Source organism: Streptomyces sp. NPDC050423 (assembly GCF_040655445.1).
In the GTDB taxonomy this organism is placed as follows: domain Bacteria; phylum Actinomycetota; class Actinomycetes; order Streptomycetales; family Streptomycetaceae; genus Streptomyces.
Window position 1 is genome coordinate 57,672 of sequence record NZ_JBFAJY010000024.1, and the last position, 54,812, is coordinate 112,483.

Sequence of the window (54,812 nt, forward strand, 5' to 3'; positions counted from 1 at the left end):
TCGCCGCGATGGAGAAGGAGCTGCTCGCCATGTACGGCGACCCGGCGCTGGACGAGAAGCCCGCGCTGCTCGCCAAGCGCGGCGGGGCCTTCTACTCGGAGGCCGCCGTGGACCTGGCCGCCTCGCTGCTGGGCGGCGGCGGTTCCACGCACCAGGTGGTCAACACGTACAACAACGGGACGCTGCCGTTCCTGCCGGACGACGCGGTGATCGAGGTGCAGGCGAAGGTCGACGGGACGGGTGCGACACCGCTCGCCGTGCCGGAGCTCGACCCGCTCTACGCCGGGCTGATCGGCAATGTGACGGCGTACGAGGACCTCGCGCTGGAGGCCGCGCTGCGCGGTGGCCGCGACCGGGTGTTCAAGGCCCTGCTCGCGCACCCGCTGATCGGCCAGTTCGAGTACGCGGAGGCGCTCACCGACAAGCTGATCGCGCACAACCGGGAGCACCTGGCGTGGGCGTGAACGGTTCGGTCCTCGCGATCGATGCGGGGAACAGCAAGACCGATGTGGCACTGATCGGCGCGGACGGCACCGTGCTGTCCACGGCCCGCGGCGGCGGCTTCCAGCCGCCCGTGGTCGGCATCGGCACGGCCGTGGACGCGCTCGGCTCCGCGGTCGAACGGGCGCTGGCGGCGGCCGGCGTGGGCGTGGAGGGCGTCGCCCATGTGTCGGCCTGTCTCGCCAACGCCGATCTGCCCGTCGAGGAGGAACAGCTGACCGAGGCCCTGGGCGCCCGCGCCTGGGGCCGCACGGTGGAGGTGCGCAACGACACCTTCGCGATCCTGCGGGCCGGGGTCGACGAACCGCGCGGCGTGGCCGTCGTGTGCGGCGCGGGGATCAACTGCGTCGGCATGGTGCCGGACGGGCGCACCGCGCGCTTCCCGGCCATAGGCCGGATATCCGGCGACTGGGGCGGTGGTGCGGGCCTGGCCGAGGAGGCGATGTGGTTCGCCTCGCGGGCGGAGGACGGCCGCGGTGAGCCGACCGCACTGGCCCGTACCCTGCCCGGTCACTTCGGGCTCGACTCGATGTACGCGCTGATAGAGGCGCTGCATCTGGGCCGGATCGAGCCCGAGCGGCGGCACGAGCTGACACCGGTGCTCTTCGCGACCGGCGCGGCCGGCGACGCGGTGGCCCACGGCCTCGTGGACCGGCTGGCGGAGGAGGTCGTGGCCATGGCCTCGGTCGCGCTGTCCCGGCTCGGTCTGCTCGGCGAGCAGGCTCCGGTGGTGCTGGGCGGCAGCGTGCTGGCGGCGCGGCACCCGCAGCTGGACGACCGGATCGCCGAGCTCCTCGCGGTACGGGCCCCGAAGGCGGTGGTGCGGGTGGTGAAGGAGTCCCCGGTGCTGGGCGCCGGGCTGCTGGGCCTGGACCACACGGGCGCCGCGCCCGAGGTGCACGACAGACTGCGGGCGCAGTACGCCTGACATTCCGTGACATCAGTGGGTATCAGGGGCGTCCCGTGGCCATCGTGCTGCGGGACGCCCCTTCCGCAAGGGAACCGATCAGCCGCCCCGGACGTGTTTCTGGTTGGGGAGATCGGTTCAACTCGGGGGGATTGCGACATCGATCGTCTTGATCGATGGTGTCGGCCTTGATCGAATGCTGTTGACTGCAGTTGATTGCGTTCACGGACCGGTGCAGGATCCAGGCGTTCGCTGTATGGACGCCGGTCCCTGCGGCCATACTTCTGGCCGGGTACCAGTCCCCCGATCGGCCGGGGGGCGGGCCGCCGTCAGTGACCGAGGGGGAGGTCAAGTGACATACCCGCCGAATGTGCGCCCGGCGCCGCCGCAACGCGCGCCGGAGCGACCGCCCGCGCCCGTACCCGTACCGCCGCAGCGCAGTGGCCGCGCGGTGGCGACCGACCGGCTGCGTGCCGCGGCAACCACCGAACCGGGCCGGCTCCAGATCATCGGGGCCGTACTGGCCCTGCTCGTCGTCGCGTTCGGGGCCGTGACAGCGTTCGAGATCTCCGACCGGGCGGCCTCCGCCGACGACGTGGTGCGGCGCAGTCAGCCGCTCAGCGCGGACGCGGCGAACATCTACCGCTCGCTGGCCGATGCCGACGCCGCGGCGGCGAGCGGCTTCCTGGCCGGGCCGCAGGAGCCGCGCGCCGTCCACGACCAGTACGTGTCGGACATCGAGGAGGCCTCCCGGCTGCTGGTGAAAGCCGCGGCCAACACGGACTCGTCGACGAAGTCCGGCCACGAGATCACCAAGCTCAACGAGGAACTCCCGCGCTACACAGGGCTGATCGAGCGCGCCCGCGCGAACAACCGGCAGGGGCTGCCGCTGGGCGGCGCCTATCTCCGGTACGCGAACCAGAAGATGGCGGGCGACATGCTCCCGGCCGCCGAGCGGCTGTACACGGCGGAGACCGGCCGGCTCGGCCAGGACTACGACTCCGCACGGACCTGGCCGTTCTTCTCGCTCGGCATCGGTGTGATCGCGCTGGCCGTGCTGTTCTGGGCCCAGCGGCGCAACTTCCACCGGACGAACCGGGTGCTCAACCACGGACTGCTGGCGGCGACCGCGGCCTCGGTCGTGGTCCTGCTGTGGCTGGCGGTGGGGCATTCGGTGGCCCGCTCCGATCTGGCCGACGCCAATACCCGCGGGCAGCAGTCCCTGGATGTGCTCAACCGGGCGCGCATCAACTCGCTGAAGGCACGCGCCAACGAGAACCTCACGGTCGTAGCCCGGGGTGCGGTGCTCACTGCTGACGGCAAGAGCGACAAGTACGAGACCGACTACGGCACGGGCATGAAGGCGCTCGTCGAAGAGCTGGGCAAGGCCTCGAAGCTCGCCGAGGACACCCACGACACCGCGGGAAGCGAACCGGTGGCGAAGGCCGTCCGGAGTGTCACCGAGTGGCAGAGCCGCCACCGGACCGCCCGCAAGACCGACGACAGCGGCGACTACGACGCCGCGCTGAAGCAGATCATCGGGTCGGGGGACTCGACCAAGGGCTCGACCGGTGAGTCGTTCAACCGGGTGGACAAGGCGCTGCGGCAGGCGCTCGCCCATGAGCAGGACGAATTCACCCGGGCCGCCAAGGACGGGCGCGGTGCGCTGGGCGGGCTGCCGATCGGCGCGGCGGCACTCGCCGTGCTGGGCGCGGTCGCCGCGATCGTCGGGGTCAACCGCAGGCTCTCGGAGTTCCGGTGACAGGGGGAGCGATGACAGGGAAGGACGAGCCCAGGACGGGGCCCACGGGCCCGCTGCGCAGGCTGCGCGGCTGGGGCGGTGTGACCGCCATGGCCGCGGCCTGCGCGGTGACGGCGGCGCTGACCCTGCTGCCGCTCTCCCACAGCGGGGACGACGCCTTCAGCCAGGACGTCACGGGGCCGGGCGCCGCACGCGGTGTGCAGACGCGGGCCGCCGACTGCACCGATCCGGACGCCAGCCTGGAGCCCTCCCTCGCGGGCGGCGAAACCATCGACCGCATCAAGGCGCGCGGAAAGCTGATCGCGGGCGTCGACCAGAACAGCTTCCAGTGGGGGTACCGCAATCCGGAGTCCCGGGATCTCGAAGGCTTCGACATCGATCTGGTGCGGGCCATCGCCAAGGACATCCTGGGCGACCCGGACGATGTGATCTTCCGGGCGATCCCCACCAACCAGCGGATCGCCGCCCTGGAGAACGACAAGGTCGACGTCGTCGTCCGGACGATGACGATCAACTGCGCCCGGCTCGACCAGGTCTCGTTCTCCACGGCCTACTTCCAGGCCGGGCAGCAGGTCCTCGCGCCGAAGGAATCCACGATCACCGGATACAACCCCTCGCTGGCCGGCAAGCGGGTCTGCACGGCGGAGGGGTCCACGGCGTACGAGGCGCTGGAGAAGCAGTCGTTCGGCTCGGTGTTCAGGGACAAGCACGACGGCACCGACGCGGACGAGGACCTGCTCACCGTCCCCAACCAGTTGGACTGCCTGGTGCGGCTCCAGATGGGCGAGGTCGACGCGATCGTCACGGACAACGCCCTCGCGGCCGGCCAGGCCGCCCAGGACCCGGCCGTGGAGCTGAAGGGCGACAAGCCGTTCACCAAGGAGTACTACGGCGTGGCCACGAAGAAGGGTGCCGACGACCTGGTGGCGCGGGTCAACCAGGTGCTGGTCGACTACCGCGCCGGGGGCAAGGACAGCCCCTGGATGCGGTCGTACCGCAGCTGGCTGCAGGACGGTCTGCCCGGAATCAAGGGGCCGCCGATGCCCAAGTACCGCAGCAACTAGGCCTGTCCTTCGGATCAGGCAGATCCTGCCGGGCCCCGTCCGGCAGGGAGATCGGAGAGGTGATCGATGGGCGTCGCGGGCCCCTTCCCCAGCTACGCGGCCCGGCCCCCCGGCCCGGTCATGGACCGGGACGAGGCGGACCGTGCGCTGGCCCGGCTCGGTGCGGAGCACGAGGCGATCGAGACCTCGCTCCTCGCCCTCCAGGACCACGCCGGGCGCCGTCTCCTGGAGGGCGCCGAGCTCACCGGTGTCACCAAGGAGCGCTGGAGCGCCACCGAGCAGTCGATCACGCTGCTGTGGGGCTACTTCGACGCGTACGCGGGGGTGCTGGCCGAGGCCCGTGAGGTGCGGGCCCGGCGGCGCCACCCCAACCGGGAGGACCTGGCGGCCCTGACCGAACTGCTGCGCGGCGAGGGCGTCACGGTGGCGCACGCCGCCGCCCGGCCCGATCCGTCGGTCACCGGCCCGGCCAGGCTCTCCGAGCGGTTCACGCTCGCGGAGCTGGTCAACCGGATGAACGAGCTGTACGCGCGCTCGCTGGACATGGTCGTCGCCTCCGACTCCGTGTGGTCGGCGATGCCCGCCCGGATAGATCTGCTCGCCGCCGAGCTGCGCCGCACCAGCTCGCTCGCACACTCGGTCGGGGTACGGCCGGGCGAGCACCCGTCGGGGGACGACCTGGAGTCGATCACCCGGGAACTGGCCACGCTGCGGGTGCAGGTGATCTCCGATCCGCTGGCGTTCTGGCTGCCGGGGCCCGGCAGCTCGGCGCCCGGCGGCGGCCGTCCGGACACCGCGCGCTACGACCGGGCGGCCCGCGCGCTGGACGAGGTGCGGCGGGAGATCGAGGCGGTGCTCGCGGTCCGGCAGGACGCCGAGCAGCGGCTGGTCCAGTTGCGCGACGTGCTCTCCCGGGCTGACCGCACCCTGGCCGAGGCCCGGTCGGCGCGCGGCGAGGTGCTGGCGAAGATCGCCGCCTCCGAGGTGCCGGCGGTCAACGGTCCGCCGACCGCGCTCCAGGAGCGTCTCGCCGCGGCCTCGGAGTACCGCAGGCACGCGCAGTGGCACCGGCTCTCACCGCTCCTGGAGACCCTGGAGCGGCAGGCCGAGGAGGAGTTGCTGCGGGCCAGGGAGCAGCTGACGGCGGTCACCGCCCCGCTCGCCGTGCGGGCGGAGCTGCGCGGCCGGCTGGACGCGTACAAGGCGAAGGTGGCCCGGCACGGCCTGGCGGAGGACCCGGTCCTCATCGAGCGCTACGACGCGGCGCGCCGGATGCTGTGGAGCGCGCCCTGCGATCTGAGGGTCGCCGCACAGACGGTGCAGCGCTATCAGGACGCGGCACTGGAACTGCTGGGGCAGCGGCGCGCGTCCGGACCTGAAGACCGGCGGGGGCGGCCGTGAGGCGCCCGGTGCCATCGGGGCACCCGCCGGGCGGGACAGACAGTGACGGAGAGACGGGGCCGCTGCGGCGGCGGGGCGAACAGGGGGAATGACCATGAGTACGCAGTGCCAGCGCCCCGCGTGCGAGGGCAGTTACGAGGACATGGGCGGCGGTGAGCTGTACTGCGACACCTGCGGTCTGGCTCCGGTCGTCTCGCCGAGGGGGTCTTCCCCGTCCGAGCCGGGCGGCGAACAGGGGGACGGCATGGTGAGCTCGCCGCCCACCGGCATCGCGGGCGGCGGCAGGGGCAGCAACAGCTCATCGGCGCGGAGCAGTTCGCGAGGGTCGTCGAGCGCGTCATCGAGGGCGTCCTCGCGGTCCTCCTCGCGCTCGTCGACCTCGCGGCGGTCGGTGTCGGGGCGGCTCTCGCGGGCGCTGTCCGGCAAGGGGACGTCGCGTTCGGTCTCGGTGCGCTCCTCGGGGGCGTCCACCGGTGTCTCGGGCCGGAACCGGCTGGGTGCCGGGCTGGTGCTCGTGCCGGACGTGCCGCGTCCCGATCCGCGCACCGCGGTGATGGAGAACCCGGAGGTGCCCGAGCGGAAGCGGTTCTGTTCGCGTTCGGACTGCGGGGCGCCGGTGGGCCGGGCCAGGGGCGAGCGGCCGGGGCGCACGGAGGGGTTCTGCACCAAGTGCGGCCACCCGTACTCCTTCATGCCCAAGCTCCAGGGCGGTGACGTCGTGCACGGCCAGTACGAGGTCGCGGGCTGTCTGGCGCACGGCGGGCTCGGCTGGGTGTATCTCGCGGTGGACCGCGCGGTCTCCGACCGCTGGGTGGTCCTCAAGGGCCTGCTCGACACCGGTGACCAGGACGCCATGGCGGCCGCCATCTCCGAGCGCCGCTTCCTCGCCGAGATCGAGCACTCCAACATCGTCCGCATCTACAACTTCGTCGAGCACCTCGACCAGCGGACCGGTTCGCTCGACGGCTACATAGTCATGGAGTACGTCGGCGGCAAGGCGCTCAAGGAGATCGCCAACGAGCGTCGCACCCCGGCCGGGAAGCGGGACCCGCTGCCGGTCGAGCAGGCGTGCGCGTTCGGCATCGAGGCGCTGGAGGCGCTGGGTCATCTGCACAGCCGCAACCTGCTCTACTGCGACTTCAAGGTGGACAACGCGATCCAGACCGAGGACCAGCTGAAGCTGATCGACATGGGCGCGGTCCGCAGGATGGACGACGACGAGTCGGCCATCTACGGCACGGTGGGGTACCAGGCGCCGGAGGTCGCGGAGGTCGGCCCGTCGGTCGCCTCCGACCTGTACACGGTCGCGCGGACGCTCGCGGTGCTCACCTTCGATTTCCAGGGCTACACGAACGTCTTCGTGGACTCGCTGCCCGACCCGGACAACATCGAGGTGTTCCGGACGTACGAGTCGTTCTACCGGCTGCTGGTGCGGGCCACCGACCCCGATCCGGCCCGGCGGTTCGCCTCCGCCTCGGAGATGGCGGAGCAGGTGATGGGCGTGTTGCGGGAGGTGGTGTCGCTCCAGACGGGGCGCCCGCGTCCGGCACTGTCGACGCTGTTCGGTGCGGAGATGCGGGTCACCGACACGGAGCTGTTCACCCTCCTGACCGGCGAGGTGTCCCGGCTCGGGGCGCGGAACCCGGCGCCCCGCGGGTCCGGGCTCTTCGGCCGGCGCAAGGGTGTCGGAGCGGTCGCGGTGGCACCGCTCGCACCGCCGCCCGCCGCGGTGGCCCCGCCGGGCGGTGTCCCGGGCGCGCTGCCCGCCGGACCGCCTCCCGGATTCGCCGCGGGCGCCGGTCCGCTGCCCTCGTCCGCCACGCATGTCAGCGGCGGCGCGAACGGTGGCTCCGGGAACGGCGCCGCACCCGCGTACCCGCGGCAACAGCCGCAGGCGGCCGTTCCGGCCCCCCGGTCCCCGCTCCCGGACACCGGTGCCCCATCGGGGGCGCATGACCCGTACGGCACCGGCGGGCCCCGGCTGGCCGGGCTCGACGTACGGGGGACGTCGCTCGCGCTGCCGGTTCCCCGGGTCGACGCGAACGACCCCAACGCGGGTTTCCTGGCCGGGGTGATGGCGTCGGCACCCGCCGAACTGATCGCCGCGCTGCAGGCCGTACCGGCCGCCTCGCTGGAGACCAGGCTGCGCGAGCTGCGCGCCTTCCTGGAGATGAGCGACCTCGGTGCCGCGCAGGAGACCCTGACCACCCTTGAGCTGAAGCATCCGGACGACTGGCGGGTGGTCTGGTACCGCGGCATCACCTCCCTGGTGACGGGTGACAACGAGAACGCGGCGCTGTCCTTCGACGCGGTCTACGACGCCTTTCCCGGGGAGCCCGCGCCCAAGCTGGCGCTGGGCGTCTGCGCGGAGGTGCTGGGCCAGCTGGACAACGCCGCCGAGTACTACCGGCTGGTGTGGGCGACCGACCCGAGTTTCGTGAGTGCCGCGTTCGGCCTGGCCCGGGTGCAGATCGCCGCCGGGGACCGGAGCGGGGCCGTCCGGTCGCTGGAGTCCGTGCCGGAGGCGTCGATCCACTACACGGCGGCCCGGGTCGCCGCGGTACGGGCACGGCTGCGCGGCCGGGCCCCGGACGACCCCCTGATCGTCGATCTGATGGCGGCCTCGGCCCAGGTCTCGGGGCTGGCCGGTCTCGGTCTGGACGCGGTGCGCCGGGAGCGGTTGTCGACCGAGGTGCTGGGGACGGCGCTCGACTGGGTACTCTCCGGGAGTCCCACGGCTCACCCATCGGCCCCGCAGTCGCCCGCGCACGGCGGGGCACAGGGGCCGAGGACGCTGCTCGGCAGTGAGTTGGACGAGCGCGGCCTGCGTTTCGGGCTGGAGCGCTCGTACCGGATGCTCGCCCGGCTTGCGGAGCCCGGCGACGAGAGGATCGAACTGGTGGAGCGGGCCAACCGTTTCCGCCCCCGAACGTGGGTGTGAAGATGTCGCAGAACGACCAGGAGACGGCCTTGCCGAGGTGTCCCGGCTGCGAGGAGCCGCTGGAGCCGGGGGATCTGTTCTGCGGTGCGTGCGGGTACGACCTGTCGGCCGTGCCCGAGCCGCCGCGGGACCGCCCGACGATCGCCATCACCACCGCGGCGGGTGCCCCGGCGGTGGCCGGCCCCGAAGAGCCGGGCGCGTCCGGCGACTTCGAGCTGGCGGCGCCGGTGACGGCCGCCGACGGCACGGCGCCCGATCCCCGGGCCGCCGCGGCCCCCGTCGCGGCCCCGCCCGCCGGGACCAAGGTGTGCGTGGCCTGCCGGGCCGGCCGGGTCGACAACGACGGCTACTGCGAGAACTGCGGCCATGCCCAGCCCCGCGAGCGGGACCACATGGAGCAGGAGCTCGGCTCGGTCGCCGCGGTCACCGACCGCGGACTGCGCCACCACCGCAACGAGGACTCGTTCGCGATCTCGACGACCGCGCTGCCCGACGGCACCCCGGCCGTCCTGGCGATCGTCTGCGACGGGGTGTCGTCGGCGAGCCGTCCCGACGAGGCGTCGGCCGCCGCCACGACCGCCGCCAACGAGTCGCTGCTGGAGTCGCTGCCGCGCGGCACGCATCCGCAGCAGGCGATGCACGAGGCGATCGTGGCGGCCTCCGAGTCGGTCAACCGGCTTGCCCAGGAGCCCGGTCGGGCCGCGGAGCAGGATCCGCACCGCCATCAGAACGCCCCGGCGTGCACGCTGGTCGGCGCGATCATGGCCAATGGGCTGCTGTTCGTCGGCTGGGTCGGTGACAGCCGTGTGTACTGGGTGCCCGAGGACCGGAGCAGTCCACCGGCCCGGCTCACCGAGGACGACTCCTGGGCCGCGCAGATGGTCGCGGCGGGCCTGATGAACGAGGCGGAGGCGTACGCGGACGAGCGGGCCCACGCCATCACGGGCTGGCTGGGCGCCGACTCCTACGAACTGGAGCCGCACACCGCCTCGTTCAAACCGGACCGGCCGGGCGTCGTCGTGGTCTGCACGGACGGCTTGTGGAACTACGCGGAGTCCGCGGCCGAGATGTCCGCCGCGGTGCCCGCCGACGCGTACGAACGGCCGCTGCACGGCGCCCAGGTGCTGGTGGGCCACGCGCTCGACGGTGGGGGCCACGACAACGTAACAGTGGCTCTGCTGCCGTTCGCCGTACCGGTGCAAGGGGCAGGATCCGCCTACAGCGGCGGTTGAGTCCCGTTCCGCCCGCCCCACGCACCTCCGATGCCTTTGTCCGCAAATCTGTCTTCATCTGACACGTGGAGCCTCAAGGAGCCGATCAGATGGCCAACTTCTCCAAGTCGAACGTGCCGCAGTTCTCCGTCGAGGTGTACCAGAACGAGTTTCTTCCCGAGGGCGGCCGCGAGGTCAACGGCATCATCACCGTCACCTCGACCGGCGGCGGCACCACGGGTGGCGTTCCGCTGAGGAGCGGCGCCCATCCGCCCTCGCACGCAACGGGACAGGCGGCGAGCGCCGCCGTGGTGATCATGGTGGACTGCTCGGGTTCGATGGACTATCCGCCCACGAAGATGCGCAACGCCCGCGATGCGACGGCGGCGGCCATCGACACCCTGCGCGACGGCACCGCCTTCGCCGTGATCGGCGGTACGCACGTCGCCAAGGAGGTCTACCCGGGCAACGGGCGGCTCGCCACGGCGGATCCGCAGACCAGGGCCCAGGCGAAGGAGGCCCTGCGCCGGCTCGCCGCGGGCGGCGGTACGGCGATCGGGACCTGGCTGCGGCTGGCCGACCGGCTGCTGGGCGCCGCCGAGGTGAGCATCCGGCACGGCATCCTGCTGACCGACGGGCGCAACGAGCACGAGGCACCGGAGGACCTGCGGGCCGCGCTCGACGCCTGCTCCGGCCGGTTCACCTGCGACGCCCGCGGTGTCGGCACCGACTGGGAAGTGAAAGAGGTCACAGCGATCGCCTCCGCACTGCTCGGCACCGCCGACATCGTCGCCGATCCGGCGGGGCTGGCCGCGGACTTCACGCAGATGATGGAGAACGCGATGGGCAAGGAGGTCGCGGACGTCGCGCTGCGGCTCTGGACCCCGGTCGGCGTGGAGATCAAGTACGTGAAGCAGGTCGCGCCGACGGTCGCCGAGCTGACCGACCGCCGCACCGAGGCGGGCCCGCGCGCCGGGGACTACCCCACCGGCTCCTGGGGCGACGAGTCCCGCGACTACCACGTGTGCGTGCAGGTTCCGGAGGCCGGCATCGGTCAGGAGATGCTGGCGGCCCGGGTCTCGCTGATCCTCCCCGACCCGTCGGGCGGGGCGCCCCAGACCCTTTCGCAGGGCCTGGTACGGGCGGTGTGGACGGACGACATGGTGGCGTCGACCTCGATCAATCCGCAGGTCGCGCACTACACAGGTCAGGCGGAACTGGCACAAGTCATCCAGCAGGGACTCGATGCCCGCAAGTCGGGAGACTTCGACGGCGCGACGGCCAAACTCGGCCGTGCGGTGCAGTTGGCATCGGCGTCCGGCAACGAGGACACTGCGAAACTGCTTTCGAAGGTGGTAGACGTCGTCGACGCGGCGACCGGTACTGTGCGACTGAAGGCGAAGGTCGCGGATGCGGACGAGATGACACTCGAAACGCGTTCCACGAAGACCGTCCGCGTGAAGAAGTAACCACATATCCGCACTGATGAGCCGCCCGGCCGGACAGGTCCGCCGGGCGGCGAAGCAAGAAAAAATGACGGCCCCCGCGGCCGGACGAGGAGAGGGGGAAGCGCCGACATGCCGACCTGCCCGAACGGACACCAGTCGGGTTCCGAGGACTGGTGCGAGGTCTGCGGCCACCGCATGGCCGGGGCGGGCGGGCCTGCGGGCGCCGTTCCCCCGCCACCTCCCCCGCCGCCCGCGCCCGGCTACGGATACCCGCAGGGCCCCGGCCCGGACGCGACCGCCCACGCCGAGATCTGCCCGCAGTGCCGCACCCCGCGGGAGGCGATGGCGCCGTTCTGCGAGGAGTGCCGCTGGAACTTCCTCACGAACACGGCGACCTCGTACACACCGCTGGCCCCGCAGCACGGCGGACCGGGCGGCGGTCCCGGAGGCCCTGGCGGTCCCGGAGGCCCTGGCGGTCCCGGAGGCCCTGGCGGTCCCGGAGGCCCCGGCCCCGTTCCCGGGCTCAATCTGCCGCCGGGCTTCCAGGCGCAGCAGCCGCCCGGTGCTCCGCAGCCCCGCGATCCGTTCGAGTACCAGGGGTCGCGTCCCTCGCAGGTGAACCGGCCGGCCGAGCCGCTCCCCCCGGGGCCCGGACAGCCCGGCCCTCCCGGTCCGGGTCAGCCGCCGTTCCAGCAGGGGCAGCAGGGCCCGCCGCCTCCGCCGTCGTTCCAGCAGGGCCAGGGTCCGCAGGGCTTCCCGCAGGGGCAGCAGCACGCCCAGCAGCAGGGTTCCTCGCAGGGCTCGCCCCCGCCGCCGTCGTTCCAGCAGCACAGTGCCGCGCCCGCGTTCCAGCAGACGGCTCCCCCGGGCTTCGAGCAGCCCGGTCCGCCGGCCCCGCCGCAGCCGCAGGCCGCGCAGCCCGGCAACGACGACTGGCTGCTGTCGCCGCCGTCGCAGGCCCAGGGCCCGCAGTCCCCGATGCAGCAGCAGCCGTACCCCGGCCAGAACCAGGGGCCCGGCATGGGTCAGGACCAGGGGTCCACGAGTTGGACGGCGGTCGTCGCTCCGGACCGTGACTACTTCCTGGCGATGATGCAGCGCAGCGGCCCGGAGGCCACCGGGCTCAACCTGCCCGCGTACTCCCCGGAGCAGCACCTTCCGCTGACCGGCAACCAGATCACCATCGGCCGCCGCCGGCACAGCACGGGCGAGTCCCCCGACATCGACCTGTCGGTGCCCCCGGAGGACCCGGGTGTCTCGCACCAGCACGCGGTGCTGGTGCAACAGCCGGACAGCAGCTGGGCCGTGGTCGATCAGAACTCCACCAACGGCACCACGCTCAACGGCGCCGAGGACCCGATCCAGCCCTATGTCCCCGTTCCGCTCCAGGACGGCGACCAGGTGCACGTCGGGGCGTGGACGACGATCACGATCCGCCGGGGCTGACGGGCTTCGCACCGTGCGCGGCCGGTGAGGGACCCCCCTCACCGGCCGCGCACTGCTGTTCCGGGCTGCCACCCCTCGGTCGCCGGCTGCTGGAATCAGATAGTTCGCAGTACGAATAAGAACCCTCGCACGGGTCCGGGCGGTGGCCGTCTGCCTTATTCTGGCCGAATGCGAGAGGCCGAGGATGAGCAGATGGGATTCGTCACCGCACTGGTGCGATCCTCATTTCTGGTGAACGCCGTATATGCCGACTCCGGACGCGAGCACGGAATCACCGCACAGCAGGGCCAGCTGCTCTGCGTGCTGATGGTGCAGCCGTACGGCATGAGTGAGCTCGGATCGGTGCTGGGGCTGGCGAAGTCCAGCCTCACCGGCCTGGTGGACCGGAGCGTCCGGCGCGGTCTGGTGCGGCGCGAGGCCGACCCCGAGGACGGGCGCGCGGTCCGCGTCGCGCTGACCGCGACGGGCGACGAGCTGGCCGAGGCGTTCTGCGCGGAGGCCTGCCGACGCGTGGCGAGGCTGTCGGTCGGCCTCGACGAGACCGACCGCGAGCTGCTCGCGCGGCTGCTCGGCCGCCTGGTGCTGGAGAACAAGGTGCCGGTGGTCTTCAAGGAGCCGGACGAAGCGCCCCCTGCCCCGCTATGAGGCCTGCCCGGCGGATCATGACCGGGTAGTCCCCCGCCAATGACCACGAACGTACGATTCACGATTCCCCGCTCCCAGCGGCATGGAACAGACAAAACATTCGCGACACGAACCACATCAGTTCGCATCACGAACTGTGATATCCACGCCCGGTGAACACCCGCCGCCCGCGGGTTCCGGCGCGAAGTGGCACGATCGGCACACCCGGGCCCCGGTCGCCCGCTGGAGCGTCTGCGACGATGGACGGGTGACTGAGAACCCGCGCGACACGGTGCAGGAGCTGACCTTCTACGAACTGGTCGGCGGCGAGGAGACCTTCCGGCGCCTGGTCCACCGCTTCTACGAGGGCGTGGCCGGGGACCCACTGCTGCGGCCGATGTACCCGGAAGAGGATCTGGGCCCGGCCGAGGAGCGGTTCACGCTGTTCCTGATCCAGTACTGGGGTGGCCCGCGCACCTACAGCGACCAGCGCGGACACCCCCGGCTGCGGATGCGGCACGCGCCGTTCCGCGTGGACCGGGCCGCGCACGACGCCTGGCTGAGCCACATGCGGGTGGCGCTCGACGAACTGGCGCTGGCCCCCGAGCACGAGCGGCAGCTGTGGGACTACCTCACCTACGCGGCCGCCTCGATGGTGAACACCGAGGGCTGAGTTTCCGGCCCGCACGCGTGCGGAATCCGGTACTCCGCCACCGGATAACGGTCACGATCCCATCAAGGTGTGGCCATGGGCGGTATCCCGCGACCGGTGCACTCTGAAAGCATCCATACATCGCCGGGGGGCGTGTTCATGAGATGAGGGTGGGGGCAGGGTGACGGGGTTCGTCTTTCTGCGAGTGAGGGCGCACCGGCTCCTCCTCGCCGCGGCCGTACTGGCCGTGCTGCTCACCACGTCCGTCCTGGCCGCGCTCACCGCCTTCTCCGGCTCCATCGGCGACGCCGCGCTGCGCCACACCCTCACCCACCGGTCCGCCGCCGACGCGTCCCTCCTCATATCGGCGCAGGTCGCGCCCGAGCAGCGGGACGCGGCCGACGCCTCGGCGCGCAAGGCCGCCCACGCCACGTTCGACGGACTCCCGGTGACCGTACGGAAGCTGGAGGCGTCGGGCCCGTACGCGCTGCCACGCAGTCTGCAGACCCCGGCCGCCCGCCGCGGCGACCCCGACCTCACCCACTTCGCCTCGCTCGACCTCAGCCGCGTCCGGCTCACTGCGGGCCGGATGCCCGCCGCCGGTGCGGGGAAGACCGGCGACCCGGTCCAGGTCGCGCTGCCGGGCACCGCCGCCGAGGCCCTCGGGCTGAAGCCCGGCGCCCGGCTGACGCTCACCGACCGGCTCGGCGGCAAGCGCCTGAAGATCCAGGTCACCGGCCTCTACGAGGCAGCGGACCAAGCCGATCCGTACTGGCAGCTGGACGCGGCCGGCGGGCGCGGCGTCCGCCGGGTCGTCTTCACGACGTACGGGCCGCTGCTCACCGACCCCGCGGTGCTCGGCTCCGGCCGGACCAGTTCCGGCGAGCTCTCCTATCTGGCGTCGGCCGACTTCCGCGGCCTCACCACGGACCGGATGGCCGCGCTCCGCCAGTCGGCGACCGACGGCCCGAAACAGCTGCTCGCCGCCCCCGAGTTCAAGAACGGGGCGAACGCGCAGACCCAGCTGCCCACCGTTCTCGACCAGATCGACCGGGGGCTGCTCGTCTCCCGCTCGACGATGATGATCGTGGCCGTACAGCTGGTGCTGCTGGCCGGGTACACCCTGCTCCTGGTGGCCCGGCTGCTGAGCAGTGAGCGCGGTGGGGAGACCGAACTGCTGCGTGCGCGCGGCGGATCGCGTGGCCGGATCACCTCGTTCGCCGCGATCGAGGCGCTGCTGCTCGCGCTGCCCGCCGCCGTCCTCGCCCCGCTGCTCGCCGGACCGCTGACCCGGCTCCTGGCGGACCGCAGCGAGCTGTCCCGGATCGGGCTGCGGCTCGGCGGGACCGCCACCGGCACGGTGTGGCTGGTGGCCGCCGTCACCGCGCTGGCCTGCGCGCTCGCCGTGGTGGCGCCCGCGCTCGCCGCGAGCGCCGGCGGGCGCCGCTCCACCCGCGCCGCCGCACTGCCCGCGCCGGTGCGCGCGGGGGCGGACATCGGGCTGCTGGCGATCGCCGGGGTGGCGTACTGGCAGCTCGACCGGCAGACCGGGGGCGCGGGCAGCGGTGCGCTCAGCGACGACCGTGCGGGCGGCCTCGGCATCGATCCGCTGCTGGTCGTCGCGCCCGCCCTGGCCCTGCTCGCGGGCACCGTACTGACGCTTCGGCTGCTGCCGCCCGCGGCCAGGCTCGCGGAGCGCCGGGCGGCCGGCGGCCGGGGGCTGGCCACGGCGCTGGCCGGCTGGCAGTTCAGCCGCCGGCCGCTGCGCGGCGCGGGTCCGGTGCTGCTGCTGGTGCTGTCGGTCGCGATGGGCATGCTGGCCATCGGCCAGAGCGCGTCGTGGGACCGTTCGCAGAAGGACCAGGCGGACTTCAGGTCCGGCGCCCCGGTCCGGATGCTGGGCGGCGTCAACGCGGATCCGGCCAAGTCGGGCACGTACGCGCGACTGCCGGGGGTACGGGAGGCGGCGCCCGCGTACCGTACGACGCTGGAGCTCTCCGGTGGCCGCACGGCCGAGGTGCTGGCCCTGGACACCGCGCACGCCGACGAGCGGATGCTGATGCGCGGCGACCTCGCCGACGGGGAGCAGGGCCGGCTGTTCGACTCCCTCGCACCGCCGCACTCCGCACGGCCGGGACTGCTGCTGCCGCGCGACAGCACGGAACTCCGCCTCGATCTGCGCATATCGTCCGGGCCGAAGGACGGGCCGAAGACCGGGACGAAGGACGGCACACGCTCGCGGTCCGGCATGAGCCCGCTGGTCACCGTGTTGCTGGAGGACCGCTACGGCATTCCGTACCGGGTGGTCGCCGGTTCCGTGCCGGTGGACGGGAAGGCGCATCCGCTCTCGCTGAAGGTCGCCGCGGCCGGTGAGCTGTCGGTGACCGGGTTCGAGCTGGACAGCAGCCAGCCGGTCGGGCGGGACGAGTCGCACCGGCTCACCGTGAGCGGGCTGCGGACCGTGACCGCCGGCGGCACCGAACGGCCGGTGCCGGTGCCCGGCGGATTCCGCTGGCAAGCGGCCCTGACCACCGACGAGTTCGGGCAGGTCCAGCCGGGCGCCCCGCTGCACCCGGCCGGCTCGGCCGGGCAGCCGCTGACCCTCGACTACCAAACCGGATTCGTCACGGCCGAGGACGCGGCGTACGCGGTGCCGGCCCTCAATGTGCGGGTCACCGCGGCACGGGCCCCGGCGGCCGGCCTGAACGGCGTGGCCACGGACGCCTATCTGAAGGCGTCCGGTGCGCGGACCGGCCAGAGCGTGGACGTGACGCTGGCCGGTGAGACGGTCCGGGTGAAGATCGTGCGGTCCGTCCACGGGCTCCCGACGACCGGGCCCGGCTCCACCGCCTCCCTGTCCTCCGGGCAGACGCGCGCGGCCCGGGACGGCGGCGCCCTGCTCCTCGACCTCAGGGCCGTCGGCGGGATCTTCGCGGAACGTCCGAACGCCGTGCTCACCGCGACCGAGTGGTGGCTGAGCACAGCTCCCGGCCGGACCGCCGAGGTCGCGGCCGCGCTCCGGGCCCGGCCCGACACCGATCCGGCGCAGGTGCAGGTCCGGGACGAGGTCGCCGACGAGCTGGTGGGCGATCCGCTGGGTGCGGGGCCGCAGTCCGCGCTGCTCGCGGTGGCGGTCGTGGCGGCGGCGCTGGCCGGGGTCGGCTTCGCCGTGACGGCGGTCGGCTCACGGCGTGAACGGTCCGCTGAATTCGCCGTGCTGCGGGCGCTGGGGGCGCCGCGCCGACGGCTGGCCCGCATGATCGCCGCCGAGCAGGGGGTGCTGATCGCCATCGGGCTGCTGGTGGGGGCGGTCCTCGGGGCCGTACTGACCCGGGCGGTGGTGCCGCTCGTCGTGCTGACCGGGCAGGCCGCCCGGCCCGTACCGGCCGTGCTGGTGGAACTGCCCGCCGGGCAGGTCGCGGTGCTCCTCGCCTGCTTCGCCGCGCTGCCGCTGCTGATCGTCGCGGTCCTCGCCCTGCGCCGTACCGACCCCGCGCTCTCGCTGCGCCACCAGGGGGACAACTGACATGAGCCCGCGTCCGATGTTCTCCCGCAGGACAGCCGCCTGCGCACCCTGGGTACGGACCCGGCTGCGCACCGCCCCTGGCGCGGCCTGTGCGCTCGCGCTGCTGGTGCTGCTGACGGCGTTCCTGGCCGCCGCCTTCCCGCGCGCCGTCGACCGTTACGAGGACGAGGGGCTGCGCCACGATCTCGGTGCCGCAGCCCCCCGGCGCAGCATGCTGGAGGTCAGCAGCCCGCCGCCGGGTCTGCAGGTGCCCGAGGCGGAGCGCGAGGAAGCGGTGCGGGAGCCGTCGGTGGCCTCCGTGCACCGGACGTTGCTGGCCGGGCTGCCCGGTCCGCTTCGGCCGGACACCGGCCAGTCCGCGTACGGACTCCGGACGACGAGCCCGATCCCGGCCGGGGAGCGCTGGTTCCCCCGCCCCTACGGCATCGACCCGGAGCTGACGTACACGACGCAGTCGGCGCTGCCGGACCACTCCACCCTGCGTGCGGGCAGGTGGCCGGCCGTCCGCGGCGAGGTCACCGCCACCACCGAGGAGGTGGAGGCCGCGGTCACCGAGGAGACCGCGAAGGCGCTGCGGATCACCGTCGGTGCGACGGTCTCCGTCCCGGCCGTCAGGGGCGGGCACTTCACGGTACGGATCACCGGCATCGTCGCCCCGCTGCGTCCCGGGGCCGCCTACTGGTCGGCCGAGCCGCTGTTGCGTAAGCCCTCCCTGGTCGCCAAACCGACGAAGACCGAGCCGCTCTACTACTGGACCGCGGCCCTGCTGCTGCCTCCGGACGCGGCACCGGCGCTGCTCGCCACCACCGGTCAGCCCGAGGCGTACTGGCGGATCATGCCGGACGTCTCGCGGCTGACCACGCGGGACGTGCCGCGGCTCCGCTCGTCCGTGGCCTCCCTGGAGGGCGGCCCGGGGCTGCTGAAGGTGCGCGGGGCCGTCGGGGAGACCGCGACGGTGACGACCGACCTGGACGAGATCGTGAGCGCGTACGACGGGATGCGGCAGGCGATCCGCCCGGTCGTCACGGTCGCCGCCGTCGGCATCGGGGCCGTCGCCGTCATCGTCCTGCTGATGACGGGCGGGCTGATCGCCGGCCGGCGCCACACCGAACTCGCGCTGCTCCGGGCCCGCGGCGGGTCCCTGCGCTCCATCGGGGGCCGGCTGCTCGCCGAGACCGCGGTGACGGCCGTGCCCGCCGCGGCGCTGGGCCTGCTGCTCGCGGTGACGGCGATCGGCGGGACCAGGCTGTGGCCCTCGGCCGTCGGCGCCGCGGCGGTCGGCGCGCTGGTCTGCGCCGCGCTTCCGGTCCGTACCGTGCTCCTGCACCGCAGGCCGCGGCTGCACGGCGGCCGCGAGGACCTGGTGAGCGTCCGGCCGTCCCGGCGGCGCACCGTCGCCGAACTCACCGTGCTGGTGCTGGCCGTCGGCGCGGTCGTCGCCCTGCGCAGGCGCGGTACGGGCGGCGCCGGGGGCACCGACCTCCTGGTCAGCGCGGCCCCCGTGCTGGTCGGGCTGATCGCGGCCCTGGTCCTCGTCCGGCTCTACCCGCTGCCGCTGCGGCTCGCGCTGCGCTCCGTGGCGCGGCTGCGCGGCGCGGTCGGATTCCTGGCGCTGGCCCGCGCCGGACGCTCGTCGGCCGCCGGCACCCTGCCCCTGCTCGCGCTGCTGGTCGCGCTGACGACGGCGGCGTTCGGCGGCTCGGTGCTCGCGGGGGTCGCGGACGCCCGGGACACCGCGGCGGTGCTCGCGACCGGCGCGGACGCCCGGATCAGCGGCCGGGCCGACTCCGCGCCGCTCTCGGACGGCCTGGTCCGGACGGTGTCCGGGGCGGACGGCGTACGGGAGGTGGCGCGCGTCCAGATCGAGTACGGCGTCTCGCTGCCGCCGCCCGAGCACGGTTTCGAGGACGCGCGGGGCGCCACCCTGATCGGCGTCGACCCGGTCACCTACGCCCGGCTGGCGCGTTCCACCGGCATCGGCACCTTCCCCGCCGACCGCCTGAAGTACACCGGCCCGGCGACGCCGAAGGGCACGCCGCCGTCGCAGGACCGGGTGCTGCCCGTCCTCGCCTCGCCGTCCGTCGCCCAGCGGCTCGGGGACCGGACGCGCGATCTCCAGTCGATGGCCGGGGACTTCAAGATCCGGGTGGCGGGCACGGTGGCGCACACGCCCGCCGTCACCGACACCTCCTTCATGGTCGTCGACGCCGCCGCCCTCACCCACCGGCAGACCACCGCCCTGCTGCTCACCGGCGACCGGCTGGACGCGAAGGCACTGCGCGCGGCGGCCCACCACGCGGGCAAGGACCTCACCGTCCAACTCCGCTCCGAAGTGCGCGCGGCGTACGTGGACACCCCGATGCAGGTGGGTGCCGAGCGGATCTACACGGCGGCGATAGGGGCCGGTGCGGGCTACGCCCTGCTGGCCGTTCTTCTCTCCCTGCTCCGGAGCGCTCCGGAGCGCACCACTCTGCTGGCGCGGCTGCGCACCATGGGCATCGGCACCCGGCAGGGCGGACGCCTCCTCGGCTTCGAGGCGATGCCCCAGGCGCTGCTCGCCGCCGCGGGCGGGCTGCTCGTCGGCCGGGCGACCATCGCGCTGCTGGCACCGGGCGTCGATCTGGTGCACCTCGCGCTCTCGACCGGCCCCGGCTCCGGTCTGCTGTACAGCGCACCGCTGCGGGCGGACCCGTGGTCGATGGTCCTCCCGGCGCTGGGCGTGATCGTCCTGACCGCCGCGGTGGCCGGCGTACAGGCCTGGTGGACCGGCCGCCGCGGATCGATCACCGAACTCAGGGCAGGAGACTCCCGATGACGACGCAGTCGACCGATTCCACGCTGGCGGAGCTCGAACAGCGGGCCGCCGCACGCCGCGACCGGCCCTCCTACGGGCACGACGCGCTGATCTCCTGCGACCGGCTGGTGCGCATCTTCACCACGGACGGAGTGGAGGTGCAGGCCCTCCAGGGCCTCGATCTGCTGGTCAACGAGGGTGAGTTGCTGGCGTTGGTCGGCGCGTCCGGCAGCGGCAAGTCGACGCTGATGAACATCCTGGCGGGCCTCGACGTGCCCACGGCGGGGGCGGCGAAGGTGGCGGGCTGCGATCTGCTGTCCATGGGGCAGAAGGAGCGGCTCCGTTACCGCCGGGACGTGGTCGGGTTCGTCTGGCAGCAGACCGCGCGCAATCTCCTGCCCTACCTCACCGCGATCCAGAACATCACGCTGCCGATGCAACTGCGCGGCGGCGGGCGCAACCGCGAACGCGCCGCACGCGCCGAGTCGTTGCTCGCGATGCTGGACGTGGCGGAGTGCCGCGACCGGCGCCCGCAGCAGATGTCGGGCGGCCAGCAGCAGCGGGTGGCGATCGCGGTCTCGCTGGCCAACTCCCCCTCGGTCCTGCTCGCGGACGAGCCGACCGGGGAGCTGGACTCGGCCACCGGCGAGCAGGTCTTCGCCGCCTTCCGCCGCGCCAACGAGGAGCTCGGCACGACGATCGTGATCGTCACGCACGACCAGGCGGTCGCGAACGAGGTCCGCCGCACGGTCGCCATCCGCGACGGCCGTACGTCGTTCGAGGTGCTGCGCCGCACCGAGGTCGACGCGGCGACGGGCCAGGAGTCCCAGGTGGCACGCGAGTACGCGATGCTCGACCGCGCGGGCAGGCTGCAACTGCCGGCGGACTACACGGAGGCGCTGGGCATGGAGCACCGCGTGATGCTGGAACTGGAACAGGACCACATCGGTGTGTGGCCCGACGCCCCGGAGCCGGAGTGAGCGGGCCTGCCCGGGGGCGTCCCACGTCCCGCTATAGGATCCGCGCATGGCGACACACGAGCACGAGATCACCGAGCCTGTCGATCTCTGCCTGCCCGACGGCAGCCTCGACCCGGCGGCGGTCGGCTGGTCCCGGGTGCCGCTGCACCGCGCCAATCTGCGCGGCTGGGGCCGGACGAAGCGCTGGGAGTACTGGTGCGTGACGACGCCCACCCATCTGGTGGCGCTGACCGTCAGTGATCTCGACTTCCTCGCCCTGAACACGGTCTATCTGCTCGAATACGCCCCGGGCGGCCTGGAGTCGGAGCGCACCGCGATCATCCCCGGCGGCTTCGGCGTCGGGCTCCCCGACACCGTGGCCGGCGCCCCCGGATCCGGGGACGTGGTGGTCGGACCCGCGCGGCCGTCCGGCGGCAAGGTGCGCATCGAGATCCGCGACGAGAACGCCGGCACCCGGCTGAGGGCCCGTTGTCTGACCGCGGACCGGTTGCCGCTGGAGGTGGACCTGCTGGTCGCCCGGCCGCCGGGGCACGAATCGCTGTCCGTCGTGGTGCCGTGGAGCGATCAGCGCTTCCAGTACACCTCCAAGCACACCGCGCTCCCGGCGTCCGGCCAGGTCAGGATCGGCACGGAGTTCCTGGAGTTCGACGGGGACGACACCTGGGCCGTTCTGGACCACGGCCGCGGCCGCTGGCCGCGCACGGTCGACTGGAACTGGGGCGCCGCCTCCGGACGCACCGGCGGGCACACGGTGGGCCTCCAGTTCGGCGGACGCTGGACGGCGGGCACCGGCTCCACCGAGAACGGGCTCTGTGTGGACGGCCGGCTCACCAAGATCGGCGAGGAGCTGGACTGGCGGTGGTCGACGGCCGACCTCCTCGCCCCCTGGACCATCCGTACGCCCTCGTCCGGCCAGGTCGACCTGACGTTCACCCCGTTCCACAACCGGTCGGCACACACGGAGGCCGGTTTGATCGCCAACCGCACCGACCAGTGCTTCGGCCACTACGACGGCAGTATCCGCACCGACGACGGCAAGGAGATCGTGGTGGAGCGGCTGCTGGGCTGGGCCGAGGACGTCCACATGCGCTGGTGACTCAACGGGTTCACGCGTGTGCGGGCCCGGCCAGGCACGTCGGCACGTCAGGCGGTTCAGGCGGGTCGGCACGTCAGGACGTCAGGAACGGAATTCCTACCCGCCCACCGAGACATCGAGCATCCCCAGCCCGCCCCCGGCACCGGCCCGCCGCAAGGCGATCGCGCCGAACGGGGTGCGCAGCCGCAGCCACGCTCCCGACGCGAGCAGCGCGACGGGAAAGTCCGGTGCGGACCGGAGGAAGCCCAGGGCCTGCGCCGCGTGCACGGCCCGCAACGGCAGTTCCGTGCCCCCGACGGTCCGTGACCAGATGTCGCGCCCGATGAGGTCCCGCTCCGCCCGCGTACGCCGGTCCTCGGGCAGGCTCTCGTCGCGCGCCCGGAACTCCGCCACGGCGGCGGTCAGCGCCGTGCGCAGGGAGACGGGATCCGGCAGGCCCTGGCACTCCTGCCAGCCGCCGCGCGGGGGCAGCACGCCCGTCCACGGCGGTCCGGTCACCGGCGAGGGCAACGTCCCCGCACCGGTTTCCGGTCCCTCGACGTCCAGCGATTCCAGGAGTTCACCGGCCGACACCGTGGCATCGAAGTCATGTGCGTCCGCGAGCCGCACCGCCCGGACCGCCAGGACCTCGAAGGACGGCGGCCGGCCGAACACGGCGAGCGCCCCGCCGCCCGCCTGGAGGCGTACGGCGGCGGCCCGGTCGTAGTGGAGCAGCCGGCCGAGGAAGCCCGCGAGATCCGCGGCCTCCCTCGCGTCGGCGAACAGCAGCGGCTGCACGGGCACGGTCATGCCGCCGCGGGCTCCTCGGCCAGGTACTTCTGGAGGAAGAGCTTCTCCTCGGCGGAGATCCGCCGCGGGCGTTCCTCCGCCAGGTCGTACGGCACGACGATGGTCGACGCGCGTACGTACACCTGCTCGGGATCCTTGATCTCGTAGGCGATCGTCAGCGACGCGGCGCCGATCTTCGTGACCCAGGACTCGACGGTCACCGGCGAGTGCCGGTGGACCAGCGGCCGGACGTAGTCGATCTCGTGCCGGGCCACGACGGAACCGCCCGCGAACGACGGCGAACCGTCCCCCGGCGCCAGCCGGAACATGAAGTCGATGCGCGCCTCCTCCAGATAGCGGAGGAAGACCACGTTGTTGACGTGGCCGAAGGCATCCATGTCCGACCAGCGCAGCGGGCAGCTGTAGATGTGACGTGCCAAGACGATCAGCCTCGCGTGAGCTTCTTGTACGTGGCACGGTGCGGACGGGCCGCGTCCGCACCGAGGCGCTCGACCTTGTTCTTCTCGTACGACTCGAAGTTGCCCTCGAACCAGTACCACTTGGAGTCGCCCTCGTACGCCAGGATGTGCGTGGCGACGCGGTCCAGGAACCAACGGTCGTGGGAGATGACCACGGCCGCACCCGGGAACTCCAGGAGTGCGTTCTCCAGCGAGGAGAGGGTCTCGACGTCGAGGTCGTTGGTGGGCTCGTCGAGGAGCAGCAGGTTGCCGCCCTCCTTGAGCGTCAGCGCCAGGTTGAGGCGGTTGCGCTCACCACCGGAGAGCACACCGGCCGCCTTCTGCTGGTCCGGGCCCTTGAAGCCGAACGCGGAGACGTACGCCCGCGACGGCATCTCGACCTGGCCGACGTTGATGTAGTCCAGCTCGTCCGACACGACCGCCCAGAGGGACTTCTTGGGGTCGATGTTGGCGCGGGACTGGTCGACGTAGGAGATCTTGACCGTGTCGCCGACCTTGATGGAGCCGGAGTCCGGTGTCTCCAGACCCTGGATCATCTTGAACAGCGTGGTCTTGCCCGCGCCGTTCGGGCCGATGACGCCGACGATGCCGTTGCGCGGCAGTGTGAAGGACAGGTCGTCGATGAGGACCTTGTCGCCGAAGGCCTTCGAGAGGTTCTCGACGTTGACGACGATGGAACCGAGCCGCGGGCCCGGCGGGATCTGGATCTCCTCGAAGTCCAGCTTCCGCATCTTGTCCGCCTCGGCCGCCATCTCCTCGTACCGGGCGAGACGCGACTTGGACTTGGTCTGCCGGCCCTTGGCGTTGGAGCGGACCCACTCAAGCTCTTCCTTGAGCCGCTTCTGCCGCTTCTCGTCCTTGCGGCCCTCGACCTTGAGCCGGGTGGACTTCTTCTCCAGGTACGTGGAGTAGTTGCCCTCGTAGGCGATGGCACGGCCGCGGTCGAGTTCGAGGATCCACTCGGCGACGTTGTTCAGGAAGTACCGGTCGTGAGTGACGGCGATGACACAGCCCGCGTACTTCGAGAGGTGCTGCTCCAGCCAGTTCACCGACTCGGCGTCGAGGTGGTTGGTGGGCTCGTCGAGCAGCAGCAGGTCCGGTGCCTCGATGAGCAGCTTGCAGAGCGCGACACGGCGCTTCTCGCCACCGGAGAGGTTGACGACGGGCCAGTCGCCGGGCGGACAGCCCAGGGCGTCCATGGCCTGCTCCAGCTGCGCGTCCAGGTCCCACGCGTTGGCGTGGTCCAGGTCCTCCTGGAGCTTGCCCATCTCGTCCATGAGCGCGTCGGTGTAGTCGGTCGCCATTTCCTCGGCGACCTCGTTGAAGCGCTTCAGCTTGCCCATGATCTCGGCGGCGCCGTCCTGGACGTTCTCCAGCACGGACTTCGACTCGTCGAGCTTGGGCTCCTGCATGAGGATGCCGACGCTGAACCCGGGCGACAGGAAGGCGTCACCGTTGGACGGCTGCTCCAGTCCCGCCATGATCTTCAGCACCGTGGACTTACCGGCACCGTTGGGACCCACCACACCGATCTTCGCGCCGGGCAGGAAGCTCAGCGTCACGTCGTCAAGGATGACCTTGTCGCCGTGCGCCTTGCGTGTCTTGCGCATCGTGTAGATGTACTCAGCCAAGAGAAACCGTCCGGCAATCGATGAGTGGGCAGATACACCCCATCTTGCCTGACGTCCCTCCCCGGATGGAAACCAGTCCGGTCCCCGGTACGCACGTTCCCGGCCCTCGGAATGCGCGTACCCGGCCCCTCGGTACGCGACGGCCCCGGTACGCGGGTGCGTACCGGGGCCGTCATCAGCACATCGTGACCGTGTGCCTACGGTTCATCACTCGCCGGTGGACTGGCCCTTGCGCCGGCGGAGGAAGAAGACCGCGCCGCCGCCGATGACGACCAGGGCGATCGCGATTCCCGCGATGACCGGGGTGGCGTTGGAGCTGCCGGTCTCGGCGAGGTCTCCCTCGGCGCCCGAGGAGCTGCCGCCGGCCGTGGCGGTGGTCGTGCTGGGCTGGTCGGCGGTCTGGGTGTCGAGGCCGCCGGTGGTGGTGCTGCCGCTGGTCTTGCAGTCCAGCACGCCCTTGAACGTCTTCGTGAACCCGCCCGGCCCGGTGATCGTGAAGTCGTACGCCTGGTCCTCGGCGACCGGCACGGTCACGGTCTCGGACTTGCCGGCCTCGACGGTGTGCTCCGCCCCGGCCAGCTCGAAGGTGAACGCCTCGTCGCCCTTGTTGCTCGCGGTGACGTCCACACCGCCCTTGGCGCAGTTCTTCTTCGCGGAGAGCGCCGGCATCGCGCCCTTCTTGGCCCAGGTCGCGGTGGCGCCGGCCGAGACCGTGGACTCGCTGGAGCCGGCCAGGATCTGGGTCTGGCTCTTGGTCACCCCGGCGAAGGCCCGGCCGACCGGCACCGAGGTGGTGGCCTGGACGGTCAGCGCGGCCGAGCCGTCGGCTGAACCGGCCGGAACGTCGAAGTAGAGCTGGGAGCCGTTGGCCGCCGTGGTGACGGCCTTGCCCTTCTTGTCGGTGACCTTGATGCCGCTGGCGGAGTCGGCGGGCGGGGCCACCGAGACCTGACCGGCGTTGGTGCGCACGGTGACCGGCCCCAGCAGCTCACCGGACCGTCCGGACACGGCGGCGGGGTCCAGGGCGAGGGACGCCTTGGGCTCCGCCGTATCGGTGGCGGACTTCTCCAGCCAGTCGGCGAGCTTCTCCGCCTGGCCGTCCGACGCGTCGACGTCGGCGCTGTCCGAGAAGCGCCAGATGGCGACCTGGGTACCCGCCGCCGCGGTCTTCTCGGTGAGCGGCCCGGTGCCCGCCGCTTCCGCGAGGGCCGAGAGGTCGTCGATCTGCGGGTAGGAGTGCTCAAGGATCCAGCGGATCCGGCCGGCGTTCTTGTTGCCGCCCAGCGAGGTCTCGGCCCAGGGGGTCTCCAGGTACTTCGCCTGGTCCTGGGTGGGGTTGTGAATGTCGATGCAGTACGTCTTGAGCTTGCCGCCGCCGTCGACGGTCATCTCGAAGAGCCCGGCGGGCAGTCTCTGCTCCTTGCCGTCCGCGTGGAGCACCGCGACGTCGTACGTCTTCAACCCGTCCAGTACCGCGCTCGCGCCGCCCTGGTGCTGGGGCGCCTCGTCGGCAGCCGCGCCGCCCGCCCCCGCGAGGGTGCCGGCCATGACCAGACCGGATGCCACCACCGACGCGGCCAAGCGGGATATGCCCCGCATCCGTCGGGAACTGACCGTCGTCCTTGATGACGAGGCGGTCGCTGAAGAAGCAAAAAACACAGAATTCCCCTCCGGGCGAGACCCTCGCGCCTGGTGCGCGTGTGGGGAGTGTCCCGCCTGCCGACTCAAGTGCCCTGTGAGTACTGGGGAATCCTAAGGACGAAGCGAAGCACAGTCCCCCGTCATACCGTCGGACAACCATTCCGACTCGGAATCGTTATCCCCGGAAACGCTTGGGCCAGAGGCGGTTGGTGCGGCCGGTCAGGACGCGGGCACGAGTTCGGAGCCGCTTTTCCTGCGAACCGTCCGACGCCTGGCCGCCGGGCGTTCCGCCCGGTCCGGTTGATCCGACTCGCCTGGCAGGGGCGGCTGATTCGGCCCGCCCGGATGATCTGACCGAGCTGACTGATGATCCGGCTGTTCCGGTGTTTCTCGTGTCTCCGGACGGAACTCGCCCTGCACAGGCGTCTGTGCCTGTGGCGTCGGCCGGTCCCGGCCGGACACCTCGCGCACAGCCCATCGGTCCGGCTCCGCCGCCCCCGGGCCGCCGGTACGCGACACCAGCCCCGGTTCGGCCCTGACCACCCGTCGGAACGCCGATGTGCCCCGGGTCAGGTCGTGGCCCACCGCCGTCGCCTCGATGTCCACGAACGTCCTTCGCTGCCCCTCCCGTTCCTCCTCGCGCACCTTCAGCCTGCCGTGCACCACCAGGGGTTCCCCGACGGAAACGGAACCCGTCAGATTCGACGCCAGGGTCCGCCACGCCCACACGGTGTAGAAGCTGGTGTGCCCGTCCGCCCAGAGCTGTTTCTCCCGGTCCCACCGCCGGGGCGTCACCGCGAACCGGAATCGCGCCATTCCCCCGCTCGCGGTCTCCCGGAACTCCACACCGGTGGCCGCATTGCCCACCAGCGTCACCAAGGTCTCGTTCATGGCTCCGCCTCCCCTTCGGTCTGGATTCAGTGACCCGCGCCCTCGCGTCCGGTCACTGATCCCATGCTGAAGGGGAGGCGGAATTCCTGCTGGGGCCTGTGGACTAACGGCCTGTTGTGGAAAACTCCGTCACCGCCACATAGCGCTCCCGCACCTCGCGATAGCGCACCAGTTCCGCCGACACCGGATCGAGCACCCTGGCCCGCCCGCAGGCGGCCGCGGCCTCGCGCAGCCGGCGCTCGGCCTCCTGGCCGTACCGTCGTGCGGGCCCCCGGGCCGCCGCCGCGCACGACCACTCCACCAGCGGGCCGCCGATGATCCCCGCCAGCATCACCAGCGCGGGCGTCAGCAGTCCCGGTTCGAGTACGCCGATGATCTGGCCGATCAGCCACAGGCCGCCGAAGATCTGCAGCAACGTCATCGCCACCTGCGCCAGTACGGCCGCGGGCCACCAGGCCGGACGCGGTGGCCTGCCGCCGCGTCCCCGGTGCGTGCCGGTCCGCCCGCCGGGTTCCGCCGGCTCGCCGCTGTCGGCGTCCGCGCCCCGCCCCGGCGCCGCGCCGGCCCGCTCGGCCAGTTCGTCGAGCGCTTCGGGCAGCCCCTGCGCCCCGTGCACCGCGGCCTCGCGCACCGCTTGCGCCCACGGCCCCGGCAGCCCGTCCACGGCGTCGTCCGCGACCGTGCGTACCGCCTGTTCGACCCGCTGGCGGGCGGTGAGCTGCTCCTCGGGCGGCGTGGCGAGTGCCGCCCGGTCCAGGCCTCTCGGCTGCCTGGTGGACTCGTACCAGCGCCAGAGCCGCAGCCACGGCGTCCCGCAGGCCCGGCCCGCGTTGCGGCGCCATTCGCGCTCCGCCGCCTGGCCGGCCGCGGCGGCGCCGACGGCCTCCGCGAGCCGGTCGGCGAACTCCTCCCGGGCCCGCTCCCCCAGTCCTGGCCGCCCCTCGGCGACGTACACCGGACGGAGCCTGGCCGCAGCGGCGTCCACATCGGCGGAGAGCCGGCGCGTCGCGGCCGTGCGCTTCTGGACGAACCGGCCGAGGAGTTCGCGCAGTTCGCCCACCCCGTCGCCGGTGAGCGCGGACAGGGGCAGGACGGTGGCGCCCGGTTCGCCGTGTTCGCCCAGGGCCATGCCGTCCTCGTCGAGCAGCCGGCGCAGGTCGTCCAGGACCTGGTCGGCGGCCTCGCCCGGCAGCCGGTCGATCTGGTTGAGGACGACGAAGGTGACCTCCGCGTGTCCGGCGAGCGGCCGCAGGTAGCGCTCGTGCAGGGCGGCGTCCGCGTACTTCTCCGGGTCCACGACCCAGACCACCGCATCGACCAGCGCCAGTACCCGGTCCACCTGTTCGCGGTGTCCGGCCGCCGCCGAGTCGTGGTCGGGCAGATCGACCAGGACGAGCCCCTGGAGCGCCTCGTCGACCCCCGTACCGCTCGGCTGCGGCCTGCGCCTGAGCCGTCCCGGGATCGCCAGCCGGTCCAGCAGACCCGCGGCGCCGTCCGTCCACGAACAGGCGATGGGTGCGGCGGTGGTCGGCCTGCGCAGTCCGGCTTCGGAGATCTGCGCGCCCGCGAGGGAGTTGAAGAGCGTCGACTTGCCGCTGCCGCTCGCTCCGGCGATGGCGACAACGGTGTGCCGGGACGAGAGCCGCTGCCGGGCGGCGGCCTCGTCGAGCACCCGGCCCGCCTCGGCGAGGTCGGTCCGGTCGAGCCGGGCCCTGGAGAGTCCGACGAGTTCGCGCAGTACGTCCAGGCGGGGGCTGAGCGGGCTGCCGGAGGGGACGTACGCCTCGACCTGGGGGCGTACGTCGTCCTCCGGGGCGGGCGCCGGCGTCTCCTGGGGTACGGCTCCGGCGGCGCGGCGGGCGATGAGCCCGTCGTCCCAGCCCCTGGCCTGCCTGCCCCGGTCCTTCTCCAGGCCCTCGCGGGGGGCGGAACCCTCGTCCGGGCTCCGCCCCTGCTCCGGCTCCGGTCCGTGCCCCTGTCCCTGTCCCTGTCCCCGGCCCGGACCCTCGTCAGTGACGGCAGTCATCGCTGCCACCTCTCCTTCTGCAGTACGGACAGCGCGGCGATCAGTTCGGCCTGCGGCTCGGGGGCCACGTCGAGTGCGTCCAGTGGGGCGAGGCGCCGGTCGCGTTCGCCGCCCAGCACCTGGTCGAGATAGCTGGTGAGGAGTGCCCCGCCCTTGTCACGCAGCCTCAGCGCTCCCTGGGCGCCGATGCGTTCGGCTAGCTGTTCGCCCGCGGTGCGGGCCCGGCGGCCGCCCAGCAGAGCGGCGGCCAGCAGGGCGGCGACGGTCTCCGGGTCGGGCGCGGCGTTGCGTTCCATGAGGCGCACCTCTTCCTCGGCCAGCTCCTCCAGGACCCTGCGCCAGCGCCGTACGGTCATGGCGATCCGGCCCCGGATGTCTTCGGCGGGTCCCCATCCGCCCTCTTCCCGGCCCACCGTCTCGAAGCCGAACACCGCGGCCGCCGGCTCCCGCTGCCAGGTCGTCCGGATCTGTTCGTCGGCGGCCGCCACCGCGCACTCAAGGAGTGCGGCGAGGCTCTCCACCAGGGCTTCGAGGATTTCTTCCGAGGTGCTGTACAGCGGGTATCCGCGCCACCGGGTCCGGGCGTCCCCGGCGAGCGCGCCGCCGTTCTGCAGCCGCCGCCGGACCCGTGCGCCCTCCTTCCGGTACGCCTCCTCGACCACGCCGGTCAGCCGCACGGCGGCCGCGTACTGGGCCGCGACGGCCCCGGCCAGCGCCGGCATCCGGACGTCGAGCGAGTCGATGACCCCGGCGGCCGTACGTCCGACCGCCTGCTGACGGGCCGCCGGATCCTGCGCGCGGTGGGTGAGCCAGGCGCGCAGCGGGGCGACCGCCGTGGTGGGCAGCAGTCCGCTGCCGCCGCCCGCCGACTCGGGCAGTTCGGGGATGGTGAAGCGGGGCACCTCGCCGAGGCCGGCCTTGGTGAGGAGCGCCCCGTACTGCCGCGACACCTCGGCGATCACCTGGTGCGGTACCCGGTCCAGGACGGTGACGAGCGAGGCGTCGTACTCCTTGGCGGTACGCAGTAGATGCCAGGGCACGGCGTCGGCGTACCGGGCGGCGGTGGTCACCATCACCCAGACGTCCGCCGCGCAGACGAGTTCGGCGGCCAGTACCCGGTTGCGCACGACGAGCGAGTCGATGTCGGGGGCGTCCAGCAGGGCGAGCCCGCGCGGCAGACCGGCGGCGGTCTCGATGCGCAGCGCGGTCCCGTCCTCGGCCGCGTGCCCGTCGAGTCCGTCGAGGTCGTCGCACTGGCCGGGGTTCGCGGACTCCTCGGGCGGCAGCCAGACCCGGGTCAGCTGCGGGAGCACCCGGATGTCCGCGAACCAGTGGTGATCATCCGGATGGCAGACCAGCACCGGGGTGCGGGTGGTCGGCCGCAGCACCCCGGCCTCACTGACCCGGCGCCCCACAAGGGAGTTGACGAGCGTCGACTTGCCCGCGCCAGTGGACCCGCCGATGACGGCGAGCAGGGGTGCCTCGGGGTCCTTGAGGCGGGGCAGCAGATAGTCGTCGAGCTGGGCGAGCAGCTCGATCCTGGTCTGCCTGGCGCGTGGAGCGCCCGGCAGCGGGAGTGGAAGACGCACGGCAGCGACACGGTCGCGCAGGGCGGAAAGTGCGTCGATGAGCTGAGGCCGTACGTCCAAGGTCACCACATGCGAAGAATGCCCAATTTTGGCGCCTTTTTGAAGCGTATAGACCCCTCTGCGCGGCGGTTCCTCCTCAGGACAGAGGGGACGAGTGGGGCGCAGGCATAACGAGTGCACAACACCCGGGGCGTGAGGCGCCAAAAGCGATGCGTGAATCGCACCTACCTGCGATTATCGTTTCGCTTCACCGAACCTCCACATCGTGCCACGCAGGTGAAGCAACCGGGTCCAGGCGATCGGAGCCCTATCCTTGTCCCGGCAGGTCACGGACCGCCCGGGTCCCAGGGCTCCAGGTCACCGAGGCCACCACCCGGCCCCCGTAGCTCAGTGGATAGAGCAGGCGCCTTCTAAGCGCTTGGCCGCAGGTTCGAGTCCTGCCGGGGGCACTCTCGCCGCACAGCGGCCGGCCCTCCCTCGCGGGAGGGCTTTTTCAGGTCTGGGGAACGTAGCGAGAACGACGTAGTGACGGCGTAAGGGCACGGAGAAGCCCTGGCCGGGCGACAGGGGCCGCAGCACCTGCGCCGGCACCTTCCGCAACTGAGATCCAGAGCGGCACAGCCGTATCGACGCTCACCTACGACGTACGGGTACCGCGCGCGCAGATCAAAGCGAAGGGTGGGACGCCCACCGCACCGGATCCGACGGGCGCCGTCGACAATCTGCCGGATCGTGCCGAGGTACCGGTGCCCGTTCCGGGTCCGACGGGACCGGCAGGGTCCGACGGGACCGGCAGGGTCCGACGGCAAGGACGGGGCGGACGGCAAGGACGGGGCGGACGGCAAGGACGGGCAGACCTGCCCCGACGGGCACAGCACTGGCGATGACCCGGGCGTGAATCAAGCGGTGCCGCTCGGCCGGCTGCGGCATCCCGGGATACCCGCGATCTGGGATGCCGTGATGAACCGGCGCCTGTCTCTCGCGGCACCGGTCGGCCGGGTAAACGTGGCCGGTCTACAGGGGCGCGTCGATCAGACGTGGAAGCTCTGGCATTCGAGCGGAACAACCGCACCGAGGTCGGCCGGCTGCCGCCTGCCCTGATCAAGGAGACCGAGGCTGCGGTGCGTTGAGGGTGGCGATGGCCCGCTCGACGGGTGCGCGGGTTTTGCGTGTGAGCGGTTGACGGCCTGCTGGCCTGTGGCCAGGGTCTCCCAGTGGCCCCAGTGGGGACGCCGGATGGGGCCGCCGGCGCCTCGGTAGCCTTTGTCCGCCCAGCACGGCATGTCAGCGTCGGTCAGGGCATCGATGATGCCGTGGGTGCGGGCTGCCCTGATGTCGTGGACGGCTCCGGGCAGCGCGGGCGAGGCCCACAGCAGCCGCCCTGCGGGGTCGGCGATGCCCTGCGTGTTCATGCCGTGTCTCTTGTGTTTCCCGAGTAGAAGGGGCGGCAGGCGGCGGTGCGGTCGATGGGGCGGCAGCGTGCCGTCCAGCATCAGATACGCCTTCATGGAGGCGGCCTTCATCACGTCGGCGAGGGTCGGTGCGAGGGTGGCCGGGAGCTCGACGGCCTCGGCGATGTACCGGTACGCGGTGGTGGTGCCGATCCCGAAACCGGCGGCAAGGTGAGGGTAAGTGTGTCCCGAACGCAAGTGGGCGAGGACCAGGAGCGCTTGCCGGCCGACGGGCAGCCGGCGCCACCGGGGCCCGCGTTCACGCCGGCTGGTCCGCAGCCGAGTGGCCAGGCAGCGCAGGGCTGAGGTGGACATCGACGCCAGACGGGTGGACAAGAACGCGGAAGCTCCTGGCGGGACAGGCGATCTTGGTTATGAACCCGCCTACCAGGAGCTTCTTCACGTCCAGCCACCGCCCCCAACTACCTGCCCGCACGGTCAGGGTGGAGGGCTCTCATGGCGTTCGTCCGTGTTTGCCTGTATTGGGTTCATCGCGTCTGAACCGCTCGATCGCCTCCAGCCACAACAGGGCCCGGAACGCCTGACGTTCGGCGGTCAGGCCGCTACTCGCGGCTACCGCGCACGGCGTGTCGCGCATATCAGCCCAGGTCATTTACCAAAACGCTGCAGCCAAAGCTGGTCGGAGGAGTTGGTGCAGTTCCAGATCTGCACTTGGACCCCAGTAGCGCCGCCCGGGACGTCGAGGCACTTGCCGGACTGGGGGTTGTACAAGGAATCGTTGGCATTGCGTATCCAGACCTGGGCGCCAGTGCCGTTGCAGGTGTACATGTCCACCTTGGTGCCGGCGGCTTTCCCGCCGCCAACGACGTCCAGGCACTTGCCGGAGACAGCGGACCGGATGGTGCTGCCGGCCGTGACTTCGGTCCACGTCTGGGAAGCGGTCACCGACCCATCAAAGTGACACTTGTCGTAGGCCTGGACCGGGGTGCCGTTCGCGGTGGAGCCGCCCAGGATGTCCAGGCACGCTATGGGAGCCCCACCCGTGGGATACACGAAGATGGAATGGAGCACCGCGTTCTGGTCCGCGCTCGCGGATCCGGCGCCGCCCATGGTGAGCGCGAGCGCGCCGACCGATACCGCCGCCAGCGCCAGCTTGGATCGCTTGCCTCGCAACCACGAGAACGTGTTGCCTGATCGTGCACGTGAGATGGTCATCTGAGCCATGCCTTTCGGAACGGGTGCGCGCCGCCTTCGATGCGGCGAGGACGCCAGTCGGGCGTCGCCTTGCAAGACGAGGGGTCCAGCGGTCTGGTTCACTCCGTCCGCCCGCCTCGGGCAAGCACAGTGTGCGGAGCTACCCCTGGGTACTCAGTGGGACGAAGCGATCTGACACCCTGTCAGCAAAAAGGTACCACTGACCTGCAGAGACGCACGTTTCGGCGTTGTATCCATGCACGCCACTGCTGGGAGCGAACCACCCGCAAGCAGTGCCCGCGTGCTCGGGCCGGCTGAGAACACATCAGCTTGGGCTTGCGGCTCACGGAGCGCTTTTCAACTTGGTGCGCCAGCTTGCCCGTTGGGCTGACAACGTGATGAAGCCCCTGGTAGATGGGTTTTCGACCAAGAGAGCGGCTCCTCCGCAAAATCCGGTGCTCCACCACCCGGATCACAGCCCTCGTGCAAGCCGTCCTGGCTCTGCATCCGGCCGGCTCAGACCGAGGATGAAAAGCCCCAGTGTCGAGTTAGCGCCAAAGTTCAAGAAAAGATAGGCCAAGCGCCTTTACCTAGATTGGTCCGGCGCCACCTGCGAATACGCAGGTCAGCACATCGCTCAACCTCGCACGCCTTCTAAGCGCTTGGCCGCAGGTTCGAGTCCTGCCGGGGGCGCTTCAGCCCAGCCGATGCCGGGCCCACCGTCCGGAGGGGCTTTTTGCTGGCCGGAGGGACGTCAGCGGGCACGGCGCAGTGACGGCGCAAGGCTGGACGGACCCCTGGTGAGGAGGGTGGCAGCCCGTCCGGGAGTGGTTGCCCGCGAGTACTGACGGGCATTTCCCCCGAGAGCCGTCCCGGGCCGGACTCAGCCCCGCACGACCCGCCGGACGGCCCGGCACAGCCCGTGCAACCCCGCACAGCCCCACGCCGCGGCAACACGGCGGTGGGGCGTGAAACCGGCAACCGGTACACGGGCGGTCAGTTGAACGACATTAGCTCGCATACAGAGCTAAAATGGACGGGTGATGGCGAGTGATCTCTCTGATGAGCTCGCCGGACTTCTGCCCCGCATCCAGCGACTCGCCCGGCGCAGAGTGTGGAACGGCTTGTCCGCTCCCCGGCTGCGCGGGGCGCACGCCGAACTGCTGCGACTGGTGGCCACCGAACCCGGCGTGCGGGTCTCGACGGCCGCACGGAGCCTCTGCCTCGCGGCCAACTCGGCGAGCACACTGGTGAGCCACCTGGTCGCGGAGGGACTCCTGCGGCGGGAGAGGGACCCCGGAGACGGGCGGGCCGCCCTGCTGTATCCCACCCCCGAGGGGGTGGAGAAGCTGCATGAGTGGCACGCCCGCCGTGAGGCGCTCTTCCGCCGGCACCTGGCCGGACTCGACGCCGACGACCGCATGGCACTCGCCGCCGCGCTCCCGGCCCTGCACAGACTCGCCGCGTCACTGCGCGAGGGGGATGAGACCGAGTGACCACAGAAACCGCGCCCGCCGTCCGCTGCACCGCTCTGACCTACAGCTTCGGCAGCTCGAAGGCCGTCGACAGCCTCGACCTGCTGGTCCGGCCCGGAGAGGTGTTCGGGCTCCTCGGTCCCAACGGCGCGGGCAAGACCACCACTATGCGTGCCATCACCACCCTGCTGCCCGTGCCGACCGGCGTCGTCGAGGTGTTCGGCCATGACGCGGCCCGGCAGCAGATGGCGGTGAGGCGGCTGCTCGGTTACGTACCGCAGCAGTTGTCGGCCGACGCGGGGCTCACCGGTCTGGAGAACGTCCAGCTCTTCGCCCGCGTGTACGACGTGCCCCGCCGTGAGCGTGCGGCACGGGTCGCTCAGGCCTTGGACGCCGTCGGCCTCGGCGATGTCGCGGGCCGGCTCGCCGCCACGTACTCCGGCGGCATGGTGCGCCGCCTCGAACTGGCCCAGGCCCTGGTCAGCGCCCCCCGCCTGCTGATCCTGGACGAGCCGACGATCGGCCTGGACCCGATCGCCCGGGACAGCGTCTGGGACCGGATCAACGAGATCCGGACCGGCACCGGGATGACCGTGCTGGTGACCACGCACTCCATGGACGAGGCCGACCGCCGCTGCGACCGGCTCGCCCTGATGCACCTCGGCAGGCTCCGGGCGCTCGGCACCCCCACCGAGCTGAAGAACGAACTGGTCGCCCACCGCCGGGAAACCGGCGAACCCGCCTCGCCGCCGCCGTCCCTGGAGGACGTCTTCCGGTACCACTCCGGAAGCGGACTGGACGACCCCGGGTCCGAGGAGGAGAAGGGAGCGTTCAACGATGTCCGCCGTACCCGCCGCACCGCAACCCGCCGCGGCTGAGCCCGACCCGCGCTACGCCCTGCTGCTCACCCCGCCACCGCCCCGCACCGGCTGGCAGGTCGTGCCGGCCCGGGTGGGCGCGATGTGCGCCGTCGAACTGCAGAAGCTGCTGCACGACCGTACCGAGATCTACACCCGCGCCGTCCAGCCCGCGCTCTGGCTGCTGATCTTCGGCACGACGTTCTCCCGCATCCACGCCATCCCCACCGGCGGCGTCCCCTATCTCGACTTCCTCGCGCCCGGGATCATCGCCCAGTCGGCCATGTTCATCGCGATCTTCTACGGCATCATGATCATCTGGGAGCGCGACTCCGGCGTCCTCACCAAACTCATGGTCACACCGACCCCCCGGTCCGCCCTCGTGACGGGCAAGGCGTTCGCCGCCGGGGTGAAGGCCGTGATCCAGGCCGTCGTCGTCATCGTGATCGCCGCCCTGCTCGGCGTCGGCATGAGCTGGAATCCGCTGCATCTGCTCGGCGTGGTCGTGGTGGTCGTGCTCGCCTCGGCGTTCTTCTCGTGCCTGTCGATGTCGATCGCCGGGATCGTCCTCACCCGCGACCGGCTGATGGGCATCGGCCAGGCGATCACCATGCCGCTGTTCTTCGCCTCCAACGCGCTCTACCCGGTCGCCCTGATGCCCGGCTGGCTCCAGGCGATCAGCAAGGTGAACCCGCTGAGTTACCAGGTCGACGCCCTGCGCGGCCTGCTCATCGGCACGCCGTCCCATCTCGGCCTGGACTTCGGGGTGCTGGCCTTCGCCGCCGCGGTCGGCATCGCGGCCGCCGGATCACTGCTCGGCCGGCTCGCCCGCTGAGGACGAAGCGCCGTCCCGCCCGGCGCAGAACCCCCGCACCGCGCCCCCGGGAGCGCTGCGGGGGTTCTGTGCCGGTGTGGCAGCCACGTATGTGAATCGATTCACCGCGACGGAAGAGAACCGGCCCGTCAAGGCGCCGTCGAGGACCCCTACCCACCCGACCCGCGTGCATCCATTTTCCCTTCACACCTCCCCCCAACCTCAGCAAATTCCCGCTGCCCACCCATTGACTAGGCCTGCAATCCCCGTCTAGCTTCCGAGGAGCCCGATTGAAACCTTTCACGACGTGTGGGTCCCTACGGCCTTCCGCCGGCTCGGTCCACCGCTCAGGAGCCCCTCATGAACAAGTCCGCCAAGGGCCCGGACTCGGCCCCGGAGCCGGCCCCGGTTCTGGCGCTGAAGGGTGTGAGCAAATCCTTCGGTGCCGTACGGGCCCTGCAGGACGTGTCACTCGAACTCTTCCCCGGTGAGGCGCACGCACTCGCCGGGGAGAACGGCGCGGGAAAGTCCACCCTCATCAAGGCGCTCGCCGGGGTGCACCGCCCTGACAACGGTGTCGTGCTGCTCGACGGGCAGCCCGTCGTCTTCAACGGGCCCGCCGCCGCCCGTGACGCCGGTATCGCCGTCATCTACCAGGAGCCGACGCTCTTCCCCGATCTGTCGATCGCCGAGAACATCTTCATGGGCCGCCAGCCCCGGCGTTCCTTCGGCCGGATCGACCGCAGGGCCGTGCACGACACGACCGCGGGGCTGATGCGCCGGCTCGGGGTGGACCTGGCCCCCGACCGGCCGGCCCGCGGGCTCTCCATCGCCGACCAGCAGATCGTCGAGATCGCCAAGGCGCTGTCCTTCGAGGCCCGCGTCCTGATCATGGACGAGCCGACCGCCGCACTCACCGGCAGCGAGACGGCCCGGCTGTTCTCCGTCGTACGGGCGCTGCGCGCCGAGGGTGCGGCCGTGCTGTTCATCTCGCACCGGCTGGACGAGATCTTCGAGCTGTGCCAGCGCGTCACCACCCTCCGCGACGGCAGGTGGATCTCCTCCGAGCCGCTGGACGGGCTCACCGAGGACGGCCTCGTGCGGCTCATGGTCGGCCGCGACCTCGACGACCTCTACCCGAAGCAGGACGCCGCCGTCGGCGAGGTCGCCCTCGCCGTGAGCCGGCTGACCCGGGAGGGCGTCTTCCACGACGTGTCGTTCGAGGTGCGCCGGGGCGAGATCGTCGCGCTGGCCGGGCTCGTCGGGGCCGGCCGTACCGAGGTGGCCCAGGCCGTCTTCGGCGTCGACCGCGCCGACGCGGGCGAGGTGCGGGTGAACGGCACCGCGCTGCGCCCCGGTTCGCCCACCGCCGCGATGGCCGCCGGGCTCGCCCTCGTACCGGAGGACCGCAGGCAGCGCGGGCTCGTCATGGAGATGTCGATCGAGCGCAACATCGGCCTCACCGGGCTCGACGAGGTACGCCGCGGCGGACTCGTCAGCCGGGCCCTGGAGCACGACCGGGCCGCCGACTGGGCACTGCGCCTCCAGCTCAAGTACAACCGGCTGGCCGACACCGTCGGGGTCCTCTCCGGCGGCAACCAGCAGAAGGTCGTGCTGGCCAAGTGGCTGGCCACCGAACCCTGCGTACTCATCGTCGACGAGCCCACCCGCGGCATCGACGTCGGCACCAAGGCCGAGGTCCACCGGCTGCTCTCCGCACTGGCCGCCGAAGGGCTCGCCGTGCTGATGATCTCCTCCGACCTGCCCGAGGTGATCGGCATGGCCGACCGGGTGCTCGTCATGCACGAGGGCCGGCTCGTCGCCGAACTCCCGCGCACGCGAGCCACCGAGGAGACGGTCATGGCGGCGGCGACCGGACTCGGCGAAAGGAACGCGGCATGACCACCACCGTCGTAAGCCCGCCGGACGGCGGCCCGCAGGCGCCGGCCCGCAGCGCCGCCTCGCTCGTGGACACGGTCTTCCAGGCCCGTGAGATCTCCATCGCCGGGGCGTTGATCCTGCTGATCCTCGGCACCTATCTGGCCAACCCGCGCTTCCTGTCCGACCAGGGCATCAAGGACCTGCTGCTCAACTCCTCGATCCTGGTGCTGCTCGCGGTCGGCCAGTCCGCCGTCGTCATCACCCGCAACATCGATCTGTCGGTCGGCTCCGTCGTCGGGCTCTCCGCCTTCGCCTGCGGCAAGTTCGTGGCCGGCACCGATCACGGCGTCCTCACCGTCATGCTGCTGGGCATCGCCATCGGGGTGGTCTGCGGGCTGGTCTCCGGCGCGCTCGTCAGCTTCGGCAAGGTGCCGGCGCTCGTCGTGACGCTCGGCATGCTCTACATCATCCAGGGCGTCGACTACTGGTGGGCGCAGGGCGACCAGATCGGCGCCGCCGAGGTCCCCGACCAGATCCTCGGCCTCGGCAGCGGGAGCCTCCTGGGCGTGCCGTATCTGCCGCTGATCACCGTGGTGCTGCTCGCCGCGACCGCGTACTTCCTGCGCAGCTACCGCTCGGGGCGCGAGCTGTACGCGATCGGGTCGAGCCCGGAGGCCGCCGTGCTCGCCGGGGTGCCGATCCGGCGCCGGATCCTGGCCGCGTACGCCTTCTCGGGGGCCGTCGCCGGTTTCGCCGGCACCCTGTGGCTCGCCCGCTTCGGCACGGTCGTCGCGGACAACGCGCACGGCTGGGAGCTGACCGTCGTGAGCGCCGTGGTCGTCGGCGGTGTCGCCATCACGGGCGGCACGGGAACGGTGTGGGGCGCCGCACTGGGCGCCCTGCTGCTCACCACCATCGGCAGCGTGCTGGTGGTCCTGAAGGTCGACTCCTTCTGGCAGGGCGCCATCACCGGCGCGCTGCTGCTCCTGGCCATCAGCATCGACCGAATCGTGAACCTGCGGATGACCGCCGCACTGAGGAAGAGGAGCGCCCGGCATGGCAATGGCGCCTGAGACCGAGAAGGCGGTGCCCGCGGCCCCGCAGGGGTCCGCCGGGACGAAGAGCTCGCTGCGCGGCCTGGCCCTGCGCTGGGACACCGCGGTCGGGGCGCTCCTGGTGGCCGTCGTCGTGGCCGGACTCGGCACCACCGACGGCTTCGGCTCGGGCGAGAACCTCGCGTTCGCCTTCAACGACATCGCCGAAGTCGCCCTCATCGCCCTGCCGATGACGCTTCTGGTGGTCGCCGGGCAGGTCGACCTGTCGGTCGCCTCGATGCTGGGCCTGGGCAGTGCGCTGACCGGTGCGCTGTGGAACGCGGGGTGGGCGTTCGAGACGATCGTGCCGGTGGTGCTGCTGGTGGGCGTCGCCGGAGGGCTGCTCAACGGCTGGCTGGTCACCAAGGTCGGGCTGCCGTCGCTGGCCGTCACCATCGGCACCCTGGCGCTCTACCGGGGCCTGGCCTCGGTGGCGCTCGGCAGCGACGCGGTGACCGACTTCCCGCAGACCTACTCCGACTGGGCCGTCGACACGACCACGGTGCCGGGCACCTTCCTCACGTACCCGGTCCTGCTGTTCATCGTGCTCGCCGTGATCACCGCGATCGTGCTGCACGCGACCGGCCTGGGGCGTTCCCTGTTCGCGATCGGGGCGCAGGAGGAGGCGGCGTACTTCGCGGGCATCCGGGTCAAGCGGATCAAGCTGCTGCTGTTCGTCGTCGCCGGGCTGTTCTCGGCCTTCGCGGGGATCGTCTTCACCCTCCGTTACGGAAGTGCCCGCGCCGACAACGGGCTCGGCTTCGAAATGCTCGTCATCGCCTCCGTACTGCTCGGGGGCATCGACTTCGACGGCGGAAAGGGCACGCTCTTCGGCGCGGTCGCCGGGGTGCTGCTCATCGGCGTCCTGAAGAACCTGCTGACCCTCAACGACATCGCCAACGAGGTGCAGGTCATCGTGACCGGTCTGCTGCTCGTGGCGTCCGTCCTCACCCCACGCGTCATCGCGGCCGTGGTCGAACGACGGCACCGGCGCGCCGCCGGTGCCCGCCCCTGATCCCTCCCTCTTCTCCTCCCTCTTCTCCTTCTCCTCCTGCTTCGTCCTCGTACGTACTCCTCGAAAGGCACACCGCCGCCATGATGCTCCGCAATGCCGCTGGGCGCCGCGCCGTCACCACCGCCGCCACCGCGCTCTCGCTCGCCCTCGCCCTCAGCGCCTGTTCCGGCACCACGAAGGGCAGTTCCGACAAGGAGTCCACGAAGGCCGAGGCCACGGCGAAGGCCGATCCGGGCGCGGCGCTGAAGAAGGGACTGAAGCTCGCCTTCCTGCCCAAGCAGATCAACAACCCGTACGAGAAGATCGTCGACGACGCGGGGATCGAGGCGGCCAAGGAGTACGGCGGTACGGGCAAGGAGGTCGGTCCGTCCGACGCCAGCGCCTCCTCCCAGGTCAGCTACATCAACACGCTGATCCAGCAGCGCCAGGACGCGATCCTGGTCGCCGCCAACGACCCGAACGCGGTGTGCGGCCCGCTGAAGCAAGCCATGAAGAAGAACATCAAGGTCGTGGCCTACGACTCCGACACCGCGAAGGAGTGCCGCCAGCTCTTCATCAACCAGGCGAGCTCCGAGGAGATCGGCCGCAGCCTGGTGCAGCACCTCGGTGAGCAGATCGGCTACAAGGGCAAGATCGCGATCCTCTCGGCCACCCAGAACGCGACGAACCAGAACACCTGGATCGAGTTCATGAAGGACGAGCTGAAGCTGCCCAAGTACAAGGACATGAAGCTGGTGAAGGTGGCGTACGGGGACGACGCGGACCAGAAGTCGTTCCAGCAGACCCAGGGCCTGATGCAGGCCTACCCCGACCTGAAGGGCATCATCTCGCCCACCACGGTCGGCATCGCGGCGGCCGCCCGCTACCTGAGCGACTCCTCGTACAAGGGCAAGGTCGTGCTGAACGGCCTGGGCACGCCGAACCAGATGCGCAAGTACGTCAAGGACGACACCGTCGAGCAGTTCTCGCTGTGGAACCCGGAGGAGCTCGGATACCTCGGTTCGTACGCCGCGGCGGCGCTGGCGTCCGGTCAGATCACCGGTGCGGAGGGCGAGAAGTTCAAGGCGGGCAAGCTCGGCGAGTACACGATCGGCAAGGACGGCGAGGTCATCCTCGGCAAGCCGACCGTGTTCGACAAAAAGAACATCGACAAGTTCGACTTCTGAGTCCTCGCCGCCACTTCACCCACCGGAGCACCTGACCCCATGCAGCGTGTCTGCTTCCTGCTGAACGTACGCCGGGACCGGATCGACGAGTACCGCGAGCGTCACGCCGCGGTCTGGCCCGACATGCTCGCCGCGCTCTCCGCGGCGGGCTGGCACAACTACTCGCTCTTCCTGCGCGAGGACGGGCTGCTCGTCGGCTATCTGGAGACGGCGGACTTCGACGCGGCACGCGAGGCGATGGCCGCCACCGGGGTGAACGAGCGGTGGCAGCGGGACATGGCGGACTTCTTCGAGCAGCCGGAGGCGGCGGACGACGCGATGGTGCCGCTCGCCGAGGTGTTCCACCTGGCGTGAGGCACCGCGGGCGGGCCCGGGTTCCCAGGGGATCCGGGCCTGGCTATTGCCGGGAGGGGCACTTGTAGGGCTTGGTCATGTGCGGTCCGTGATGGCGTGTCTTCTTGATCGGTCATGTCGTTGATCGAGTGTGCTGGGTGAGCAGTTGGCGCCGCCGGCCAATTCGCCGGATGGCCTGGCGGCAGGGCAGTAAAGGCACGATGACCTCACGGTTCCCGGTCCCACCAGGAGAAATGGCGCCCTGGCTCTTCGGACAGCGGGCAAGCAGTCCCTGGCCGCCGCCTGCAGCCTGCGCGGCGGCCATGGACCGATGCGCGACCGCCGACACGCACGCGACTACGAACGCCTCGTCAGCATTCCGAACGCTCATTACCTGGACGCCATCACCCTCATGCCCCGCCGAATCACACGTATCCCGGCCCGCGCCAAGCACACCCCCAGCACGCCGACGCCCATCGCCGCCCAGGGCGAACCATGCGCCGCCTGAGGACATCGGGTGCCGGAACCCGCCGCCTTGGTGCGGCGTCCCCGCTGCCCTGCCAGAACCCCATCCCGACAGCCGCGAGGCCTGGACCGGTAGGGCGCGAGCGACTCCTGATGCGGTCCCACCCGGCTCCGAGGTTCAGAGGCATTCAGTCAGCAGCTCTCGCGGCTCGCGGGCGCCGTGACCAAACCCGATGGTGCACGGGCCTACTTGTCGTCGATTTTTCCAGTGAACTCCAGGATTGTGGCCGCGAGTGCTTCAGGAGCTTCCTGCGCGATGAGGTGGCCGACCCCCTCGAGATGCACTGCTGTGACCTCGCTTACGGACACCTGACGGAAGGTCATTTCGGTAATTCGGTGGCCGGCACCCTCAACGGTGAGTACCGGGACGGCGATCGGGTGCGACTCGGCCAGCGCCTTGGTTGCGCCTTCGTCGGAGAAAAGCCCTCGGTAAAGGCCCTCCGTACCTCGCCAGGCGTTCGGGCGCGCGTAGCTTCGAACGAACTCGTCGACGTCGCTTTCGCCAATGGAACCCTCCGTCCCGTTCATCAGCGGGAAGGCCCAGTCGGCCAGGAGTTCGCGCTCATGGCCGGGAAGGAGCATTCCAGGGATACCCGGAGCGCCGAGGAATCCGACGTGCCAAGAACCGTGGTTATTCACGTCGGCAAGAGCCTCAAGTCCGAAACCGGCCAGGGCCGTCTCGATTCCGATGAAGCTGATGACGTCCTCGGGGTGCGTCGCCGCGAAGCGGAAGCCTGTGCCGCCGCTGATGTCCTGGCAAAGGATATGAACGGGACCCGCGCCGATGTGCTCGACGAGATGGTGCAGGTCCTCGGCTGCGACCGCCTCGCCGTACTCGGTGTCGGCGTTGCTGGAGTCGCCGAACCCGCGGAGGTCGAGGGCGAAGACCCGGTGAGTCTGCGCGAGCAGCGGAATCAGCTTGCGGAACGCCCACCAAGTCTCCGGCCAGCCGTGCACCAGCAGGATCGGAGAGCCGTCGGTGCCGGCGGAGACGTAGTGCAGTCGCGTTCCGTTGACGTCGGCGAGATGGTGCGTGACGCCGGGAAGGGTCGCGCCGGAGGGTGTGGTTGCAGTCACGAGAAGCTCCCAAATAGGCAACCTGGTTGCCAACCAAGATAGGCAACCAGGTTGCCCATGTCAAAGGTGGCCGTATGCTGGCTGCATGTCCAGATCAGGCGCCGATCTCGCCTTGCTCCTGCTCGCCAGCTTCCGCACTTTGGCGGATCGAGCCACCGCCGAGCTCGCCGCGCGCGGGTACGAGGACGTACGGCCGGTGCACGACTTTGCTCTGCACTCGATTTTGTCCGGCGCCGACAGCGCTTCCGAACTCGCCCGCAGAATGTCGGTGACGAGACAAGCAGCCGCGAAGACAATCGCCGCACTGGAGGAACGCAATTACGTAGCGCGCCAACCTGATTCGGCCGACCGTCGACGGACGCGACTTCGCGTCACCGAGCACGGACTCGCCATGTTGCAACAGGGCGAAGCGATCTTCGACGAGCTGCGTGAGCAGTGGGAGAAACAGGTGGGTGCAGCGTCGCTCTCAGTACTCGAGGAGGCACTTCGATCGCTCGTTGGGGACGGTGCGATCCGGCTCGATTCACCGGGGTGGATCGCGCGCGACCCGGACGTGCAGTAGGCCCTCCCGCGTCACGCCGCTCCAAGCGAACAGAGAAGCGAAGAATCCGCAAGGAATACCCGTTCGCTCCCGCGCGAGATCGGCGGCTGACGTTTCGGAGGACTAGAAAAAGTGCTGCCGCCATTTCGCAGCAGGACTAGACTGGTTCGCGGCGACGGTCAGCAGGACGAAGGCGGCGAGCGAGAGGGCGGTCCGGACTTGGTGGAGGATGTTCCAGCGGGCCTCGAACGCGGTACGGGCCGCGCTGTCGCCGCCCTCGCCCGGTGCCCCAGGCGTCCGGGCTGCCCCCGTCGTCCGCGCCTGTGACGGTGATTCCGATGCGGCGAGCGCCTTGTTGAGCGGGATGTTGCCCGCGATCGTGACCAGGTGCGAGCCGATGGCGCAGACCAGCGCCGCGGCCACCGGCGGCCGGCCCCATACGTCCCGCTCGGCGACGAGCACGGCGGCCGGGAAGGCGATCACGCCGAGGAAGACGATCAGGAACACGGGTCCGGGGACCTTCTCGTTGAAGCGGCGCATCGCGGCCGTGAAGTCACCGTCCGGCAGGGCCGCGAGGCCGGGCATGATCGCGATCAGGAACGTCAGCAGGAAGCCCGCGTAGAGGCCGGTCGTGATCACGGCGAGTGCGAGGAACAGGGAGGCCATGGGCTCATCATGGCGCAGCGGACTCGGCCGCACAGCCTGATTTCGCACGGTTGCGCGATCAAAGATCGCGGCCGGTTCCGGCCTCGGCGCGGGCGGCCCGGGTCAGTCCATCTCTCCCTCTCCCGTATCCGTTCCGGTGTCCTCGTGGCCGCCCCTGAGGCGGTCCGCGCGGCCGATCGCGGTGGCCAGTCTCGCCACCGGGTCGTCCTCCGTCGCGGCGGCCAGCGCCTTTGCCCTGGAGGCGAGTTCACCGAGTCCGGGCGTGCCCGGGAGCCCCCCGCCGCGCAGGGTGTCGGCGAAGTAGGCGGCCACCGCCGTCACCTGGAGCCAGGTGCTGCGGCCGCCCCAGAGCCTCCCCCCGATCGCCCCGGTCTCCACCGAACCCGTCTCCTCGTGCGCGGCCCGGGACCCGGGGTCCAGCCAGCGCACTGTCGCGGTGGCCACATGGCCCGAGGCGCCGTCCCGCAGACGCACGGCGTAGAGCGCCGTCACCGTGTGGCCGGGGCCGATCTCGCCGCCGTCCACGCTGTCGTCGCGGAAGTCCTCGTCGGCGACCTTGCGGTCCTCGTAGCCGATCAGCCTGAACTTCTCGACGGTCTCCGGGTCGAAGGCCACCTGCGCCTTGGCGTCACGCGCCGTCAGTTCGAGGTGCGCGGGCAGCTGGTCGACGAAGACCTTGCGGGCCTGCTCCTCGTCCGCGATGTACGTGGTGTGGCCGTCGCCCTTGTCGGTGAGCCGCTCCATCAGCGCGTCGCCGTAGTCGCTGCCGACCCCGACCCCGAAGAGGGTGATGCCGTACTCGCGGCGGGCGGAGCCGATCCGTTCGAGGATCGCGTCGGCGTCGGTCTCCCCGGTGTTGGCGAGCGCGTCGGAGAGCAGGACGACCCGGTTGTTGGCACCCTTGCGGTGGCCGTCCACCGCCTCCTCGTACCCGCGCCGGACGCCTGCCTCCACGTTGGTGGAATCGGTGGCCTCCATGGAGTCGACGGCGTCGTGGATCTTTCCGCGGTGGTCCCGCAGCCGGGTCATCGGCAGCACGGTCTCCGCCTCGTCGCTGAAGGTGACCAGGGAGACCGAGTCGTCGTCGCGCAGTTCGTCGGTGAGGATGCCGAGCGAGGTCTTCACCAGGCCGAGCCGGTCCGACGAGGCCATCGAGCCGGAGATGTCGACGACGAAGGTGAGGGCGGCGGGCGGCCGTTCGGTGCTCCTGGGCGCGGCCCTGGTCGCCAGGCCGACCCGTACCAGCGACCAGTCACCGCCCTCGGCGCCGGCCCGTGCCCCGTCGACGGAGACCGTGAAGCCATTGCCCTTCGGGCGCCGGTAGCCCTGGCGGAAGCTGTTGACGAACTCCTCCGGCCGTACGGTCTCCGGCTCCGGCAGCCTGCCGTCGGAGAGGGTTCGGCGCGCGTATCCGTAGGACGCGGTGTCGACGTCCAGGGCGAAGGTGGACAGGTAGTCGGGTGGTGCGGACTCCTTCAGTCCGTCCGCCTTCTTCGCACCCTCCCGGGCCGTGCCGCCCGCCCCGCCCGTTGCGGCCGGTGCGGGGGCGGGCGCTCCCCGGCGGTCCGAGGCGGCACTCTTGCCGCCGGATCCCTCCCCCGACCCCGTGCAGCCCGTGAGCAGCACCCCGCCCGCCAGGAGCAGCCCCAGCGCCCCCCGGTACATCCGTGTCCGCCGTTCCATTCCCGTACCCCCCGCGTCGTCGTGTCCCACGTGTGAATGTGACGTGCGAGCGGGGCCGCAGGAGCCGGCGGAGACGTTGCGGAAGCATCTCGATGCGGCAACGAAGGACGGGAGTTCAGCGGCATACCAGGGGTAGGACACGGGTCAGGAGACGATGTCCTTACGGCTGAACCCGCGGAAGGCGAAAGCGAACAGGATCAGGGCGTACGTCACCGAGATCGCCGCGCCCTTCACCATGCCGCCCCACTCCAGGTCGGGCTGGAGCGCGTCCGCCCAGGCGAACTGCCAGTGGGCGGGCAGGAAGTCGCGCCAGGAGCCGAGCGCGGTGACGGCGTCCAGTACGTTGCCGACGATGGTCAGCCCGACCGCGCCGCCGACCGCGCCCAGCGGGGCGTCCGTCCTGGTCGAGAGCCAGAACGCCAGTCCGGCGGTGACGAGTTGGGAGACGAAGATGAACGCGACGACGAGCGCGAGCCGCGGCACGGTGTCCCCGGTCGCGAGCGCGCCGCCGGTGGGCAGTTCGAGCGGCCCCCAGCCGTACGCGGCGGCTCCCGCGGCCAGGGCGACGAGCGGCAGCAGCACCATCGCGGCGAGGCTGAAGCCGAGCGCGACGACGAGCTTGCTCCACAGCAGCCGAGCCCGGGGCACGGGCGCCGCCAGCAGATAGCGCAGCGAGGACCAACTGGCCTCGGAGGCGACGGTGTCACCGCAGAACAGCGCCACCGGGACCACGAGCAGGAACCCGGCCGAGACGAACAGGCAGGTAGCGGCGAAGTTCGCGGCGGACTGCGTCGCGGTGTCCATCAGGGTGAGCCGGCCGCCGCCCCCGGGCCCGCCGTCCGGGGTGCCGCCGATCGCGAACGCGATGATCAGGATGAACGGCAGCGCGGCCAGCACCCCGCCCATGAGCAGGGTGCGCCGCCTGCGCAGTTGGCGTGCGGCCTCCACCCGCAGCGGGAGGGTGTGCCGGGCGCGGTATCCGGGCGCCTGAGGGGCCTCGGTGACTTCGGCTGCGGTACTCATGCGGAGGCTCCGGAGATCAGGGTGAGGAACGCGTCCTCCAGGCGGCGGTGCGGCCCGACGCCGGTCAACGGCACGTCCAGCCTGACCAGTTCGGCGATCAGCTGCGGGGAGGTCGCCCCGTCGAGCCGGACCAGGAGCCCGTGCCCGTCGTCCGTGCGGATGGCGGAGCCGATGCCCGGCAGTGCGGCGATCTTCTCCACGAGGGGTTCGGTGAGCTCGTCCGCCGAGGTGACGAGCAGCATGTCGCCCGAGCCGGTGATCTCGGCGACCGGGCCCGCCTGGACGAGCCGGCCCCGGTCCATGACCACCAGGTGGGTGCAGGACTGCTCGACCTCGGACAGGAGGTGGCTGGAGACGATGACGGTCCGGCCGCCGGCCGCGTACCGGATCATCACGTCGCGCATCTCGCGGATCTGTGGCGGGTCGAGGCCGTTGGTCGGTTCGTCGAGGATGAGGAGGTCCGGCATGCCCAGCATGGCCTGGGCGATGGCGAGCCGCTGCCGCATGCCCTGCGAGTACGTGCGGACGGCCCGTGCCAGTGCGTCGCCGAGGCCGGCGATCTCCAGGGCCTCCTCGATGTACGAGTCCGCGGCGGGCCGCCCGGTGGCCTGCCAGTACAGCTCCAGGTTGGCGCGGCCGGACAGGTGCGGCAGGAATCCGGCGCCCTCGACGAAGGACCCGACCCGTGACAGCACGGGCGCCCCGGGCCGGATGGCCCGCCCGAAGACCCTGATCTCTCCGTCGTCGGGGGTGATGAGCCCCATCAGCATGCGCAGCGTCGTGGTCTTCCCCGCGCCGTTGGGTCCCAGCAGCCCGAGCACCTGGCCCTTCTCGACCCGGAAGGACAGCTCCCGGACCGCGTACCGGTCGGCGGACTTGGCGTACTTCTTCGACAGGCCGGTGATCTGGAGCGGTACGTCGGTGAGTGCGGGGTCCGGGGCGGGGCCTGCGGTCCGGCGCCGCATGGTGAGCAGCAGGGCGGCGGCGATCACGACGGCGGCGGCCGGGAGTCCCCAGGTCCACCAGGGCAGGGTGGCCGATGCGGTGGTGAGGCCGGGTGCGGTGGGGATGGTGAGAGGGCCGTCGAGGGAGACGGTGTACGTGGCCGGCGCGGCCGGGGAGGCGTAGCCGAGGTCGGTGGCGGCCAGCACGAGCCGGAGCCGGTGTCCGGAGTCGAGTGCGTGGTCGACGGCGGGCAGCGTCAGCGTCAGGGGCTTGCCCTGCTGGTCGGGGGTGATCCGGTAGGGGGCGACGAGCTGGGAGGGCAGCACCTGCTGCTTGCCGTCCGGCGACACGTCGTACACCTTGCCGAACAGGACCGCGTCGCCCTGCCCCGCCTTCACGTTCACGCGCACGGTCGGCGAGCCGGTGATGCGCAGCCCGGTCGTCAGCGGGGCGGATTCGAAGCGGGCGTTCTGCCCGGGGAAGTCGACGGAGAGCCCGACGCCGAGCGTGGACAGCTGGGCCAGGCCGCCGCCGATGCCGGGCACGGCGGAGATGGCGGGCGGGCTCGCCCCGGCGGGGTTGGCGAACGTCTGGGTCCGCCGTCCCCGCAGCTCGATCCGCTCGTCCCCGCTGGTCAGCCCCGGGTAGGTGTCGGCGCTCGCGCCGCGGGTGAGGGCGGCGCCGTCGGTGGAGTCGATGCCTCCGGTCCGGGTGACGCGGAAGGCGGGTCCGGTGTCGGCGCCCTTGTCGTCCTTCAGGTAGCGGTCGAACCAGTTGTCGACCCGCTGCCGCACCCGGTGGGACTCCTTGTCGCCGCCGTCGTGTCCGCCGGCGACCCAGTCCACGGCGACGGGCGCGCCGTTCGCCTTGACGGCCTTCGCCATGGCGTCGGCCTGCCCGAGCGGGAAGAGGGAGTCGGTCTGCCCCTGCATGATCAGCGTCGGCACCTTGATGCGGTCGGCCACGGCGCTAGGTGACCGCTCGGTGAGCAGCGCACGGGCGGCGGCGTCCGGCTTCCCGCTGACTGCGACCCGCTCGTACATCTCGCAGAGCTGCTTCTCCAGGTTCCGGCAGCCACCGCCGGTGGTGACGAAGAGTCCGGCCCAGAGTTTCTTGAACACCCCGTCGGGGAACAGCGCGTCGGCAAGGTTCCAGTACGTCATCTCCGGGGCGATGGCGTCGACGCGCCGGTCGTACCCGGCGGCGAGGAGCGAGATCGCTCCGCCGTAGGAGGCGCCCGTGACCCCGACCCTCGGGTCGCCCGCGGCGTCGAGCTGGACCTCGGGCCGGTCCGCCAGCCAGTCGATCAGCCGGGAGACGTCCTTCACCTCCGCGTCGGGTGCGTTGAGCGCGACCTTCCCGCCGGACTCGCCGAAGCCGCGGGCGGACCAGGTCAGCACCGCGTATCCGTCCGCCGCCAACTGCTGGGCCTGCGCCCGGTTGTCGGCCTTGCTGCCGCCGAAGCCGTGCCCGATCAGCACCGCGGGCCGGCGCCGTGAACCGCCGGTGGTGAAGTACGAGGTGTCGATGGACACCCCGTCGATGCGCATCATCCGGTCCTGGCGGTGCACGGCCGGCGCGCTGTCGTCGGCGGTGGCGGTCCAGGTGCCCGCCCCGGCCAGCACGACGAGTGCGGCGATGCCGGCGGCCCACCGGCTGCGGCTGCGGGGCAGCAGGCGCCGCCACCGGGACGTACGCGCGTGAGGGGTCTCCATGTGTCGAGCCTAAGCGGGACAACACCCCGCCCACGCTGCCCCCAGGGGGAGGTCCCCGGCCTCCTCAGGGCGTACGGCGATCCCCGGGCGTACTCCGCCTGCGGTATGCCTGGCGGTCCCCCGCCCCGGCCAGACCTCCTGAAGGTCCGTCGCGGACCACTCGGTGGAATTTCGCCGCGTCACGACCGTCACGGAACTCGAAGCCGACCGGCACCTCAGAGAACTGACACGGGCGCTCGCCGCAGCGCCTCGGGAGCGGGGCTGCTACGGCATGCGGCGCGGCGTCCATCTCGACAACAATGGCCATATAAGGATCGGAAGAGAATTCTTGATCTTCATTCGGAAAACCATCGGGCAGAAGTCGACCAGCAATTCCCGTGCCAAGACATCCAGCATTGTCCCCGCTTACGCCCTCTCTGACGCTGCAAAAGAGAGCTGCCCGACCTCAATCTCCTACGTGGACGGTGTCAACGCGAGCGGAGGCGACTACTCGGGGACCCTCCATGATCAGGATCTCGCCGCCAGGGGCCAGGTAGGGAAGTGCGAGGTCGCGTACGAGGAAATCGACCTTGCATGTCCTGGAGCCGTCCTCGCGGACGGCGGTCTCCTCCAACAAGATGCTCAGCTGGTCGGCGGAAGCAGGCCATCCGGGCTGGAGTTCGCGGTCGTCGCCCTGGACGAATGCAGCTGTCGCCATATAGACAGGGGCCGTTGGAGGCCCCGACCGCCGCCCCCCTTCCTCAGCCGAGCGCCAGAACACGACCGCCTCGGCCACCGGGTCTTCGATCTTCTCCATCATGGCCACAGCCTAATCCCATCCATCATTTTGTTGATCTGGGCGAGCTGGTCCCCGTCGGCGTAGTAGCCGGGGCCGACACCGTCGAGCTTCCCCGCGTGAAAGTGCAGTTTGTCTGCCAACGATCTGGGCAATCCGGTGGTGACGGTCAGGCCGTCTCCTCCATTGAGCAGCTCACCCCAGCGATCAGCATGCGCGCCCTGGGTCGCAAACCATTTGCCTTCCATCTGACCGAAACCGGTCCCGAACTGGTTGGTCGAAGCGATCGCATCGAATTCCCGGGCATCGACATTACGGAAGATCTGCACCCTGTCGGCGGCTGCGCGTTGACCCGGTTGAACGGCTGCGGATGGCACGCATGGTGAAAGTCCTGGAGGATCTGTCCAAGCCTGTGGGTTCGCGACATAAGCCAGAGGGTTCGGGCATGGTGCAAGCCCCAGTGGATCTGGGCTCAGATAGCGCGCTGTCTCTGGGTCGTAGTAGCGGTGAACGTTGTAGTGATGACCCGTTTCGAAGTGGGTGTATTCGTGGCTGGTCACACCGCCGTTGGCATCGGTGTGTGTGAGGCAGTTGCCCTCGCCGTCGTAGGTCCAGGACTCCGCCGTGCCGTCCGGATCCGTCCGGCGCAGCAGGTGGCCTTCCCCCGAACGTTGGTAGTGAGTGGTGGCTCCCAAGGGATCCGTCTCGGCTGCGATGCGACCGAAGGCGTCTCGGTGAAGATGCGTGGTGGCACCGAGCCCGTCGGTGATCTCCGTGGGGAGCCCTGTGGCATCGCAGCGGACCCTCGTGGTGGCGCCCAGTGGATTGGTGACGGCGAGCAGGCCGCCACGGGCGTCGTACAGGTAGTGGGTGGTGGCTCCGAGCGGGTCGGTGACTGCGGTCAGGTTCCCCCGGGCATCGAAGGTCTGCTGCCGGACAGTGCCGTCCGGGGAGGTGATCTCCACCGGGTTGCCTCGGGTATCACGGGTGAGTGAGCAGCTGCTGCCGTCCGGGCGGACGAGGTGGCTCAGGCGGCCGTCGGCGTCGTAGCCCAGGTGAGTGGTGCGTCCCAGCGCATCGGTCTCGGAAAGGGGTCGCCCGGCCTCGTCATAGCTGGTGCGGGTGATGGCGCCGTTGGGGTCGATCTCGGCCACGACCAGGTGCCGGTGGTCGATCAGGGAGTGGGACACGGTCCCGCTCGCCGAGGTCAGGGTGGTGGTCTTCAGCCCGGGGAAGTCCGGGCGGGCGCCGTCGTAGGCGAGGCGGAGGGTGAAGTGACCTCCTTCGCCGCCTTCCGCGACGACCCGGTCCTGATCGTCGTAGTCATAGGTGTAGGAGCGGTTGTTGGTGTCGGTCCAGGCGGTGATGCGGCCTGCGGGGTCGTTGGTGAAGCGGAGCGGGAGGCCGGAGGAGTTCGGGGTCGACGCGGGGGTGCACCGCGGCGTACAGCAAGGCGCGCCGCTGCCGGGCGTATCCCAGCGCCACCGCAGCGGTCCAGGGCAGTCGCAGCAGAGCGAAGTTCGCCAGCGCCGCACCCGCCGGGGTCCCCTCGCGTTCCGCAGCGAGCCGGACGGCCGGCTCCAGGCGCTTGCCCCGGCGCCCGGCACGGATGTCCCAGAGCGCGGCCAGCGCCAGACAGACCAGTACCGTCCACCAGCCGGCCGCCGCCAGGCGGTCGTACCACTCCAGCTGCCAACCGTCCGAACCCTGCTTTTCGGCGGCGTAGTTGACCACCGTGTGCTGGGCAATCGCCAGTGCGAGCGGTACCAGTCCGACCAGCCGGGCCCACCATGCGCGCCCGAGCAGAAACAGCCCCACCCCCAGGCCCCCGAGCACCGACCACACCACATGATGCTCAGCCGTGATGCTCACGTCGAAGCTCCCCAGCGCCACCGTGCCCACCGGCGCGGGAAACCAATGCCCCAGCAGCTCGGGGAATCCCGCGACGAACGGCGCCGAGAAGCCGCTGCCCACCATCCAGCCGCCCTCCACCGGGCGCACCACCGCATCCGGTGCCAACGCGTACTGAGCAACGGCCTCCACCAGCCCGAAGCCCGCCCCGACGGCACCACCCAGCACGGCGAAGTCCGACATCCCCCACTGCATTCGCCCACGCAACGCCCAGCCGGCCAGCAGAAGGGGAGCGATCTTCAGCAGCTCCTCGGCCACCGGCGCCGTCGTCCACATCACCGTGCCCAGCACGTCATGAAGCGAACTCCCCTCGGAGGCCGCCAGCCGCCGCCACGAACAGTTCAACCAACACTGAAGCGACACCACTGCCATAGGCGCCAACACCGAGGGCCAGCAGCACCGTCGACCATCGCACCGTACGAACCGGCCAGGAGAGCAGCAGCAACTGCAGCACACCCCACACCGATGCCGCCGCCATCCAGAACGCCACGCCCACCCCTCACTACATATTTGCATACGCACACGCAAATGCCTGGGCAGAGTAGATTATGCGAGCCGCAGAGTTCAAGACCCGCAGCGAATACGGCGGAAACCACCTGCCCGCGTAATCCCGTCGTGCCGCTCCGGCCGGGCTGGCACCCTGCCCGCATGGCTCATTCAGAGGTGCTGCTCATCGGCGGACGCGCGGGCGTGGGGAAAACGACCGTGGCCTGGGAGGTGTCGGCGCGGCTGCGGGAGGCCGGGACCCCGCACACGGTCATCGACGGCGACTTCATGGGCCAGGTCCACCCGGCGCCGGAGAACGACCCGCACCGCGCGCAGATCACCGAACGGAACCTGACGGCGGTCTGGTCCAACTTCGCGGACCTGGGACACCGCCGCCTCATCTACACGAACACGGTCAGCGTGCTGGCCGAGTCGGCGCCCATGTTCGAGCGCGCGATGGGCGCCGACGTACGGATCGTACGGATCCTGCTCACCGCGTCCGACGAGACGACGGCCCAGCGCCTGACCGGCCGCGAAATCGGTTCGGAGCTGGAGCACGAACTGCGCGGCAGCGCCCGCAAGGCCCGTCTGCTCGACGAACAGGCTCCGGCGGACACGGTCAGGGTGAACACGGACGGGCGGACGGTGGTGGACATCGCGCACGAGATCGTGGCGGCGACGGGGTGGGGGCCGGAGCCGCCTGACGGAGCTGACCGCACCCTCCGCAGGCGACCTCGTTGTACGGGACAGCCCTAGCCTCGCGCTTTCACGAGCGGGCTCGTCCATGCCTTGATCAAATAAGCGGAGAGTGCTCCTGACCTGCAACGATGGGACTTGTCTAGGGTC

General features: G+C 71.2%; 42 protein-coding genes, 1 tRNA gene and 2 pseudogenes (1 of these 45 only partly in view). 27 read left to right on the forward strand and 18 right to left on the reverse strand.

Annotation, left to right across the window (positions count from 1 at the left end):
* The 15 genes from AB0I52_RS19130 to AB0I52_RS19200 form a co-directional block, all read left to right on the forward strand.
* A protein-coding gene (locus tag AB0I52_RS19130) for a 6-phospho-beta-glucosidase (protein WP_363074016.1) crosses the window boundary here: on the forward strand, positions 1 to 464 show its 3' end. 802 nt of this gene lie to the left of the window's left edge; 464 of the gene's 1,266 nt are visible here — the last part of the coding sequence; its start codon lies off the left edge, out of view; its stop codon occupies positions 462 to 464.
* Positions 455 to 1,429: a BadF/BadG/BcrA/BcrD ATPase family protein gene (locus tag AB0I52_RS19135; protein WP_363074018.1), complete on the forward strand. Its 975-nt coding sequence runs from the start codon at positions 455 to 457 to the stop codon at positions 1,427 to 1,429. The genes AB0I52_RS19130 and AB0I52_RS19135 overlap by 10 nt, the downstream gene beginning before the upstream one ends.
* Positions 1,430 to 1,760: 331 nt before the next feature.
* The gene (locus AB0I52_RS19140; protein ID WP_363074020.1) at positions 1,761 to 3,170 is read left to right on the forward strand and encodes a hypothetical protein; all 1,410 of its coding nucleotides are present in this window, start codon (positions 1,761 to 1,763) and stop codon (positions 3,168 to 3,170) included.
* Between the two features lie 89 nt (positions 3,171 to 3,259).
* Complete coding sequence (locus AB0I52_RS19145; RefSeq protein ID WP_363074097.1) at positions 3,260 to 4,234, forward strand: glutamate ABC transporter substrate-binding protein; 975 nt, start codon at positions 3,260 to 3,262, stop codon at positions 4,232 to 4,234.
* A 66-nt stretch (positions 4,235 to 4,300) separates the two neighbouring features.
* A complete protein-coding gene (locus tag AB0I52_RS19150; protein ID WP_363074022.1) occupies positions 4,301 to 5,635 on the forward strand; it encodes a hypothetical protein in 1,335 nt (444 codons plus the stop codon).
* Between the two features lie 94 nt (positions 5,636 to 5,729).
* Entirely contained in the window at positions 5,730 to 8,576 is a 2,847-nt protein-coding gene (locus AB0I52_RS19155) for a tetratricopeptide repeat protein (protein WP_363074024.1), read from the forward strand.
* Positions 8,573 to 9,808, forward strand: coding sequence for a PP2C family serine/threonine-protein phosphatase (locus tag AB0I52_RS19160; RefSeq protein ID WP_363074099.1), 1,236 nt, complete (start codon positions 8,573 to 8,575; stop codon positions 9,806 to 9,808). The genes AB0I52_RS19155 and AB0I52_RS19160 overlap by 4 nt, the downstream gene beginning before the upstream one ends.
* A gap of 89 nt (positions 9,809 to 9,897) precedes the next feature.
* A complete protein-coding gene (locus AB0I52_RS19165) occupies positions 9,898 to 11,256 on the forward strand; it encodes a VWA domain-containing protein (protein WP_363074026.1) in 1,359 nt (452 codons plus the stop codon).
* A 108-nt stretch (positions 11,257 to 11,364) separates the two neighbouring features.
* Positions 11,365 to 12,681, forward strand: a complete 1,317-nt coding sequence (locus AB0I52_RS19170) for an FHA domain-containing protein (RefSeq protein WP_363074028.1) — start codon at positions 11,365 to 11,367, stop codon at positions 12,679 to 12,681.
* Positions 12,682 to 12,873: 192 nt separating this feature from the next.
* Positions 12,874 to 13,326 carry a MarR family winged helix-turn-helix transcriptional regulator gene (locus tag AB0I52_RS19175; protein ID WP_363074101.1) on the forward strand — a complete coding sequence of 151 codons (453 nt, stop codon included), beginning with the start codon at positions 12,874 to 12,876 and terminating at the stop codon, positions 13,324 to 13,326.
* Between the two features lie 247 nt (positions 13,327 to 13,573).
* A complete protein-coding gene (locus AB0I52_RS19180) occupies positions 13,574 to 13,978 on the forward strand; it encodes a globin (protein WP_363074030.1) in 405 nt (134 codons plus the stop codon).
* Positions 13,979 to 14,138: 160 nt separating this feature from the next.
* On the forward strand, positions 14,139 to 17,483 hold the full coding sequence (locus AB0I52_RS19185) for an ABC transporter permease (protein WP_363074032.1): 3,345 nt from the start codon (positions 14,139 to 14,141) through the stop codon (positions 17,481 to 17,483).
* A gap of 1 nt (position 17,484) precedes the next feature.
* Positions 17,485 to 20,298 carry an ABC transporter permease gene (locus AB0I52_RS19190; RefSeq protein WP_363074034.1) on the forward strand — a complete coding sequence of 938 codons (2,814 nt, stop codon included), beginning with the start codon at positions 17,485 to 17,487 and terminating at the stop codon, positions 20,296 to 20,298.
* Positions 20,295 to 21,257, forward strand: coding sequence for an ABC transporter ATP-binding protein (locus AB0I52_RS19195; protein ID WP_363074036.1), 963 nt, complete (start codon positions 20,295 to 20,297; stop codon positions 21,255 to 21,257). Before AB0I52_RS19190 ends, AB0I52_RS19195 begins: the two co-directional genes overlap by 4 nt.
* A 46-nt stretch (positions 21,258 to 21,303) precedes the next feature.
* Entirely contained in the window at positions 21,304 to 22,353 is a 1,050-nt protein-coding gene (locus tag AB0I52_RS19200) for a DUF2804 domain-containing protein (RefSeq protein WP_363074038.1), read from the forward strand.
* Positions 22,354 to 22,449: 96 nt separating this feature from the next.
* Here the strand turns inward: AB0I52_RS19200 and AB0I52_RS19205 are convergent, their stop codons facing one another.
* From AB0I52_RS19205 to AB0I52_RS19235, 7 genes are all read right to left on the reverse strand, one after another.
* A complete protein-coding gene (locus tag AB0I52_RS19205) occupies positions 22,450 to 23,142 on the reverse strand; it encodes a hypothetical protein (RefSeq protein ID WP_363074040.1) in 693 nt (230 codons plus the stop codon).
* Positions 23,139 to 23,561: a thioesterase family protein gene (locus tag AB0I52_RS19210; RefSeq protein WP_207317066.1), complete on the reverse strand. Its 423-nt coding sequence runs from the start codon at positions 23,559 to 23,561 to the stop codon at positions 23,139 to 23,141. The genes AB0I52_RS19205 and AB0I52_RS19210 overlap by 4 nt, the downstream gene beginning before the upstream one ends.
* Positions 23,562 to 23,566: 5 nt before the next feature.
* A complete protein-coding gene (gene ettA / locus AB0I52_RS19215) occupies positions 23,567 to 25,231 on the reverse strand; it encodes an energy-dependent translational throttle protein EttA (protein WP_363074042.1) in 1,665 nt (554 codons plus the stop codon).
* A gap of 207 nt (positions 25,232 to 25,438) precedes the next feature.
* Positions 25,439 to 26,890: an LAETG motif-containing sortase-dependent surface protein gene (locus tag AB0I52_RS19220; protein WP_363074044.1), complete on the reverse strand. Its 1,452-nt coding sequence runs from the start codon at positions 26,888 to 26,890 to the stop codon at positions 25,439 to 25,441.
* Positions 26,891 to 27,091: 201 nt separating this feature from the next.
* Positions 27,092 to 27,763 (reverse strand): single-stranded DNA-binding protein, encoded by a 672-nt coding sequence (locus AB0I52_RS19225; protein ID WP_363074046.1) that lies wholly within the window; start codon positions 27,761 to 27,763, stop codon positions 27,092 to 27,094.
* 103 nt (positions 27,764 to 27,866) lie between these two features.
* Complete coding sequence (locus AB0I52_RS19230; protein ID WP_363074048.1) at positions 27,867 to 29,789, reverse strand: YfjP family GTPase; 1,923 nt, start codon at positions 29,787 to 29,789, stop codon at positions 27,867 to 27,869.
* Positions 29,786 to 31,438, reverse strand: coding sequence for a dynamin family protein (locus AB0I52_RS19235; protein WP_363074103.1), 1,653 nt, complete (start codon positions 31,436 to 31,438; stop codon positions 29,786 to 29,788). The genes AB0I52_RS19230 and AB0I52_RS19235 overlap by 4 nt, the downstream gene beginning before the upstream one ends.
* Positions 31,439 to 31,754: 316 nt before the next feature.
* Here AB0I52_RS19235 and AB0I52_RS19240 point away from each other — a divergent pair.
* A tRNA-Arg gene (locus AB0I52_RS19240) sits at positions 31,755 to 31,827 on the forward strand.
* Between the two features lie 673 nt (positions 31,828 to 32,500).
* Here AB0I52_RS19240 and AB0I52_RS19245 read toward each other — a convergent pair.
* Positions 32,501 to 33,196: pseudogene (locus tag AB0I52_RS19245) on the reverse strand (transposase family protein); the annotation flags it as partial.
* A gap of 242 nt (positions 33,197 to 33,438) precedes the next feature.
* The gene (locus AB0I52_RS19250; protein WP_363074050.1) at positions 33,439 to 34,005 is read right to left on the reverse strand and encodes a ricin-type beta-trefoil lectin domain protein; all 567 of its coding nucleotides are present in this window, start codon (positions 34,003 to 34,005) and stop codon (positions 33,439 to 33,441) included.
* Between the two features lie 414 nt (positions 34,006 to 34,419).
* Between AB0I52_RS19250 and AB0I52_RS19255 the strand changes: the two are divergent.
* From AB0I52_RS19255 to AB0I52_RS19295, 9 genes and pseudogenes are all read left to right on the forward strand, one after another.
* Positions 34,420 to 34,515: pseudogene (locus AB0I52_RS19255) on the forward strand (IS5/IS1182 family transposase); the annotation flags it as partial.
* Positions 34,516 to 35,027: 512 nt separating this feature from the next.
* A complete protein-coding gene (locus tag AB0I52_RS19260; protein WP_363074052.1) occupies positions 35,028 to 35,480 on the forward strand; it encodes a MarR family transcriptional regulator in 453 nt (150 codons plus the stop codon).
* On the forward strand, positions 35,477 to 36,337 hold the full coding sequence (locus AB0I52_RS19265) for an ATP-binding cassette domain-containing protein (RefSeq protein WP_363074054.1): 861 nt from the start codon (positions 35,477 to 35,479) through the stop codon (positions 36,335 to 36,337). Before AB0I52_RS19260 ends, AB0I52_RS19265 begins: the two co-directional genes overlap by 4 nt.
* Positions 36,297 to 37,151, forward strand: coding sequence for an ABC transporter permease (locus tag AB0I52_RS19270; RefSeq protein ID WP_363074056.1), 855 nt, complete (start codon positions 36,297 to 36,299; stop codon positions 37,149 to 37,151). Before AB0I52_RS19265 ends, AB0I52_RS19270 begins: the two co-directional genes overlap by 41 nt.
* Positions 37,152 to 37,490: 339 nt before the next feature.
* On the forward strand, positions 37,491 to 39,032 hold the full coding sequence (locus AB0I52_RS19275; protein WP_363074057.1) for a sugar ABC transporter ATP-binding protein: 1,542 nt from the start codon (positions 37,491 to 37,493) through the stop codon (positions 39,030 to 39,032).
* Positions 39,029 to 40,084: an ABC transporter permease gene (locus AB0I52_RS19280; protein ID WP_363074059.1), complete on the forward strand. Its 1,056-nt coding sequence runs from the start codon at positions 39,029 to 39,031 to the stop codon at positions 40,082 to 40,084. The genes AB0I52_RS19275 and AB0I52_RS19280 overlap by 4 nt, the downstream gene beginning before the upstream one ends.
* Complete coding sequence (locus tag AB0I52_RS19285; RefSeq protein ID WP_363074061.1) at positions 40,068 to 41,120, forward strand: ABC transporter permease; 1,053 nt, start codon at positions 40,068 to 40,070, stop codon at positions 41,118 to 41,120. Before AB0I52_RS19280 ends, AB0I52_RS19285 begins: the two co-directional genes overlap by 17 nt.
* A gap of 80 nt (positions 41,121 to 41,200) precedes the next feature.
* Complete coding sequence (gene rhaS / locus AB0I52_RS19290) at positions 41,201 to 42,286, forward strand: rhamnose ABC transporter substrate-binding protein (protein WP_363074063.1); 1,086 nt, start codon at positions 41,201 to 41,203, stop codon at positions 42,284 to 42,286.
* A gap of 39 nt (positions 42,287 to 42,325) precedes the next feature.
* Entirely contained in the window at positions 42,326 to 42,640 is a 315-nt protein-coding gene (locus tag AB0I52_RS19295; RefSeq protein ID WP_363074065.1) for an L-rhamnose mutarotase, read from the forward strand.
* Positions 42,641 to 43,330: 690 nt separating this feature from the next.
* Here AB0I52_RS19295 and AB0I52_RS19300 read toward each other — a convergent pair.
* Positions 43,331 to 44,221, reverse strand: coding sequence for an alpha/beta hydrolase (locus AB0I52_RS19300; protein ID WP_363074067.1), 891 nt, complete (start codon positions 44,219 to 44,221; stop codon positions 43,331 to 43,333).
* Positions 44,222 to 44,306: 85 nt separating this feature from the next.
* On the opposite strand from AB0I52_RS19300, the gene AB0I52_RS19305 reads away from it, so the two are divergent.
* Positions 44,307 to 44,783, forward strand: coding sequence for a MarR family transcriptional regulator (locus AB0I52_RS19305; protein WP_363074069.1), 477 nt, complete (start codon positions 44,307 to 44,309; stop codon positions 44,781 to 44,783).
* A 102-nt stretch (positions 44,784 to 44,885) separates the two neighbouring features.
* Here AB0I52_RS19305 and AB0I52_RS19310 read toward each other — a convergent pair whose 3' ends face one another.
* From AB0I52_RS19310 to AB0I52_RS19345, 8 genes are all read right to left on the reverse strand, one after another.
* A complete protein-coding gene (locus tag AB0I52_RS19310) occupies positions 44,886 to 45,428 on the reverse strand; it encodes an anthrone oxygenase family protein (protein ID WP_363074071.1) in 543 nt (180 codons plus the stop codon).
* A 102-nt stretch (positions 45,429 to 45,530) separates the two neighbouring features.
* Entirely contained in the window at positions 45,531 to 47,111 is a 1,581-nt protein-coding gene (locus AB0I52_RS19315; protein WP_363074073.1) for a von Willebrand factor type A domain-containing protein, read from the reverse strand.
* Between the two features lie 144 nt (positions 47,112 to 47,255).
* Positions 47,256 to 48,134: an ABC transporter permease gene (locus AB0I52_RS19320; protein ID WP_363074075.1), complete on the reverse strand. Its 879-nt coding sequence runs from the start codon at positions 48,132 to 48,134 to the stop codon at positions 47,256 to 47,258.
* Positions 48,131 to 50,794 (reverse strand): alpha/beta fold hydrolase, encoded by a 2,664-nt coding sequence (locus AB0I52_RS19325; protein ID WP_363074077.1) that lies wholly within the window; start codon positions 50,792 to 50,794, stop codon positions 48,131 to 48,133. Before AB0I52_RS19325 ends, AB0I52_RS19320 begins: the two co-directional genes overlap by 4 nt.
* Positions 50,795 to 51,239: 445 nt before the next feature.
* Positions 51,240 to 51,593, reverse strand: a complete 354-nt coding sequence (locus tag AB0I52_RS19330; protein ID WP_363074079.1) for a hypothetical protein — start codon at positions 51,591 to 51,593, stop codon at positions 51,240 to 51,242.
* Positions 51,590 to 52,936 (reverse strand): RHS repeat-associated core domain-containing protein, encoded by a 1,347-nt coding sequence (locus tag AB0I52_RS19335; RefSeq protein ID WP_363074105.1) that lies wholly within the window; start codon positions 52,934 to 52,936, stop codon positions 51,590 to 51,592. The genes AB0I52_RS19330 and AB0I52_RS19335 overlap by 4 nt, the downstream gene beginning before the upstream one ends.
* Positions 52,893 to 53,771, reverse strand: coding sequence for a hypothetical protein (locus tag AB0I52_RS19340; RefSeq protein ID WP_363074081.1), 879 nt, complete (start codon positions 53,769 to 53,771; stop codon positions 52,893 to 52,895). Before AB0I52_RS19340 ends, AB0I52_RS19335 begins: the two co-directional genes overlap by 44 nt.
* Before the next feature lies 1 nt (position 53,772).
* Positions 53,773 to 53,970, reverse strand: coding sequence for a hypothetical protein (locus tag AB0I52_RS19345; RefSeq protein ID WP_363074083.1), 198 nt, complete (start codon positions 53,968 to 53,970; stop codon positions 53,773 to 53,775).
* A gap of 158 nt (positions 53,971 to 54,128) precedes the next feature.
* Between AB0I52_RS19345 and AB0I52_RS19350 the strand changes: the two genes are divergently transcribed.
* Complete coding sequence (locus AB0I52_RS19350; protein ID WP_363074085.1) at positions 54,129 to 54,722, forward strand: adenylyl-sulfate kinase; 594 nt, start codon at positions 54,129 to 54,131, stop codon at positions 54,720 to 54,722.
* The last annotated feature ends 90 nt before the right edge of the window (positions 54,723 to 54,812 follow it).

Bases quoted from the DNA above. Each gene is read 5' to 3' on its own strand.
- AB0I52_RS19145 (WP_363074097.1), top strand. From the start codon at position 3,260: ATGGCCGCGGCCTGCGCGGTGACGGCGGCGCTGACCCTGCTGCCGCTC.
- AB0I52_RS19150 (WP_363074022.1), top strand. From the start codon at position 4,301: ATGGGCGTCGCGGGCCCCTTCCCCAGCTACGCGGCCCGGCCCCCCGGC.
- AB0I52_RS19155 (WP_363074024.1), top strand. From the start codon at position 5,730: ATGAGTACGCAGTGCCAGCGCCCCGCGTGCGAGGGCAGTTACGAGGAC.
- AB0I52_RS19165 (WP_363074026.1), top strand. From the start codon at position 9,898: ATGGCCAACTTCTCCAAGTCGAACGTGCCGCAGTTCTCCGTCGAGGTG.
- AB0I52_RS19170 (WP_363074028.1), top strand. From the start codon at position 11,365: ATGCCGACCTGCCCGAACGGACACCAGTCGGGTTCCGAGGACTGGTGC.
- AB0I52_RS19175 (WP_363074101.1), top strand. From the start codon at position 12,874: ATGGGATTCGTCACCGCACTGGTGCGATCCTCATTTCTGGTGAACGCC.
- AB0I52_RS19190 (WP_363074034.1), top strand. From the start codon at position 17,485: ATGAGCCCGCGTCCGATGTTCTCCCGCAGGACAGCCGCCTGCGCACCC.
- AB0I52_RS19195 (WP_363074036.1), top strand. From the start codon at position 20,295: ATGACGACGCAGTCGACCGATTCCACGCTGGCGGAGCTCGAACAGCGG.
- AB0I52_RS19200 (WP_363074038.1), top strand. From the start codon at position 21,304: ATGGCGACACACGAGCACGAGATCACCGAGCCTGTCGATCTCTGCCTG.
- AB0I52_RS19205 (WP_363074040.1), bottom strand. From the start codon at position 23,142: ATGACCGTGCCCGTGCAGCCGCTGCTGTTCGCCGACGCGAGGGAGGCC.
- AB0I52_RS19225 (WP_363074046.1), bottom strand. From the start codon at position 27,763: ATGAACGAGACCTTGGTGACGCTGGTGGGCAATGCGGCCACCGGTGTG.
- AB0I52_RS19230 (WP_363074048.1), bottom strand. From the start codon at position 29,789: ATGACTGCCGTCACTGACGAGGGTCCGGGCCGGGGACAGGGACAGGGA.
- AB0I52_RS19250 (WP_363074050.1), bottom strand. From the start codon at position 34,005: ATGACCATCTCACGTGCACGATCAGGCAACACGTTCTCGTGGTTGCGA.
- AB0I52_RS19260 (WP_363074052.1), top strand. From the start codon at position 35,028: ATGGCGAGTGATCTCTCTGATGAGCTCGCCGGACTTCTGCCCCGCATC.
- AB0I52_RS19270 (WP_363074056.1), top strand. From the start codon at position 36,297: ATGTCCGCCGTACCCGCCGCACCGCAACCCGCCGCGGCTGAGCCCGAC.
- AB0I52_RS19275 (WP_363074057.1), top strand. From the start codon at position 37,491: ATGAACAAGTCCGCCAAGGGCCCGGACTCGGCCCCGGAGCCGGCCCCG.
- AB0I52_RS19280 (WP_363074059.1), top strand. From the start codon at position 39,029: ATGACCACCACCGTCGTAAGCCCGCCGGACGGCGGCCCGCAGGCGCCG.
- AB0I52_RS19285 (WP_363074061.1), top strand. From the start codon at position 40,068: ATGGCAATGGCGCCTGAGACCGAGAAGGCGGTGCCCGCGGCCCCGCAG.
- rhaS (WP_363074063.1), top strand. From the start codon at position 41,201: ATGATGCTCCGCAATGCCGCTGGGCGCCGCGCCGTCACCACCGCCGCC.
- AB0I52_RS19295 (WP_363074065.1), top strand. From the start codon at position 42,326: ATGCAGCGTGTCTGCTTCCTGCTGAACGTACGCCGGGACCGGATCGAC.
- AB0I52_RS19305 (WP_363074069.1), top strand. From the start codon at position 44,307: ATGTCCAGATCAGGCGCCGATCTCGCCTTGCTCCTGCTCGCCAGCTTC.
- AB0I52_RS19310 (WP_363074071.1), bottom strand. From the start codon at position 45,428: ATGGCCTCCCTGTTCCTCGCACTCGCCGTGATCACGACCGGCCTCTAC.
- AB0I52_RS19315 (WP_363074073.1), bottom strand. From the start codon at position 47,111: ATGGAACGGCGGACACGGATGTACCGGGGGGCGCTGGGGCTGCTCCTG.
- AB0I52_RS19320 (WP_363074075.1), bottom strand. From the start codon at position 48,134: ATGAGTACCGCAGCCGAAGTCACCGAGGCCCCTCAGGCGCCCGGATAC.
- AB0I52_RS19325 (WP_363074077.1), bottom strand. From the start codon at position 50,794: ATGGAGACCCCTCACGCGCGTACGTCCCGGTGGCGGCGCCTGCTGCCC.
- AB0I52_RS19330 (WP_363074079.1), bottom strand. From the start codon at position 51,593: ATGATGGAGAAGATCGAAGACCCGGTGGCCGAGGCGGTCGTGTTCTGG.
- AB0I52_RS19350 (WP_363074085.1), top strand. From the start codon at position 54,129: ATGGCTCATTCAGAGGTGCTGCTCATCGGCGGACGCGCGGGCGTGGGG.